The organism is Brevundimonas sp. KH_025 (assembly GCF_057839885.1).
In genome coordinates this window covers 2,550,295-2,605,067 of the sequence record NZ_CM174501.1, presented here as the reverse complement: position 1 = coordinate 2,605,067, position 54,773 = coordinate 2,550,295, and the positions used below count along the sequence as shown (strand labels likewise).

The window sequence follows — 54,773 nt, the reverse complement described above, 5'->3', positions numbered from 1 at the left end:
GGGCCTGCTTGTCTTCCAGCTTGTCGGCGACCTTGCCGGCGCCTTCCTCGACGGCCTGCGCCGCCTTCATGGCGCCGGACTCGACGACTTCGCCCGTCTGGGCGGCGACATCGGCGGCCTTGTCGCCCGCGGCTTCGGCCTGGCTTTCAGCCTTCTTCTGTTCGGCCTGGGTGCAGGCGGCGGCGCCGAGCGCCAGGATCGAAGCGGCGGCGATAGTCAGGATGCGCATGGGATGACCCCGTTCTTCCGTTGAATCTCGGCGGTAAACGCCGTCGGCCGAAGGGGGTTGCGTGGGCGTCCCTAGTCCAGATCGACGGGCAGGGTCTGGCTGGCCAGCAGCCGCTCGGTCGTGGCCCAGTGATCCGGCCCCTGACGCTCGACCCAGGCCTGCACCATGTCGCGGCCCAGGCCGTAGTTGATGACGTAGCTGCGGTAGGTGTCGATGAAGCTCAGCCGTTGCGTCGCCCGGTCGCGCCCCACCAGATTGTACTTCTGCAGTTGATTCAGCGCCGTCTCGCGGTCGATGCGGCCCGCCAGATAGTCGTCGGCGATGGTGTATTCCGCCCGCGACAGCTCGCGTGTCAGGGCCAGCAACCGGGTCTGCGCCTCGGCCGTCGCCGGGTCCAGTCCGGCCATCGGATAGAGGACGCGCTGCTCGAAATCGGTGCGCTCATGGCCGGGGAAGGCCAGGTCGATGCCGTAGTTGGCGCTGCCCTCGGCGATGAAGGACATGGGGCTGAACAGGGGATAGACGCTCATCTCGACCCAGCCCTTCTGTTTGACGAAAGTCTGTTCCAGCAGGGCGTTGTAGACGTGGTGGCCGGGATAGCCCTCGTGGCAGCCCAGGTCGACGGCGCGGTCGATGGAGATGGGCAGGTCGGTGTTCACCTGGATCAGGCTGAAGGCGGCGCCCTTGTACCAGTTGTAGCCGGACCACGGCTTGTTGTTGACGAACTCCAGGGTGAAGGTCTCGCCGGCGGGCAGGGTCATGCGCCGCTCGGTGCGCGCCTTGCACTCGTTGATGGCGGCCCGCATCACCGGCTCCAGCCGGTCCTTGGGAATGACGTAGCGGGCGCGGAACGCCGCGACCCGGTCGGCCAGCGGCCCCTCGCCGGGGATCAGGGCGTCGATGCGCGCCAGCACCGGATCATAGCTCGACAGGGGGCGCAGTTCCGGCCGCACGCCGAACTGGGCCTCGGCCTCGTCGGCGAAGCTCATCTTTTCGCCGCCCAGCATCCGCAGGCGCGCCGAGGCCGCCGAGACATGAGCCGACAGATAGGCGCGGCGCTGGCGGCTTTCCGCGTCCAGGCCGGCGGTCGGCAGGGCGTCCAGCCGCCGCGTCAGGGCGCTCGCGCCCTCGGCCAGCTGGGGCAGGGCGCGCGGGTTCGCCTTGGCCGCCTCGGCCCATTCAGCGGGGCCGTAATAGGCGTCGACATAGCCCGGCTCGCGCTCGCCGATCTCCAGCGTCAGGGCGACATAGTCGCGGGCCACCGCGTCCAGGCTGTCGCTCGCCGGCTTCGGCGTCGCGGCGCAGGCGGTCAGCAGGCTGGCGCCCATCAGGGCGGCGATCGTCGTATGGCGCATGGAAACTCCCTCTCTCCCGCCACGACGCTAGGCGTTTGCGGCCCCCGCGCCAAGTCAGCGCCAAGAAGGCGTCGTCGTCTGGATTTCAGGGATTGAGGCCGCTTGGCCCATGCTGTAAGCACCGCCGTCCGGCCGTCGCGCCGCAGACGCACCCGTAGCTCAGCTGGATAGAGTGCTGCCCTCCGAAGGCAGAGGTCACAGGTTCGAATCCTGTCGGGTGCGCCATCTCCTCGTCATCGTCATTTGACCGAAGCTGCGCCGCGGCCGATGAAAGCCGTGTGAGCGAACCCGTCCTTCCAGTCCGACGCGACCCAAAAGGGCGGCTGCCCGCGCCGCCTCCCGGCATGGGGCGGATCGAGGGCTTTTCTGACATTCGGCTGAGCGTCGAGCAGGCTGAGACCTCGCTGGAGGCGGCGGCGGATCGGCTGTCGCTGCCGCGGTCGGGCTGGTCGTCGCAGCGGTTCGACATGCTGGCCGTTTCCGGCGGCGCGGCGGGCGGCGCCTATGGCGCTGGCGCACTGGTCGGGCTGACCGAGGCGGGGGCGCGGCCCGAGTTCGCCCTGGTCACGGGGGTTAGCACCGGGGCCCTGATCGCGCCCTTCGCCTTTCTGGGTTCGGCCTGGGACGCGCGTCTGGCCGAGGCCTATACCGGGGGTCACGCCGCCGACCTGCTGAGCCTGCGGCGTCTGGCCTCGACCTTCACCGGCGGGCTGTTCCAGGGCGAGGCGCTGGACGCCCTGATCCATCCCTTCGTGGACGAGGCCCTGATCAACGCCGTGGCGGCCGAGCACGCGCGCGGGCGGCGGCTGCTGGTGGCGACGACCGATCTGGACAGCCAGCGCGCCTGCATCTGGGACATGGGGGCCATTGCCTCGCATGGCGGCGACAAGGCGGTGGCCCTGTTCCGCGAGGTTCTGGCCGCCTCGGCCAGCCTGCCGGGCCTGTTCCCGCCTCGGCGTTTCCCCTGCGAAGTCGACGGGGAGAAGTTCGAGGAGATGCACGTGGACGGCGGCGTCGCCGCGCCCCTGTTCCTGATGCCCGAGGGCCTGCTGCGCTGGAACCGGCTGGGGCGGCGGCTGCACCGGGGGCGGGTGCATGTCCTGGTCAATACGGTGCTGGAGCCGGAGCCGCGCACCACGGCGCCCAATGTGGCGTCGATCCTGACCCGCAGCTTCGACGCCATGCTGCGGTTCTCCTATCGCCAGGCCCTGGGGACGGCGACGACCTTCTGCGCGGCTCAAGGCCTGCCGATCAGCGTCGCCTCAATTCCCGACGCGCCGGACCTGGGCGGGATGCTGAGCTTCGACACGGCGACGATGAAGCGGCTGTTCGACACGGCGCGCGAGCGGGCGCGGGACGGCGAGCTGTGGCGCTCCCCTGTGGCCGAACGACAGGGGCTTCAGGGCCTGCTCGACCGGCTGCGGCCCCGAGGATAGGGGGCGGATAGCGGCGCGGTCTTGCCTGACCCGGCGCTCGAGGCGCATGGAAGGGGCCTCCTCCCCAAGACTTCCAAGGCCCCCATCGTGTCCGAGATCGAACAGACCCCCGCCCAGCTTCCCGAAGGCCAGCCGGTCGGCCGCGTCATCGCCATGCCCGCCGACACCAACCCCGAGGGCGACATCTTCGGCGGCTGGCTGCTGGCCCAGATGGACCTGGCCGGCGCCACCCCGGCCTTCGAGCGCGCCAACGGCCGCTGCGCCACCGTGGCCCTGGACGGCATGGTCTTCCACCAGCCGGTCTCGGTCGGCGACGAGGTGTCGATCTACGCCAAGGTCGTTCACACCGGCCGCACCTCGATCCGGGTCCACGTCGAGGCGTGGAAGCGTTCGCGCGGCGAGCCCGAGGCCCAGTCCGTGCGCGTGACCGAGGGCGTCTTCACCTATGTGGCCATCGATTCCGAGCGCAAGCCGCGCGCCCTGCCGCCGGTCTAAGGCCGTTTGAAACCGGTGCGGCGCAAGGCCAAGACCAAGCGCCGCACTCGGTAATTCTTGACGTTCGCCTGCTCGCACCCTACCTGCGGGGCATGGCTATTCGTCGCATCCTGACCATCGATAACGCCGCCGACCTGGCGATCCTCAAGGCCGTCTCCCCGCCCGTGGAGGGCGGCGTGACCGACGATCTGCGCGCCCTCATGGATGACATGCTGGACACGATGTACGATGCGCCGGGCATCGGCCTGGCCGCCGCCCAGATCGGCGAGCTGAAGCGCGTCGTGGTCATGGACCTGGGCGACAAGGTCGTCGAAGGCGCATCGGAAGACCCCGAGGCCGACGAGAGCGAGGACCTTCAGCTGGCGCGCCGCAACCCGCGCTACTTCGTCAATCCTGAGGTCGTCTGGGCCTCGGACGAGATGTTCGCCTACGAAGAGGGCTGCCTGTCGGTGCCGGAATATTTCGACGCCGTCGAACGCCCGGCCCGCGTCCGCGTCCGCTACCTGAACTATACCGGCGAGCAGATCGAGGAAGAGATCGAGGGTCTCTACGCCGTCTGCTTCCAGCACGAACTGGACCACCTGAACGGCGTCCTGTTCATCGACCACCTGTCGCGTCTGCGCCGCGAGCGGGCCGTCGCCAAGGTCAAGAAGAACGCAAGGCTCGCCGCCTGATGGCCCGCAAGACCCAGATCATCGACCCCAACGGCCGTCGTCGCCTGACCCGCAACCAGAAGGTCGGCGTGGCCAGTCTGGCCACCATCGTCGCCGTCGGCGCGCTGGGCGTGGTGGCGGGGCTGCTGCTGGACCGCCTGCTCGATTTCGACGACGCCCTGGATGCGGGCGGCGAGTGGGACGAGGGCGGCGGCGTCTATACGCGCTGGATGTAAGCCGCCCCACGGTCTAAAGGCGTGGCCATGCGCCTAGCCTTCATGGGAACCCCCGACTTCGCCGTGCCGTCGCTGGCCGAGCTGATCGCCTCGGGACACGAGATCGTCGCCGTCTATTCGCAGCCGCCGCGCCCCAGGGGCCGGGGGCAGAAGCTGACGCCGTCGCCGGTTCACGCCTTCGCCGAGGCCATGGGCCTGCCGGTCTTCACGCCCGAGAGCATGAAGGCCCCCGAGGCCATCGACACCTTCAAGAGCCTGGATCTCGACGCCGCCTGCGTCGTCGCCTACGGCCAGATTCTCAAGCTAGAAGTGCTGGAGGCGCCGCGTCTCGGCTGCTTCAACCTGCACGGCTCGCTGCTGCCGCGCTGGCGCGGGGCCGCGCCGATCCAGCGCGCCATCATGGCCGGCGACCGCCAGACGGGCGCCCAGATCATGCGGATGAGCGAAGGCCTGGACGAGGGCGCGATCATCCTGTCCGAGGTCATGGACATCCACCCCGACGACACGGCCGCCAGCCTGACCGAGCGCATGGCGCACCTCGGTGCCGCCCTGTGGCCACGCGCCCTGGCCGCCATCGAACGCGGCGGCTTCACCGAGACCGAACAGGCCGGCGAGCCGACCTACGCCAAAAAGATCACCCCCGCCGAGGCCCGTATCGACTGGACCCGCCCCGCCGCCGAGGTGGACGCCCATATTCGCGGCCTGTCGCCCTTCCCGGGCGCCTGGTTCGAGGTCGAGGCCGATGGTGAGCCGGTGCGCATCAAGGCCCTGATGTCGGCCCTGGCCGAAGGGCAGGGGACGCCCGGTCAGGTTCTGGACGACGCCCTGACGGTGGCCTGCGGAACCGGCGCGGTGCGTCTGAGCCGCGTGCAGCGCCCCGGCAAGGCGGTGCAGTCGGCAGACGAGATGCTGCGCGGTTTCGCGGTCCCTGCCGGGGTGGTGTTGGGCTGATGCCCCGCTACCGCTTCACGGTCGAATACGACGGCTCGGCCTACAACGGCTTTCAGGCCCAGGCCGGTCAGCCGACAGTGCAGGGCGCGATCGAGATAGCTGTGACGGCCTTCAGCGGCCAGACCGTGCGCATCGCCGCCGCCGGCCGCACCGACACCGGGGTCCACGCCACGGGCCAGACCTGCCATGTCGATCTGGACAAGGACTGGCCGGCGCGGACGGTGATGAACGCCCTGAACGCCCATCTGATGCACGAGGCGGTGGCGGTGCTGGACTGCGCGCCGGTCAGCGACGACTGGCACGCCCGGTTCACCGCCAATGGGCGCAAGTATCTGTACCGCATCCTCAACCGGCCCGGCCGCCCGGCGCTGGACCGGGGCCGGGTCTGGCACGTCAAGAAGCCGCTGGACGCCGAGGCCATGCATGCGGCGGCGCAGAGCCTGATCGGGCTGCACGACTTCACCACCTTCCGCGACGCCCAGTGCCAGTCGGCCAGCCCGGTCAAGTCGCTGGACGTGGCCCGCGTCAGCCGCGTGGGCGAAGAGGTGCATCTGGTGTTCGAGGCGCGCAGCTTCCTGCACCGCCAGGTGCGGTCGATGGCAGGCAGTCTGGCGGAGGTCGGCCTGGGCCGCTGGGCCGTGGCCGATCTGGCCGAGGCGCTGGCCGCCAAGGACCGCGCGCGCTGCGGCCCCGTGGCCCCGTCAGACGGGCTTTATCTGACGGGCGTCACCTATGAGGCCGAGGCCTAGCGCCAAGTTCTAGCGCTTGAACAGGCCGCCCAGGGCGTCGCCGATGCCGCCCGGCAGATTGTTCATCAGACCGCCCAGCAGGTCGTCCGCGCCTTCGGCCGAACCGTTCGGCGTCAGACGATCGACGGCTTCCGGCAGCAGGCCCGCCAGGGTCTCGCTGGCCTGCTCCGGCGAAATGCCCAACTTCTTGGCGAAGTCGGCGATCGGGCCCGAACCGAGCACCGAGGCGATCTGTTCGGGCGAAATCCCGGCGTTGCCGCCCTTGCCGATCCATGAGGCCGCCACGTCGCCCAGGCCGTTCTGACCGAATTTCTCGGCCAGGCCGCCGACGCCGCCCTGACCCTTGAGCAGGTCCGACAGGCCGCCCGCGGCGTCGCCGCCGAGGCCGCCCAGCACGTTATCCAGAAGTCCCATGATCGTCCTCCGATTGAAGCCGGCAGTCTGAGGGAACGACGCTACGCTTTTGTGGCGGGATCGCAAACGATCGCAAAACCCGCCGCCGGGCGCGCGGCCCTAGTTGCGGGCCGAGTTGGAGCCGGAGGTCACGGCCTGGCCGGCGGCTTCCAGATCGCGGCCGACGCCGGCGACGGTGTTGCAGGCGGCGGTGGCCAGGGCGGCGGCGATGACGGTGAGGGCGATGAGCTTGCGCATGGGAAATCCCCGAAAAAGTCGATTGAAGGCTTCAACGTGAAGCTTGACCATAAGGTTGCATGGCCAATTCATCCTTCAATCTGCTAACGGCGAAAGCATGACGCAAGCTTCTGGAACCGCCGCCCGCCGTCTGGTCGACACCCTCGTGATGAACGGGATCGACAAGGTCTTCTGTGTGCCTGGCGAGAGCTATCTCGCCGTGCTCGATGCCCTGGCCGACGTGCGCGATCGGATCGAGGTCGTCGTCTGCCGCCATGAGGCGGGCGCCGCCAACATGGCCGAGGCCTATGGCAAGCTGACGGGCAAGCCGGGCGTCTGCATGGTGACGCGCGGACCGGGCGCGACCCACGCCTCGATCGGCGTGCATACGGCGCATCAGGACTCGACGCCGATGATCCTGTTCGTCGGTCAGATCGCCCTGACCGACCGGGGCCGCGGCGCCTTCCAGGAGGTCGACTACCGCGAGGTCTTCGGCGGCCTGGCCAAGTGGGCCACCGAGATCGAAAGCCCCGAGCGCACCGTCGAGATCGTCGAACGCGCCTTCGCCACGGCGTTGCAGGGCCGCATGGGTCCGGTGGTCGTGGCCCTGCCCGAGAACATCCTGCACGACGACGGCGGCCCGGCCCCGGTGCGCCCCGTCGTCGCCGCCAAGGCCGCGCTGGACCCGGCCTTCGTCGAACAGGTGAAGGCGCGTCTGGCCAAGGCCGAACGCCCCATGCTGATTCTCGGCGGTTCGGGCTGGACCGACGCCGCCACCGACGCCATTTCCGCCTGGGCCGAGCGTCTGGGCCTGCCGCTGGCCCTGTCCTTCCGCCGCAAGGACCTGATCCGCAACGATCATCCCGGCTATGCGGGCGATCTTGGCCTCGGTCCGAACCCGAAACTGGTGGCGCGGGTCAAGGAGGCCGACCTGTTGCTGGTGATCGGCGCCCGCATGGGCGAGAACCCGACCCAGGGCTACACCCTGCTGGACCGCGCCAAGACCGCCGAGACCCTGATCCACATTCATCCGGGCGCGGAAGAACTGGGCCGCGTCTGGGCGCCGGCTCTGGCCGCGACGGCTGACAACTCACTGGCGGCGCTGGCCCTGTCGAGCATCGACCCGGGCCGGACCTGGAGCGAGCAGGGGGGCGCCGCCCACGCCGACTTCATCGCCTTCTCCTCGCCCATCGAAGTGAAGAGCGCGGTCAACATGAGCGAGGTCATCGCCCATCTGGCCGAGGTCCTGCCGGAAGACGCCATCCTGACCAATGGCGCGGGCAATTTCGCCGCCTGGCTGCACCGTTTCCACCGCCATCAGGCCCGTTGCACCCAGCTGGCCCCGACCTCGGGCGCCATGGGCTACGGCTATCCGGCGGTGCTGGCGGCCAAGGTGGTCGACCCGGCGCGTGAGGCCGTCTGCATCGCCGGCGACGGCGACTTCATGATGAGCGCCAACGAGATGGCCACCGCCGCCCAGTACGGCCTGGGCGCCATCGTCGTGGTCGTCGACAACGGGACGTTCGGCACCATCCGGATGCACCAGGAGCGGGAATACCCCGCCCGCGTCATCGCCACCGAGCTGAAGAACCCCGATTTCGTGAAGTTCGCCGAGGCCTTCGGCGCCTTCGCCGTGCGTTGTGAGAGGACCGAGGACTTCCCGGCGGCGCTTGCGGCCGCGCGTGAAGCGGCGGCGGGCGGTCGTCCGGCCCTGGTCCATCTGATCACCGAGGCCGAGCAGATCGCGCCGGGCCGGACGATCACGGATTTGCGCGGGGGCTAGGTTTTTGACCCTCTCCCGGCGGGAGAGGGCTTGAGCCTCCGGGAGCGAAGCGGTCGGCAAGGCGAAGGGGTGAGGGGCTGCGGCGTCCGTCGTCGCGCGGCGGCGTGCGCCGACTTCGATCGTGAACCCTCATCCGGCCCTTCGGGCCACCTTCTCCCATCGGGAGAAGGGAAGCGCTCTCACTTGCGCCCGACGCCGCCCCGGGGAACAGTGCCGCCTCGTCGTTCCGAGGGGGTTTCATGCGTCGTTTTCTGATCTCGTCCGCCGCCGTTCTGGCGCTTTGCGCCGCCGCGCCCGTGGCCATGGCCCAGCAGGCCGCCGCGCCCGCGTCGGCGGCCGCTCAGGTCCAGAGCGAGGACGCGCGCCTCAACGCCTTCTTCGACCAGGCCTTCCAGGAGCGCATCGCCCTCAGCCCGCAACAGATGACCTCGCTGGGGCTGAAGATCGACTACGACAAACTGGACGACGTGTCCGACGCTGCCGCCGAGCGCGCCCTGGCGCTGCAAGAGGCGCAACTCGCCCGCATGAAGGCCGAGTTCGATCCGTCGAAGCTCAGCACCCAGAGCCAGCTGTCGTGGCGGCTGTTCGAGTACGGGGTGCAGCAGGCGCGCCTGTCGAACCAGTGGCGCGACTGGGGCTTCCAGTTCGCGGCCAACGGCAACCCGACCACCAGCCTGCCGGTCTTCCTGATCAACAACCATCGCATCGCCAGCGTCTCGGACGCCGAGGCCTATGTCGCGCGTCTGGCCGACGCCGAGCGCCAGATGGGGCAGGTGGCGACGACGCTGAAGGCCCGCGCCGCCGAGGGCGTGGTCTCGCCGCGCTTCGTCTTTGCGCCCTCCATCGAGAACACCCGCAACGTCATCACCGGCGCCCCCTTCGACACCGGCGCCGACAACCCCGTCTGGGCCGACTTCCAGAAGAAGGTCGGGGCGCTGGACGCCGATCAGGCCACGAAGGACCGGCTGCTGGCCTCGGCCCGCGCCGCCCTGACCGGCCCCTACAAGCGCGGCTTCGATACGGTGCTGACGGCCCTGGCCGAGGTCCAGCCGATGGCCGACAGCGACGCGGGCGTCTGGCGGCTGCCGAACGGCGAGGCCTATTACAACGCCCGCCTGCAGCTCTCGACCACGACCGACCTGACCGCCGCCCAGATCCACCAGATCGGTCTGGACGAGGTGGCCCGCATCCAGGCCGAGATGGAGGCCATCAAGACCAAGGTCGGCTTCACCGGCTCGCTGCAGGACTTCTTCGTCTTCCTGAAGACCGACCCGCGCTTCCAGTATCCGAACACGGCGGAGGGCAAGGAGCAGTATCTGACCGACGCCCGCGGCTTCATCGCCCAGGTCATGGCGATCGCGCCGCAGTGGTTCTCCAACCTGCCCAAGGCGGCGCTGGAGGTCCGCGCCGTCGAGCCGTTCCGCGAGGCCACGGCCTCCATCGCCTTCTACAACTCGCCGGCCCCGGACGGTTCGCGGCCGGGCATCTACTACGTCAACCTGTCGGACATGACCCAGGTGCTGAAGCCCCAGATCGAGGGCATCAGCTATCACGAGGGCGCGCCGGGGCATCACTTCCAGATCGCCTACGCCCAGGAGATCGAGGGCCTGCCGCGCTTCCGCCGCTTCGGCGGCTACGGCGCCTACGCCGAGGGCTGGGGCCTCTACGCCGAACAACTGGGCAAGGAGATGGGCTTCTATCAGGACCCCTATTCCGACTTCGGTCGTCTCTCGACCGAGCTGTGGCGCGCGGTGCGTCTGGTGACGGACACGGGCCTGCACGCCAAGCGCTGGTCGCGTGAGGAGGCCATCGCCTATTTCCGCGACAACTCGCTGCTGTCCGAGCGCGACATCGTCAAGGAGGTCGAGCGCTACATCACCAATCCCGGCCAGGCGACCAGCTACAAGATCGGCGAACTGAAGATCGAGGAACTGCGCGCCAAGGCCGAGGCGACGCTGGGCGCTCGTTTCGACATCAAGGACTTCCACGCCGTGGTCCTCGGCTCGGGCTCGGTGCCGCTGGACGTGCTGGCCGATCAGGTCGACGCCTGGATCGCGGCGGGCGGCGGCAAGCCGGCCTAAATCACCCTCAACGTGAGTCCCTCTCCTGATGGGAGAGGGATTGAGCCTCGGAGAGCCGGAGGCGATCCGCCAAGGCGAAAGGGTGAGGGTTGGAGGGCGCCGTCGGCGAAGCCGTCGCGGCGCCGGTTCATTCGCGAAGGCGAGGACACGAGCGATGCGGCTCACGCCGACTGAAAGGACAAGCCCCTCACCCTTTCGCCTGACCAATCGCTTCGCTCTTGGAGGCTCAAGCCCTCTCCCGCCGGGAGAGGGAGCAGGCGTTTGCAGCAGAGAGTCGGATTTTTCCGCCTTTCTGGTGTATGAGCCGCCGCCATGCCCTTTACCGCGACCGTCCTGACCATGTTCCCCGAGGCCTTTCCCGGGCCGCTCGGCGTGTCGCTGATCGGCACCGCCTGGCGCGAGAAGGGGCTGTGGGACTTGCAGACGCTGGACATTCGCGCGTTTTCCGAAGATAAGCGCGGCTTCCTGGACGACACCCCCGCGGGTGGCGGTCCTGGAGCCGTATTGAAAGCGGACGTGGTGGCCCGGGCTCTCGACAGCCTTTCAGGCCCGCCCCGGCCGCTTTTGTACATGAGCGCACGCGGTCGACCCCTGACGCAGGCGCGAGTGAAGGAATGGGCCAAGGCCGACGGAATCGTCGTGCTTTGCGGTCGTTTCGAGGGGGTGGACCAGCGGGTGCTTGACGCACGCGGGTTCGAGGAGATCTCCGTCGGAAACGCGGTCCTCGCCGGTGGCGAGGCGGCGGCCATGGTGGCGATCGAGGCGTGCGTACGACTGGTTCCCGGTGTTCTCGGCGCGGCTGAAAGCCTGTCGTCCGAAAGCTTCGAGGACGGTCTTCTGGAACACCCGCAGTACACGCGACCGCGGACGTTCGAGGGGCACGACATTCCCGAGGTGCTGCTGTCGGGCGATCACAAGAAGATCGCGCAATGGCGAGAAGCACAGCGGGAGGAGACCACGCGGGAACGGCGCCCGGACCTCTGGGCGGCGCATCTTGCAAAGACGACTGCGGAGCCTGGCTCCGCCAAATCAAAGGCAAAGGGCGCAAAAGCCCGAGGAGAATAGAATGAACATCGTCCAGCAGATCGCTGCCGAAGAAAAAGCCCGCCTGCTCGAAGGCAAGACCATCCCTGACTTCCAACCGGGCGACACCCTGCGCGTCCACGTGAAGATCAAGGAAGGCGAGCGCGAACGCATCCAGGCGTTCGAAGGCGTCTGCATCGCCCGCGACAGCGGCGGCATCAACGAGACCTTCACGGTCCGCAAGATTTCCTTCGGTGAAGGCGTGGAGCGTCGCTTCCCGATCCTGTCGCCGAACATCGACTCCATCGAAGTGAAGCGTCGCGGCGTCGTCCGTCGCGCCAAGCTCTACTACCTGCGCGACCGTCGCGGTAAGTCGGCCCGGATCGCCGAGCGCCAGATCGCTCGCCCGGCCAAGGGCGCTGCCGTTCCGGTCACCGGTTCGGCTGACAAGGGCGACGAGGCTTAATCCCAAGCCTCGGCCCTGCGCTGAAATGATCGAGGCCCCGGCGGAAACGCCGGGGTCTTTTTCTTTGTTTTGGGCGCTAACGCGCTCGACGCGGTCGAGCGCTGCTTGAGCGCGGTCATGAGCCTACTGCGGATGCAGCGGATTGTCGGCGTCGCGCTGGCCTTCCAGGCTGCGTCGCAGGGCGTGCATTTCGTCGTGGCCCGTCTTCACGGCGGCGTAGGCGCGACGGATGGTTTCCCGGGTCGTGGCCGACAGGGCCGCGTCGGCCAGGGCGTGATCGAAGCGGGTCTGCAGATGCGCTTCGCCGCCTTCGACGGAGCCGACGACCGCCGCCTCGTCCCGCAACAGGGCGTGTCTGATGTCCATGAAGGCGCGCTGGGCCTTGGCCAGGATGGAGCCTTCGTCCTCGGCTTGACCGCCCAGGCTGCGCACGACCGCCTGCAGGTCGGACGCGACGCGGCGTCGATCTTCGCTGCGGCGCTGGAACAGGGCGCGATAGCGGGCGTCGTCGGTCTCGGCCGCCGCTTCGGCGTAGCCGTCGGCGCTGTCGATGGCGCCCTCGGCCAGACCGTTCAGAACCTTGATGTCATGACTGTTGGGGGAGTTCACCGGACACCTCCGTGGCTGACGTCAGGTGAAACCCGCGCCAGCGGCGAAGGTTGCCCGCTCTAGAGCTTAGTCCGCAGCGACCACAGTTCCGGGAAGCAGCGGCGCTTCAGCGTCTCGACCAGATAGCCGACGCCGTCGGTGCCGCCCGTGCCCTGGCGACGGCCGATGATGCGCTCGACCGTGACCACATGCTTGTGGCGCCAGGTCAGCAGGGCGTCGTCCAGATCGACCAGCTTCTCGGCCAGTTGATAGAGCGGCCACCAGCGCTCGGTGTCGCGGTAGACCTCCAGCCAGGCGGCCTCGACTCCCTCGGAGGGTTCGTAGGTCTGGCTGACGTCGCGGTTCAGCACCTCGGCCGGAACGGGCAGGCCCGCCAGCGACATCTGCCGCAGGGCGTCGTCATAGAGGCTGGGGGCCTCGATGGCCGCCACCAGCGCGGCATGGGCCTCTGGGCGTTCGGCATGGAAGCGCAGGAAGCGCGGGTCCTTGAGGCCCAGCATGGTCTCCAGGCGGCGGAACTGGTCGCTCTGGAAGCCCGAGCTGGCGCCCAGGTCGCCGCGGAATTTCAGGTAGTCGGCGGGGGTCATGGTGGCCAGGATGTCCCAGCTCTGGGTCATCACCGCCTGGATGCGGCTGACGCGGGCCAGGCTCTTGTAGGCCGGGACCAGATCGCCGGCGCGGACCAGGCTTTGCGCCAGCGCCAACTCGTGCAGGATCTGCTTGAGCCACAGTTCCTTGGTCTGATGGATGATGACGAACAGCATCTCGTCATGCTGGTCCGAGCGGGGATGCTGGGCGTTCAGCAGGACGTCGAGCGACAGATAGCCGGCATAGGTGATGCCGGTCGGCTCGTGCTTGGCCGTCTCGATAGCGTGGCCGCGAATGTCGTCAGGTGCTTCGGTCATCCGTCACCTATCGCCGGATCGGGCCCGAAGGGCCAGCCCGGAGGCGACGGAAAATCAGTTGGCGGCGCGGGTTTCGGCGGCGCCGGCGGCCATCTGACGACCGCTGTCGAAGGCGTCGCGCGCGCCTTTGTAGACGAAGCCGTAGGTCGGATAGACGGTGGTGCCCAGGGCGTTGATCGGGTTGTACCAGACCTTGACCCGGCTCCAGTCGCCCGAGGAAGAGACGTCGACGACGGTGACGTTCTCCTCGACCTTGCCGCGGCTGCCGCCCCAGTTGGCGTGGGTCACGCGGATGACGCGGTCGGTCAGGATGTCGGAAACGACGGCGACGTGGCCCTTGTCCATCCGGCCGCTGGGCTGGAAGACCAGCACCGAGCCGGTTTCCGGGGCGCGGCCGGTGCGGAACTTGTCGACCGCCTGACGCCACCAGGTCCAGGCGTCGCCGAAGATGTTGATGCCCGAGAACATGCGGGCGAAGGTCACGCACTGCCAGTAGGGATCATCAGCCTTGGCCGGCGCGGAGCCGATCGCAAGGAGACCCAGGGTCGCCGCAACCGCGGCGGCTGTGAGCCGTTTCATCATCTGGCGTGCTCCCGACTAAAACGCGGACCAAGCCTTAGACGATAGTGTCCGAAGGTTGAAGAACCGTTTCGGACTGTTTCGCGCCGCGACCCACAGGCGAGCGTCGCCGTTCGGCCAGGCCGCGCAGGGCCTTTCGGGCCGGGCGCTCGATCAGGTGATAGGTGACGGCGGCCGCGGCGATCAGGCCCAGAACGACCCCCAGCCACACAAGAATGTGAAGCCGCTTGTCCTCCGCTCCGGTCGCGCGGGCCGCCAGATTGACCGCCAGGATCTGCCACGGGGCGCAGACCATGTAGACGGAATAGCTGATCTCTCCGAGGTAGACGGCGGGCTTGGACGCCAGCCAGCCGGCCCGGCCGTTGGGCAGGGAGGCCAGGGCCAGGATCAGCAGGCCAGCGGCCAGCACGGTGATCGCGTCCCAGGCCAGGACCGAGGCCGAGGCGATCATGACGGCGGCGGCCAGCAGGGCCAGCGGACCCGCGGGTTTCACCGGGGCGCGGCGATAGACCAGGTAGAGGGCGCAGCCATAGGCGAAGCAGGGGACGATGCGCAGCGCGCCCCAGCGGAAGGTGGCCTCGGTCAGGGGGAAGCCCGCCAGACGCTCGAAGGCGGCGTAGAGCCCCATCAGGAAGACCGCCGCGCCCGCCGTCGCGACCCAGGGCCGCTTCCGCAGGGGCCAGGCGGCCAGGGCGAACAGGGGGAAGGCCAGATAGGCGAACCACTCGGCCGAGATCGACCAGGACGGATGGTTCCAGCCGGCCTCGCCCGCAAAGCCCCAGGCGTGCAGCATCAGCAGATGGGCGGGCAGGGTCTTCCAACTGAGGACGCTGCCGTCGATGCTCAGCCCCACGGCCACGGCCGCCAGGCCCAGGGCCATGACGCCCAGCAGGGTGAAGACATGCAGCGGATAGACCCGCGCGATCCGCGCCCACAGGAAGCCGCGATAGGAGAAGCGCTTCTCGGCGAAGGCGTGCAGATAGACGTGGCTGAGGATGAAGCCCGACAGGACGAAGAACAGCTCGACGCCCAGATAGCCCTTGGCCGTCAGGTTGGGGAGGAAGCTGACGTCGAGGTTGGGCCAGAAGGTGTAGAGGGCCACCCACAGGGCCGCCATGAACCGCAGGGCGGTCAGCGGGCGAAGATCGACAGGGGTCTGAACCGGGGTCATGCGGCCACCATGAAACGGCGCCGCTTTGGGAAGCGTTAAGCGGCCTGCCGTCCCAGAAGCAAGACCGGCGCCAGCCCGATCTGCGCTCCTCGGCTATTCGACCCGGCCGGATTCGCCTGCCTTCTCGATGGCCGCGCTGGCGGCGGCGCAGCCGGTCAGGCTTTCGCCGCCGATCTCGACCTTGGCGGTCAGGGGATAGGTGCGGTCGCTCATCCCGTCGGAGCAGTCGGTCGCCGTCAGCGTGACCTCCAGCGGGGTCTTGGCCTCGGTCTGCGTGGTCCAGACCGCCATCGTGCCCAGCAGGGCGGGGCCGGGGTTGGCGGCCTTCTGCTCGGGGCGATCGACGCCGGAATAGGTCAGGCCCGCCGACGTGATCTCGACGGTCCAGAAGGGCTCGGTCCCCAGCACGCGCAGAGGCTGGTCCAGATCGACCCCGGCCAGGGCGCGCGGCTCTGCCGGGCCGGGCTCAGCCTTCTTGGCCGCCGGTTGCGAGCAGGCCGCCAGGACGGCGACGGCCGAAACGGCGAACAGCGGCAGGGCGAAACGCATGGCGGACTCCGTGGAAATCAGTAGTCGAGATCGTTGTTTTCGGTCTCATCCCGGCCGGGGTCCAGCCGGTTGTCGACCCGGTCGTCCCAGCCTTCGCGATCCGAGCGGAAGGCCAGGCTCATCAGCAGCCAGGACAGGCCGATCGTGCCGAGCACGCCCAGCCCCATGGCGATCCATCCGTGGACGGACATCGGTCCGCCGCCGATCAGCCGCCAGTATCCGGCCAGACCGAGCACAGCGGCGGCGGCGATGACGACCGCCAGGCCGAGGGCCAGCAGGAAACGTCCTGTCCGACCTCCGGCCCGGGGCATTTTCATCGCCTCAGATCAGCGCTGGACCCACTGGCCCGCGGCGTTCTTGTACCACTGGCCCGAGCTGATGCGCGGCAAGAGCTGGGTCTCGAACATACGGGCTCCGGCCACTTCGGCCGAGGTGCCGGCGTCGGCGGCGCTGCGGGCGTAGGCCTGGCGGCGACCGGCGTTGGTGGCGCTGACCGCCGCCTGGGTGTCGGGCGCGACCGAGGTGCGGACGCCGAGGAAGCCGTCGGCCTGTTCGCCGACCGAGCCGGCGGCCTTGGCCTGATCAACCAGAGCCTTTTGCGAGGCGGTCTGGGCCACGGCGGCGCCGGCGGCCACGCCCAGGGCGGCGACGGCGGCGACGGCGACGAAGAGCTTGCGATGGTTCATGTTCAGCCCCTTTCTTTCGGTCAGAACAGGTTGGGGTTTTCGCGCAGGAGGTTCTGCAGTTCCTGGTCGAGCTTGATGCGGATGTCGGCGTCCAGCTTGGCGTAGATCTGCAGCGGTTCGCTGAATTTGATGTTCACCGTGGGCGCGCACGCGGCGACGGCGACGGCGACGGCGGCGAGGCCGAGCACGGCGATCTGACGCTTGCTGATCATGGGGCCGATCTCCGAAGGCGGCGGTTGAAGTTGCGGCGATCTAACGCCCCGGTGCGTGAATGGGTTCTGAACAAAGCGGCGCCGTAGCTCAAGGCGTTTTCGTTTCCGGGGGCGCCGTCGGGGCGGCCCCGTTGGCGGACTTGCCCCATTCCAGCAGGTCGGACACGATCTGGTTGGCGTTCCAGGTGGTGTCCAGCGTCAGGTCGATCGGGGTGTCGGACGGCAGGGGCAGCTTCTTCTTGAGGAAGTCGCGGCGGATCACCTCCATCCAGCCCAGGCGCAATTGCTGGCGTTCGGGCGGATCGTGGCGGCCGTGGATGCGGAAGCGGACCCCCAGCCGGCCTTCATCCAGGCTGTTGACCTCGGCGCTCAGGTCGCTGATCGCCAGGTCCTGCATGGCCTGATAGGCTAGGTCCTGCATGGTGTTGGGCGGCAAGGCCTCGCCGTCGGCCGCTCCGCCTCCGGCCGCCAGATCGTCGAACACCTCGGGCTGGATCGACAGGCGGCCGGGGCGCACCGCGTTCAGCACGCCGCCGACGACCCGCCAGCCGACATCGGGGGCGTAGGTGAAGGGCAGGCGGCCCGACACCACGGCGTCCAGCTCGGCCTTCTCCTGAAGATTGGCGCTCTTCATCAGCTCGTTCAGCTGGACCTCCTCGACCACGATCACCCCGCCCCAGGGCTGGTTGGGCGACAGCGGCACGGCGAAGGGCTCGATGCTGATGCGGCCCCCGGCCACGTCCAGCTTGCCGCCCGCCAGATGCAGGGCCTCGGCGTCGAGCATGAATTTCAGGTCGAGGTCGGTCAGCGGCGTGACCGTCTCCAGCCGGTCGACCGTCAGGATTTGATCGGGCGCGGTGATCAGCGGCGTCAGGCTGGTGAACTCGACCCGGCCCTTCAGCCCCTTCACCTTGCCCGCGGGGCTGGTGAAGTCGAGGCCGGGCGTGGTCAGGACGCCGGAGCTGGTCGCGCCGTCCGGGGTCCAGTCGAACCGCCCCTCGAACCCGGCCGAGCCTTCGACCGGCGACTTCAGGTAGTCGGCGGCCAGCGGGCTGAGATCGTCGGGCTGCAGGCCGTGTTCGGTGAAGGTCAGGTTCGGCGCGCTGATGGTCACGCCGCCGGCCGCGGCCCGACCGTCGTGGCGCAGATCGAGGCGGCCGATGGCATGGCTCAGCCGGCTCAGGTCGAACCCGCCGCTCCACACATCATCGGCCAGCCGCGCCTCGCCCGTCGCCGTCAACGGCAGGAAGCGCTGCGGGTCGGTGGTGTCGGCGACCTGGGCCTGGGCGACGGTCGCCGTCATCGACAGGCCGGCGGGCTTGCCGTCCACGACCAGTCGGCCGTGGGCGTCAGAGAAGCGCATGGCCAGGAAGGGGGCCGTCGCGCCGACGTCGGCCAGCGTCCCCTGGGCGCGCCAGCTTCCGTTGGCGATGACGATCAGCGGGGCGTCGGCGGGGCAGAAGCGGCCGGCCACGTCGGTCACGTCGTTCTCGCCCAACTCCAGCCGCTCGACGCTGACGGGGATGCAGTCCTGCGCAATGTAAGTCAGCCGCCCGCCGCTGGAGGCCAGTTCGCCCCGGGTCGACAGGGCGATGCCGCGGCCGGGGCCGAAGTCCAGCGCCGCCTGGCCGTCCAGCGTGGCGCGGAAGCCGCCGCGCGTCAGGCTCCATGAGGGCACGTCGAACCGGGCCTCGGGCAGGCCGCCGCCGCGCTGCGAGGTCAGGCTCAGGGCGCCGCCGCCCGACTGGCCGGATTCGGCGGCGAACAGGGGCGTCCTTGCCGGGGAGAGCGTCAGGACGCCGCCGTTGGCCGGGCGCGCCGTGATCGGGCGGGTCAGGGTCAGCTCGGTTCCTGCATTGCCGGTGGCGAACCGCACGCCTGGCGCGTCGATGGCGAAGGCGCCCAGGGCCCGCTTCAGCTCGGCCAGCTCCGGCAGGTCGTCGGCGGCCGGCGCGCCGAAGCCGGGCCAGGCGGCGCGCGGCGCGGCCAGCGATCCGGTCGCTGTCACCCGCGTCACGCCGTCGCGCACCACGTCCAGCAATAGTCGCCCGCGCGCTTCGTTCAGCGTCAGGTCGCCCGTGACCAGTCGTCCGGCCGTCAGGGCCAGCGGCCCCTGGACCTCGAAAGCGTCGCCGCGCCCGCCCGCCGTCAGGCTCGAAAACGTCAGCGTCGCCCGGGTCAGCCGCGTCCCGCCCGCGACCCCGCTGTCCAGCCGGACGGCGGCCGGCGAGGCCACGCGCCATTCCAGCCCGCGTTCTCCCTTGGCGACGGTGATGTCGGCGCGGTTCAGGGCGAGGTCGGCGCCGCGCGCCTCCAGTCCCTGTCCGGTGAGCCGTTGCGCGCGCACCCGCGTCTGGCCCTTGCCGGCGATGCGGAAGGTCTCGATCCAGCCTTCGGTCAGCCCGTCGAAATCCAGCGCAGCCTCGGCCTTGCGTCCCTCGATCCCGCCCGCCGTCAGAGCGTCGGCGGTCAGGCGAGCGGCGATGACGGCGCGGCCGTCGCCGCGGCGGGTCTTGAGGTCGGGATAGGGCAGGTCGCCGGTCAGGCTCAGCCGGGCGGCCGATCCGCCAGTGTCATTCAGAGCGAAGCTGTCGGCGGCGGCCTCGATCTTCAGCGCCACGCGGTCGCCGGTGGTGGTCAGGTCGATGACGGCGCTCGCGCCGCGCGCTTCCGTATCGCCGCTTTTAAGCGAGGCGGCGGGCAGGCGGGCGCTCAGCCGCATCAGCTTGCTGTCGTCGACGCGGGCGTCGGCCAGGATTTGCAGCGGGCCGTATTCGGTGTCGATGCGGGCGCGGCCGTCCTCGACGATGACCAGGGGGGCGGGCTGGTCGGGGCGCGGCGGCTTGGCCAGGAATTCCTCGACCAGCGGGTCCAGCGAACCGAGCGACAGCTTGCCCTTCTTCCAGCTGGCGCGGGCCAGCGGCCGGACCAGGCGGATGCGGCTGGGGGTCACGCTCAGGCCGGTCTTGGACCAGGGCATGCCCAGGGCGTAGTCGACCTCGACCCGCTCGACCTTGAAGTCGGGGTTGCGCGGATCGCCGATGCTGATCTTGCCGACGAAGCCGTCGATCTCCAGCTGCTCCACCTCGACGTCGGCGTCGATCCCCTTGCGGTCCAGCCAGCCGGTCAGCAGCTCGCGCGCGGCGGCGCGTCGGTTCAGGTAGAGGGCGGCCGCCAGGGCGAGCAGCACCAACAGGCCGATCAGAAGCGTGATCAGCACCGTCCGGGCGACGGAGCGGCGGCGCGGCTGGGGCCTGGGGGCGGGGGTGTCGTCGGTCAAAGGCGCTCGGCGTGGTCGGCGAAAGGGAGGCGGCAACAACGCCACAGAATGGTCCGGGACAACAGTTGTTGCCGCATGAACACTGAGGCGTGTCGCTTCAGTCACTGTTCAGTCAAGCAAGGCCAGAAAAGGGCCGGTCTCCGCTGATGATCCATGAAAAACAGTGGAATACTCAGACTTGGACCGGCCAAGTTAACCAATTGTAACCTTCGCGCTTCCCAAGATGGGACGGGCGGGTTATATCGCTCGCTTCGCGTTTCGGGGGCTCCTGAACGCGATCCATGATTCGAATGGTTGGGCGCCAGTACGGCGTCGTCGATTGCCGGGGACCGATGGCTCAGTTCGATCCGCGCCGCCAGCCCATGCGGCTTGCGCCGCATCTCCTGACGACGGCTGCTGCCGTGGCTATCGCCCTGGTGGCGGGCCAAGCCTATGAACCTGTGCGCGCCGAGGAAGTTCCGGCGCTGACATCGGAACAGATCGCCTATCTCGAGACCCAGGCCTACGCCGCCGCCGGCGCGCCCGCCGGTCTGACGGCCCCCGAGGCCATTCCCGTCCAAATCCGCCGCGGCGAAACCTTCGAGCAGGCCGTGCGCCGCACCGGCGTCGGCGCCGACGAAGCCAGCGCCGTCGCCGCCACCATCGCCAGCGCCTTTGATCTCAAGGATCTGCGCGCCGGTCTGAAATTCGAGACCGCCGTCTCCAAGCCGCGCGGCGGCCGGGGCGACGCCCGCCTGATCGGCCTGACCATGCGCACCGGCCCGGCCAGCCAGCTGACCGTCTCGCGCAGCTTCGACGGCGCCCTTCGCCTGCGCGCCCTCGACGAAAAGGTCACGCACGAAACCGTCGTCGCCAATGACAAGGTCCAGCGTTCGCTGTCGGCCAGCGCCCGCGAACTGGGCGCCACCTCGGCGGTTGTCCGCCGCGCCAGCCAGCTGTTCGCGCACAAGTTCGACATGCAGCGCGACGTGAAGGCCTCGGACGAGTTCACCCTGGTCTTCGATCGTTCTGTGACCGAGGCGGGCCGCACGGTCGAGACCGGCGAGCTGCTCTACGCCGAGCTGAAGGGCCACGCCTTCTATCGCTATCAGCGCCCCGGCGCGAAAACGGCCGAGTATTTCGACGCCACCGGCAAAAACACGCGCACGGCCATGATGCGCACTCCGCTGACCAGCTTCCGTCGTGTCAGCTCCAACTTCGGCGTCCGCACCCACCCCATCTCGGGCTATCGCAAGATGCACCAGGGGATGGATTTCGCCGCCGGGACCGGCACGCCTATCGTGGCCCCGGCCGACGGCGTGGTCGTCGAGGCCCGGCGCTGGGGCGGCTATGGCAACTGGCTGCGCATCCGCCACGCCAACGGCCTGGAAAGCGGCTACGGCCACCTGTCGCGCTACGGCTCGGGCGTTCGCGCCGGTCAGCGCGTGTCTCAGGGGCAGGTCGTGGCCTATGTCGGCTCGACCGGCGCTTCGACCGGCCCGCACCTGCACTATGAAATCTGGCGCAACGGTCAACGGATCAATCCGTCCGGCATCAAGACGCAGGAAGGCACCGTCCTGGCGGGCGCCGACCTGGCCGCCTTCCGCGCCGAGAAGGCCCGCATCGACCGCGTCATCGCCGCCGGCGGCCAGCGCCGCCCGGTGGTGCAGCAGGCCTCCGTCTCGGGGCTGCGCTCCGTCGAGGGCTGACGGTCGGGGCGTCGCGCCCCTTCCTCTAGCCGACCAGAACAGGCGTGCGTCCCTGCTGGGGGCACTGGACGGCGTGCGTCTGCACGTCCGCCTCGCCCAGTTTCAGGCCTAGCAGGTCGAGCAGGGGCTGGACGATCCCGTCCAGCACCGGCCCCAGAGGCGTCAGCAGCGCGCCCAGGGCCTTGATCAGGTCGCCGAGGCCCAGGCCCAGGCCGATCACGTCCACATCCACGTCCAGCCGTTGCAGCAGGCTGACGATCAGGCCGTTGACGAAGCCACGCGAGCGCACCGACTTCACCGTCCGGTTCGAGATGTCGGAGGGGTTGAAGGCGACCTCCTGCCAGTTCAGGTCGGCGATCTCCAGATCGGCGTGGGCCTTGACCGTCACCAGGCCCAGAACTGACGCGACCGTCGCCGGCGACGTGGTCAGCGCCGTCTTGAAGTTCTTCAGCTTGGACTCGTCCACCACGCCGATGCGGGCGCGGGCCACGCCGGGCCGCACCGCCAGGGTCACGCTGGGCGCTGCGCCGCAGGTGATGCGGCTGAGCTTCGCCTCCGAGGCGGCGGCCTCGACCAGGATCGGCAGCTTGACCTGGGCCAGACCCGACAGAGCCTGGGCGGTGGTGGCCTTGAGATAGATCCGCGCCTGGGCGGTGCGGATGATCGGCTCGCCCTTGCCGGTGACGGTCAGCCAGGGCGACTTGTTCGGCCGTTCGCCGATGGCCAGCATGACGTCCAGATCGGCCAGACCGGCGCGCGCGCCGAGATCCAGCGCCACCTGTCGGTCGCCGTTGGCGGTCTCGAGCGTGGCCATGATCAGGTCCAGCGCCGAAACCTCGGCGTTCAGGCCCTCGCGCAGGCCCTGCCTGGCGTCGGCCTCGACCCCGATCAGATCCTTCAGCTTCAGCTTGGCGTCGACGGGGGTGCGGGTCAGCTTGCTCAGAGCGCTTTTGGTGTCAGCGCCGGCGAGGGTCTCCAGCACCTTCAAGGCCCGCCCCGCCGTCACCTCCTGCTGCAGCAGGGCGTCATAATCGCCTGCCGTCAGGCCGATGTCGGTCGCCAGGGCGTCCGAGAACTGCAGCAGATTGACCCGCGCGTCGGCCAGGGCGCGATAGTCCATGACCGTCAGCGAGACATTGCTGCCCAGCAGGCCGGACAGCAGGGCGTTGGCCAGGCCGCCGTCCAGACTGGCCAGGCGCGAGCCGATCGAGAACATGGCGCGCGGCTCGCCGCCCGGTATCGCGGCGGTGGCCGTCTTGCGCACTGTGATGCTGTCGCGTTGCAGGACCCAGCGCCCGAAGAACAGCGGGGCGGGCGCCGTCACATCGACGCGCGCGGCGTTGGGCGTCGCACTGCCGGGGCTGAAGCGGTTTTTGGGGGCGACGCCAGGGTCGGCGACATAGGCGCCCTTGGCCACGTTGACGGCGGCGACGTCGGCCAGATTGGCCAGGGCCGTGGCGCGGGCCGCGCTGTCGGCGTGGGCCAGGTCGCGCGCGGCGGCCATGGCCGCCAGGTCGGCCGTTCCCTGAATTTGTCGGGCCTTCAGGGTGATCGACCCCAGATCGACGGCGAGGGCCGCCAGCACGCACATGACGCCGCCGAAGGCCGCGCTCATGACGGCGACGCCGCCCTTCTCGTTCTTCAGCCAGTCCGGGCGGGTCATGTCAGTACCCGCCCAGGCGCACGACCGCCGTGCGATGGATGATGCGCGGCGGCGCCGGCACGATGGCGGCCAGCGCCATCAAGGGATGGTCGCGCACGTCATAGGCGACCTTGACGCGGATCACGCCCGCCGTGCTTTCGACCTCGACCGAGGCGCGGGCGGCCTGCAGACCCATGTCGCGGACCTGGGCGTTGATGAAGCTGCGGGCCAGGGCTTCTCGTTCGCTCGGGTCCAGTCCGGCGATCGCCGCCCTGGCGCCCTCCGACGCCAGGGACTGGACGGAGTGGGCCATCCAGAACCAGCCGCCGTACACCACCATGCCGAGCATCATCAGGATCAGGATGGGCGCCACCATCGCGAACTCGATGGCGGCGACGCCGCGTCGATCGCGGCCCGGCGTCAGAAGGGAAAAGCGTCGGCTCATGGTCAGGCCTCACCTCTTTCAGGTGACAACCATAAGTTATGCACCGTTAAGCGGTGCTAAACGCCCATGCTTAAAGGCGGACCCACTGGGGCCGCCTTGCGACGCCGATTTCAAGAGAAAGCAAAGTGGCGCACCCGAAGAGATTCGAACTCCTGACCCCCAGATTCGTAGTCTGGTGCTCTATCCAGCTGAGCTACGGGTGCGCACTGCCTTGCGGGCAGGGCGGCTATCTAGCGGGTGGGCCGGGGGCTGGCAAGCGGCTTTTCTGAAAATGCCGATAGAAAATGCGGGCTTGGCCTCGTGGCCCTGTGGCACTAGGCATGAACCTCTCCCCGAACCCCGCAGGAGCCGTCGCGTGCGCGCCTATTCCAACCCCTCGTCGAACCGTCGGCGCAAGATTTCGCTCATTCTGACGGGGGCGGCCGTCGGCGCCTTTATGCTGGCGGGATGCGCCACGGCGCCGGTCGCGGAGGCGACGGCTGTGGAAACGGTCGCGGCGACCGCGCAGGCGCCCGCGCGCGGGCCCTTCGTCTCGGCGGCCAACCCTCTGGCGGTCGAGGCCGGGATGCAGGTGTTGGCGCGCGGCGGGTCGGCGGTGGACGCCGCCGTGGCGGTGCAGGCCGTCCTGGGTCTGGTCGAGCCGCAGTCGTCGGGTCTGGGCGGCGGCGCCTTCATGATGTTCTACGACGCCGAGAGCCAGGCGATCACCGTCTATGACGGGCGCGAGACGGCGCCGGCCTCGGCCACGCCGGAGCTCTTTTATGAGAACGGGCGGCCGCTGCCCTTCGTCGATGCGGTGCTGAGCGGGCGTTCGACCGGAGCGCCGGGCGTCATGCCCATGCTGGCCCTGGCGCAGCAGCAGCACGGGGCGCTGCCCTGGTCCGAGCTGTTCGGCGACGCCGAGACGCTGGCCCAGGACGGCTTCGTCGTCAGCCCGCGTCTGGCGGGGATGATCGCGTCGGACGCGCCCCAGGCCAAGACCCGCTGGGCGACCGAGTATTTCACCAAGCCGGACGGCGCCCGCTACGTCGCGGGCGACGTGCTGAAGAACCCCGCCTATGCCGAGACGGTGCGGACGCTCGCGCGCGAGGGGGCGGCGGGCATCCAGTCGGGACGGCTGGCCGAGGCCATCGCCGCCGCCGTGGCCGAGGGGCCGCGTCCGGGCGGGCTGACCGCCGCCGACATCGCCGCCTATAGGCCCATCGTGCGCGAGGCCGTCTGCGGGCCCTATAAGGTCTATGTCGTCTGCGTGCCGCCGCCGCCGTCCAGCGGGGCGTCGATCCTGCAGCTTCTGGCCATGGGCGAGCGGACGCCCGATCTCGACAAGGGGGCGCAGAGCCCCGAGGCCTGGGCCGCCTTCGCCCAGCTGCAGCGGCTGATGTACGCCGACCGCGATCGCTACTATGGCGATCCGGCTTTCGTCTCGGTGCCGGTCGCCGGCCTGCTGGACCCGGCCTATGTGGCCGAGCGTGCAGCCCTGGCCCCGGCCTTGCGCGGGGCCGCGCCGTTCGGGACGCCGCCCGGCGCGCCGCGGGTCGGAGCCGACGCCACGCGCGAACCGGCGGGCACCTCGCACTTCGTCGTGGTCGACGCCCAGGGCGACGTCGTCAGCATGACCACCACGGTCGAGAGCCTGTTCGGCTCGGGGCGGATGGCGGGCGGCTTCTTCCTCAACAACCAGCTGACCGACTTCTCGCTGGTCCCGACGGCCGCGGACGGCACGCCCGCGGCCAACGCCGTGGCGGCGGGCAAGCGTCCGCGTTCGTCCATGTCGCCGATCATCGTGCTGGATCGCCAAGGGCGTCTGGTCGGGGCCATGGGTTCGCCCGGCGGCTCGTCCATCCTGGCCTACAACGCCAAGGCGCTGATCGGCGCCCTGGGATGGGGGTTGCCGCTGCAGGAGGCCTTCGACCTGCCGAACCTGGTGGCCAAGGGCGGCGGTTTCGGCGCCGACACCGAGGGCTTCCCGGCTGACGTGCGCGCGGGCATGGCGGCGCGCGGCGTCGAACTGCGGCCCAACACGACCGAGACCTCGGGTCTGCACGGCGCCCTGTGGCGCAATGGGCGCTGGGACGGCGGGGCGGATTCTCGTCGCGAGGGCGTGACGCGCGGCCAGTAGGCGTTGATCTATTCGCGAGGCCGGATCGTCAGTTGGAAGGCCACCAGGCCTTCCGACACGTCGGTCTTGATGCCGTTGTAGGCTCGGATGCCGTTGGCCTCGATCTCGCGATAGACGATGCCGAACGAGCTATGGATCGCGCCCCGGCGATAGGCCACGCCGATGGAGGCGTCGCCCAGATAGGTTCCGGCGTCGTGGCTCATGCCCGAGCCGGCGAAGTCGCCGTCGCGGGTGCGGGCGAAGTTGTAGCCGACAGCCCGCTTCGACCCGGCGGCGTAGACATACCAGCGCGGACGTTCGCCAAAGGCTTCGTCGCCGTCGGGCGCCAGACGGTCCAGGCCCTCGCCGATCTTCAGCGTGGCGCCCGCCTCGGCGGTCGTGCCGTCGCTGCCGAAGCCGACCCCGGCGTGGGGCGTCAGCGAGACCTCGAGACCCGAGGCCGTGCGCCCCTGCGCCGCCACCCAGCCGCGCGTATAGGAGACGTCAAAGCTTTCGCCGTCATGGGCGCGGGCGTCCAGCGCGCGCGGCGGCACCGGCGCTCCGTCGGCGCGGCGCGGCGCGCCCCGGGCGACGACGCGCAGCCGGTCGGTGAAGCCGTTGCCGGCGAACCAGGCTTCGCTTTGGGTGATGGTGAAGGCGTCCCGACCGGCGGGCGAGCCCGACACAGCAAGGGGGGCGCCGAAGGGCGTATCCGTGGCGGTAAAGGCGATTTCGTTTTCCAGCCTGGCCGCGGCGTCCTCGAACTGGACGGCGTCGCTGCCTGAGGCGGCGACGGGGGAGGCGGCGATGGGGCCTGCGAACGAGGCGGTCGCCTGGGCGCTCGCCGTCATGGGCAGGCCCACGACGATCAGAACACCCACGAGGCAAGCCTCTGCACGCACCAACGGTCCCTCCCAAAGCCGTTAACAGAAACCACTCTGCACTAACGCGGGGGAACTGCAACGGCCTCTTTCGAGCCACAATCCTGCCTCGACCAAACGAAACCGCCCGGAGGTCGGTTCCTCCGGGCGGCGGGATCAGCAGATTGTGATGCGAGGGACGCCTACTGGCAGGCCAGGCACTCGTCGTAGTCGGTGGGGGCGGCCGAGAAGAGGTCCGGCTGGTTCGGATCGATCTCGGCCTCGGCCTTGTCCTCGGCGCCGGCGAAGGCGGCGCGCTGCACCGATTTCGAGCGCAGATAATAGAGCGACTTCACACCGCGTTCCCAGGCGGACCAGTGCAGCATGTGCAGGTCCCACTTGTTCACGTCGCCGGGGATGAAGAGGTTCAGCGACTGGGCCTGGCAGATTTCCGGCGCGCGGTCGGCCGCCAGTTCGACCACCCAGCGCTGGTCCAGCTCGAAGGCGGTCTTGAAGATGCCCTTCTCGTCGTCCGACAGGGCCTCCAGATGCTGGACCGAGCCTTCGTGTTCGAGGATCGAGCTCCACACGGCCTCGGTGTCGATGCCCTTTTCGCCCAGCAGCTTCTGCAGGTAGGGGTTCTTGACCGCGAACGAGCCCGACAGGGTCTTGTGCGTATAGATGTTGGCCGGGATCGGCTCGATGCCCGCCGAGGTGCCGCCGCAGATGATCGAGATCGAGGCGGTCGGGGCGATGGCCAGCTTGTGCGAGAAGCGTTCCATCACGCCGCGTTCGGCGGCGTCCAGGCAGGCGCCCTTTTCTTCGGCCAGAGCGCGGCTGGCCTTGTCGGCCTCGCGACGCAGGTGCTTGAACAGGCGCATGTTCCACGACTTGGCCATGGCCGATTCAAAGGCCACGCCCTGCCCCTGCAGGAAGGAGTGGAAGCCCATCAGGCCCAGGCCCACCGACCGCTCGCGTTTGGCCGAGTAGACGGCCGCCGCCATGGCGGGCGGCGCGCGGTGGATGAAGTCTTCCAGGACATTGTCCAGGAAGCGCATGATGTCCTCGATGAACTTGGGCTCTTCGCGCCATTCCAGGAAGGTCTCGGCGTTGACCGAGGACAGGCAGCAGACGGCGGTGCGATCCGCGCCCAGGTGGTCCTTGCCGGTGTGCAGCATGATTTCCGCGCACAGGTTCGACTGCTTGACCTTCAGGCCCAGGTCGCGCTGGTGCGGCGCCATCTGGCGGTTTACCGTGTCCGAGAAGATCAGATAGGGCTCGCCCGTCTGCATGCGGATGTCGAGCAGCTTGGTCCACAGCGAGCGGGCGTCGACGGTCTTCATGACCTCGCCGTCCTTCGGCGACTTCAGGTCGAAGGTGGAGCCGGTCTTCACCGCCTCCATGAACTCGTCCGTGATGTTGATGCCGTGGTGCAGGTTCAGGGACTTGCGGTTGAAGTCGCCCGAGGGTTTGCGGATCTCGAGGAACTCCTCGATCTCGGGGTGGTGGATGTCCAGATAGACGGCGGCGGAGCCGCGGCGCAGCGAGCCCTGCGAAATCGCCAGGGTCATGGAGTCCATCACGCGGATGAAGGGGATGATGCCCGAGGTCTGACCGGCGCCCTTGACCTTCTCGCCGATGGAGCGGACGCCGCCCCAATAGGTGCCGATGCCGCCGCCGTTCGAGGCTAGGGCGACGTTTTCGTTCCACACGTTCTGGATGCCGTCGAGGCTGTCGCCGACGGCGTTCAGGAAGCAGCTGATCGGCAGACCGCGGTCGGCGCCGCCGTTCGACAGGACGGGCGTGGCGGGCATGAACCACAGCTTGGACATATAGCCGTAGATGCGCTGGGCGTGGTCGGCGTCGTCGGCATAGGCCGTCGAGACGCGGGCGAACATGTCCTGATAGCTTTCGCCGGGCAGCAGGTAGCGGTCTTCCAGCGTCTTCTTGCCGAAATCGGTCAGCAGGGCGTCGCGCGAACGGTCCAGGGTCAGGCCCGTGACCACCTTCAGCTGGGGCTTGTCGCCGGCCGGAGCCGTAGAAAGCGCCGTGAATTCCGTCGTCTGCAAAGCTTCGCCGCCAGCCATTTTCGTCACTGCCCCGAACAAATCCGTTAGAAGACCCGTGCCGGATTGAAACACTAGATATGGTGTTTCTGTTCCCGTGCTCGGCTAGATGTATGGGCGCATATCGCTAATGGCAGGTAAAGACTTGATCTTGCCCGACCGATGTGGGGTCCACAGATTCACGCCTGGCGCCCTGTGGAAAAGTCGGAAAAGACAACCGTCAAGCCGTCAGGGTTCGAACTTCACAAGCGCGTGATGAGTCGGGCGGGGGAACGCCTCTCCAGCTTGACCGTTAGCGGCTCATGGCTCCGCATCCGACCGCCTTCCTGAGCCGCGCCCTGCGCGTGGCCCGCACCGAAATCGCCGCCGTCGCCGCCCTGCTGGTCGTGGCCCTGGGGACGCTGACCTTCATCGAGGTGGCCGACGACATGCGTGAGGCCGACGGCCAGGCCTTCGACCAGGCGGTGCTGCACGCGGTCCGGCCCCTCGCCGACGATCCGAGCCGACCCTGGGGACCGTGGTGGCTGCATGAGGCGGCGGCCGACATCACCTCGCTGGGCGGAGTCTCGGTCCTGACCTTGTTCGCCCTGATCGCCGTCGGTTTCCTGCTGATTCAGGGCAAGCGGCTCTCGGCCCTGCTGCTGGTCGTCGGCCTGGGCGGCGGGGTGACGCTGAGCGAGAGCCTGAAATCCCTGTTCGAGCGCGAGCGCCCGCCGCTGGAGTTTCAGGCGGTCGAGACGCTGAACGCCAGCTTCCCCTCAGGCCACGCCCTGTTGTCGACGGTCTTCTATCTGACGCTGGGGGTCATGCTGACGCGGGCTTTTCCCAAGAAGCGGCTGAAGGCCTATGTCCTCGGCTGCGCGGTCCTGATCGCCCTGCTGATCGGCCTGACCCGCATCTATCTGGGCGCGCACTGGGCTTCGGACGTCTTCGCCGGATGGAGCATTGGCGCGGCCTGGGCCATGATTCTGTGGCTGATCGCCTATGGGATCGAACGGCGGCAGCGGCTTCACGACGCGCCGCTGCAGGACGCGCCTTCGACCAATGTCTAGCGGTCGGGACGCGCCGGGCGCCGGATAACGGTGCGAACAGAGCCGAACGGCCGTTCGAGGACACGCCATGACCGACTATGCCGCTCAATATGCAGAGCGCCTGATGGCGCCCGCCGCCGCCGCCGCCCTGATCCCGTCGGGGGCCAAGGTGGCCATGGCCCTCGGCGTCGGCCAGCCGCCGGCCCTGCTGAAGGCCCTGGCCGACCGCGCCGAAGCCCATGAGGTCGGGGATGTCGACATCTACTACCTGCTGTCCACCGCCATCGCCGGCGAGACGGTGCTGCGCTTCGACCTGACCGACCGCTTGCGGCCCCACAGCCTGTTCCACGGCGCCATCGAGCGGAAGCTGGAGGCGCGCGGAATCGAAGAAGGGCGGCGCGCCGTCTGGTTCATGCCGACCGGCTTCCAGCAGACACCGCACGTCCTGACGCATGAGATCGGGGTCGACACCCTGCTGGCCACCGTTTCCCCCATGGACGCCGACGGCAACTTCAGCTTTGGCGCCAATACCGACTACGCTCTTGCGGCCTCCAAGACGGCCCGGCGGGTGATCCTGGAGGTCAATCCGCACATGCCGCGCGTCTTCGGCGACTGCACGGTGCATGTGTCAAAGGTCACGGCCCTGGTCGAGCACGCCGCGCCCTTGCTGGAGGCGGGCAAGGCCCCGCAGCAGCCGCAGGATGTGGTGATCGGCGGTCTCATCGCCGGTCTGGTCGAGAACGGCTCGACCCTGCAGATGGGCATCGGCGCCCTGCCGGACGCGGTCTGCGCCGCCCTGCACGACCATGCGGATCTGGGCATCCATACCGAGATGCTGACGCCGGGCCTGGTCGAGCTGATGCGGGCCGGGGTCGTGACCAATGCGAAGAAGACCCTGCATCCGGGCAAGACGGTCTTCACCTTTTCCATGGGCGACCGCTCGACCTATGACTTCCTGAACGAGAACCCGGCGGTCGAGGCCCATCCCGTCGACTATGTGAACGACCCGGCGGTGATCGCGCGCAACGACCGGATGGTGTCGGTCAACGCCACGCTTCAGATCGACCTCTTCGGCGCCTGCTGCTCGGAATATCTGAACGGGCGGCAATATACGGCGGCGGGCGGCCAACTGGACTTCGTGCGCGGCGCCTCGGCGTCAAAGGGCGGCAAGTCGATCATCGCCTGCCACTCGACAGCGGCCAAGGGAACAGTCTCGCGCATCGTCGCCCGGCTGGACGGGCCGGTGACGACGCCGCGCAACGACACGCAGATCGTTGTCACCGAGCACGGCTGGGTCAATCTGCGCGGCCTGACAGCGGACCAGCGCGCCCGCGCCTTGATCGGCCTGGCCGCGCCGCAGTTCCGCGAGGGGCTGGAGGCCGACGCCCGGACCATGGGACTGATCTAGGCTTTCGACCCTCGTTCTAAGCGATTCCGCGCACTCCGGCGGGCAGGTTTTCTTTACGTTTGGGCCGCACCGTCTTTTCGGGGAATGTCGGGGGTTGGTATGGCCGGACGTTGGCGGTTGTTTCGCCATGACGCGGGACGGGAGGCGGGGCCGCCGCCCCTTGCCTATGTCCTGCTGTTCGCCGCCTGCCTGCTGCTTGGTCAGTGGAGCGCCTCGACCTTCCAGGCCATCATCGTCTGGCCCGCCAACGGCGTCATGCTGGCCGCCCTGCTGCAACTGCACCGACGTCAGGCCGTGGCGGTTCTGCTCGCCTGCTTCGTGCTGAACCTGGGCAGCAATGTCCTGCGCGGCGACACCATGCCGATTCTGTTGGTCAACGCCGTGCTGAACATGGGCCAGGTGCTGGTCGCGGCTCTGCTGGCCCGTCGCGTCGGCGGCGCGGCCCTGGATATGCGCCGGCCCCGGCGCCTGATCGCCTTTGGCCTGTTGGCCGTAGCGCCGACGGTGGCGTTCAGCACGACCCTGTCGATCGCAGCGGGCGCATGGCTGCGTGACTATTCACCGATCTACGCCGCCTTCGCCTGGCGGCATATGTTCAGCATGGAACTGCTGGGGTTGCTGATCGTCACCCCGCCCCTGCTGTTGCTGGCGCGCGCCCATCGCTTCCGCGGCGAAGGCGCAGCGCGGCCCCTGGAAACGGCTGGTCTTCTGATGCTGCTGGCCGCAACGACGGCCTGGGTCTTCAGTCGGCCGGAGGCCATGGCCTTTCTGATCCTGCCGCCGCTGCTGCTGGTGGCCTTCCGCCTGTCGCCGCCGTGGACCGCCGCCGCCCTGATCCTGACGACGGCGATCAGCGGAGTGGCGACGCTGACCGGCCACGGCCCGGTGATGCTGACGCCGGTGTCCGACATCCCGGACCTGGCCGGTGTGCCGCTGCGCATGCGGCAGATGGGCGCCTACTACGTCTTCCTGCTGGTCACGGTGATCACCGCCCTGCCTGTCAGCACCTTGATGAGCGAGCGCCGTCAGTTGACCGCGCGCCTGCAGCACCGGACGGCCGTCGCGCTCAAGGCGCGAGCCGAGGCCGAAGCGGCCGACGCGGCCAAGTCGCGGTTCCTCGCCCTGATGAGCCATGAGATGCGCACCCCGCTGAACGGCGTCGTCGGCTATGCCGACCTGCTGTCGCGGCGGGCGGATCTGCCGGGCGAGGTCGCCGCGCAGGTGGAGGCCATCCGCCGCTCGGGCGACGCCATGCTGATGCTGGTCGAAGACGTGCTGGAGTTTTCGCGCGGCGGGGAGGAGGCCGCCGCTGAGGCGCTGAATCTGGTCGAGCTGTTGCAGGAGGCCGCCGCCCCGGCCCTGGCGAACGCCAAGGCCAAGGGCTTGCCGGTGGCTCTGGTCGTCGAACCCGAGGCGCTGGGGAGGTTCGTCGGCGAACGCCGCCGACTGCGTCAGGCCCTGCATCACCTGATCTTCAACGCCGTCAAGTTCACGGATCGGGGCGAGGTGCGGGTGACGGCCGGCTACGACGGCGGCGCGATCGTCATCACCGTGACCGACACGGGCGTCGGCATCGAACCGGCCCTGATGCCTCATCTGTTCGAAGCCTTCGTCCAGGGCGACGATTCCCTGCGACGTCGCCATGTGGGGGCCGGGGTGGGGTTGCCGCTGGTTCAGGCCCAGGCCCAGCGGATGGGCGGGCGGATCGAGGCGCGCAGCGTCGTGGGCGAGGGGGCGACTTTTGTTTTGACCGTGCCCCTGGCCAGGCTCTTGGAGGAGCCGGCCGTTGCGATCGAAGAGACCGATCGGGCCATGCGGGTGCTGATCGTCGACGACCACCCGGTGAACCGCGAGATGATGCGGCTGATGCTGGCCGCCGCCGACTGCGAAACGGTCGAGGCGACCGACGGACTGGAGGCGGTTCAGCGCGCGGGCGAGGAGATGTTCGACCTGATCCTGATGGATGTGCGAATGCCGCATCTGGACGGCCTGGCCGCCACCCGCCAGATCCGCGCCCTGGCCTCGCCCGTGGCGGTCGCGCCGATCCTGGCTGTCACCGCCGACGCCATGCCCGAGGACGCCGACCGTTGCCGCTGCGCCGGCATGGACGGCCATCTGGCCAAGCCGATCACCCACGTCCGTCTCTACGCCGCCATCGACCAAGCGATGCAGGCGGCGGCCGCTCGGACGGCGCGGGCGGCCTAGATCTCGTCGGACCCGAAGGGGAAGCGCTCGACCCAGAAGCTCTGCAGCGCGGGCAGGGCGTCCACTCGGCGCACCACCTCGGCCATGCGCGGCGCCTCGGCGTAGAAGCGCGTCCGGCGCGGCGTCCAGCGGCTGGCGACGGCGACATAGAGGTCGAGCACGCTCAGTTCGTCGCCCAGCAGGAAGCGGCCCGGCGTGACCTGGCTGTCCATGATCCGCCAGCACTCGGCGATGCGCTCTGCGGTGCGGCGCTTCACCTCATCCTGCGCTGCGGGGTCGTCTCCGACCAGCCGCGATGGCACGTCTCGCACCCAGAACATCGAATAGATGGCGGCGGGGATGAAGGTCATCCAGCGCAGGAACTGCGCCCGGCGCGGGTCGTCGAGCCTCGGCCCCAGGCGCGCCTCGGGATAGGTGTCGGCCAGCCAGATCAGGATGGCGGCGCTTTCGGTAATCGTCTCGCCGTCGGGCGTGATCAGGACCGGGATCTGGCGCATGGGGTTGGCGACGGCGACCTTATCGCGCTCGGCCTCGCCCTCCCAGGTCACGGCCTCTACGACGCTATAGTCCAGTCCGATCAGGGTCATGGCCGCCTCGACCGGGACCGATCCCGAGCCAGCGGCGCCGTAAAGCGTGAAACTCATCCCCAGGCTTCTCCCCATCTGATTCGTCTCCGACCACCATATCTAGCGGTCGGATGAAAATATGAACGCAAGATAGGCGTATTCCGACTTGGCGCCGCGCGCGCCGGGACGCATGGTGAAACTCACATCTCCCGGATTCGCTTCAGGTCATTTTGATGAACGCCCACTCCTCGATCATCCGCCCCGGAACGGCCGGACTGCTGACGCCCTCGGCGGCCTACAAGCCCTTCCGCTATCCGTGGGCCTTCGACATGTGGAAGAAGCAGCAGCAGGTCCACTGGATGCCCGAAGAGGTGCCGCTGGGCGAGGACGTCAAGGACTGGGCGGCCAACCTGACCGACAGCGAGCGCAACCTGCTGACGCAGATCTTCCGCTTCTTCACCCAGGCCGACATCGAGGTCCAGGACAACTACATGGAGCGCTACGGCCGGGTGTTCAAACCGACCGAAGTGAAGATGATGCTGGCCTCGTTCGCCAATATGGAGACGATCCATATCGCGGCCTACGCCCTGCTGCTCGAAACCATCGGCATGCCCGAGAGCGAGTTCGGCGCCTTCATGGAATACGAGGCCATGCGCGACAAGCATGACTTCATGGGCCAGTTCGGGGTCGAGACCGACGCCGACATCTGCCGGACCCTGGCCATGTTCGGGGGCTTCTCAGAAGGGCTGCAGCTGTTCGCCAGCTTCGCCATGCTGATGAACTTCCCGCGCCAGTCGAAGATGAAGGGCATGGGCCAGATCGTCAGCTGGTCGGTGCGCGACGAGAGCCTGCACTGCGAAGGCATCATCAAGCTGTACCACGCCTTCAACAAGGAGACGGGCGCCGTCACCAAGGCTGTGGCCGACGACATCGTCGACTGCTGCAAGACGGTGGTCGAGATGGAAGACAAGTTCATCGACCTGGCTTTCGAAATGGGCCCGGTGCACGGCATGACGCCGGACGATATCAAGGCCTACATCCGCTTCATCGCCGACTGGCGCCTGCGTCAGCTGAAGCTGCCCGAGGTTTACGGCGTGACGGAAAACCCGCTGCCCTGGCTGCAGTCGCTGCTCAGCGGCGTGGAGCACGCCAACTTCTTCGAGGCCCGCGCCACCGAATACTCCAAGGCCGCGACGCAAGGGTCGTGGCACGGCGCCGACGGCGTCTGGGACAGCTTCGACGCCATGATGAAGCGCCGCGAGACGACCGAGGACTGATCGCTGCGGTTCATGAGGGGGCGAAAGGGCGTCGCGGCGAAGGCCGGCGGCGCCCTTTTCTTGTCCGGCGCGCTCTAGTTCGGGGCCTGACGCCCGGCGTTGCAGCGGGCGCGGTCGCCGCGTTGGCAGGCCGCGACCGTGGCGCGCCAGTCGGCCATCTGTCGCTCATAGCGCGCCTGGGCTTCGGCGGCGGCGCGCAGGTCGGTTTCATGTTGTTCGCGGGCCGCGCGGGCGTCGGCCTCGGTCCGCTCGATCTCCGCCTGATAGCGGGCTTGCGCCTGGGCGTGGGCGGCGGCGTTGGCGCGGTCCTCGTTCTCGGCCAGGTCGTTCTGGGCGACGATCTCGGCGTTCAGGGCCTGGGTCCGGCGCAGTTCGTCGGGGTCCTGAGCCGAATCCGGGGCGCGGTGGTAACGCTCGCCCTGACGACGCAGCAGGTCGGCTACAGGGTCGCTGGGGGCCGCCTGGGAGGGCTTGGCGGGTGTCGGGGTCTGGGCCAGCGTGGGAGCCGCCAGGAAGGCGCTCAGAGCGGCTGCGAGAAGGGACGCTGCGAGAAGGGCGGCGCGGTGCGGGCGAAGGGCACGGGTCATGGGTCTCTCCTTGCCGAACAGATGAGGCGGGGTCGAAGCTTGGCTTTTCCGACCCTAGAGCGAAACAACGTCCGAACGGGACAAATGGCTGCGGCGGCGCTCAGGCCGGCAGACGCAGTTCAAAGGTCGTGCCCGCCGGCCCGGTGTCCAGCAGGCGCAGTTCGCCGCCGTGGTTGGCGGCCAGCTCGCGCGAGATGGTCAGGCCCAGGCCCGTGCCCTCCGAAGCGCGGCCGCTGACAAAGGGTTCGAACAGCCGCCCGGCCAGGCGTTCGGGAATGCCCGGGCCGTCGTCGGTGATCTGGATGGCGACGACGCCGTCGCGGGCCTCGGCCCAGACGCGGATCTCGCCCTTCTTTTCGCGCGCCGGATCGCTCTCGATGGCCTGACGGGCGTTGCGCATCAGGTTGACCAGGATGCGATGCAGCTGGTCGCTGTCGGCGTTGACGGTGAAGCGGGCCGGCAGGGCGCGGACCAGGCGCACGCCGTCTTGCTCCAGTCCCGCGTCCTCGGCGGCGACGGCGACGGCGCGGGCCAGCAGCATCTTCTGCAACTGGGGCGCGGCCTCTTCGGACTTGCCGTACTCCAGCACGTTGCGGGCCAGGGCGGCGGCGCGGCCCAGGGCGCGCTCCAGCCGGGGCAGGGCCTTGGCCACCAGGGGGTCGGACGAGCTGGACAGACGCTCGGACGCCATCTGGGCCGAGGTCAGCATGTTGCGCAGGTCGTGGTTGATCTTGGCCACCGCCTCGCCCAGGGCCACCAGACGGGCGCGCGAGCGCAGCGACTGGCGCACTTCTTCCTGCATCCGCGCCAGTTCGCGCTCGACCCGGCCGATTTCGTCGTGGCGGTCCGAGGGCGTCTCAGCCGGGCTTTCGGGATTAGCGGCGAAACGCTCGATCGAGCGCGTCACCCGACGCAGGGGCGCCAGGACCAGGAAGGACAGGGAGGCGTAGAGCAGGCCGCCCGCGACCACGGCGATCAGCAGGGACATGGTCAGGCTGTTCAGCAGGAAGGTCTTCAGCTCGACCTTCAGCGGCTGGGCCGGGGCCAGGATCTCGATGAAGTCGCCCGAGCGATAGCGCGGCTCGGCCTGAACCCGGATCGAACGGTCGGGGTGGCCGAACAGGGTCTTCCACGGGTCCAGCAGCCGGGCGCCGATGTTGCGCTGGCGCAGGTCGATCAGATCGGGCGCGCGCGGCAGGTTGGGGGCTTGCAGCAGCAGGCGCCGCACGCCCTGTTCGCCGACCACGACGGACTGGACGCCGCCGATGCTCAGCAGCTGTTCGGCGGTGGAATCCTCGACGGCGGAATAGGGCAGGGCCTCAACCCCGACCGAGGCCAGTTCGGCGCCCTGCAGCCGGTCCATCAGCCACCGCTCCTGGAAGGAGGCGGCGCTGGGCACGATGATTAGGGCGGCGACCGCCAGGGTGAAGGCCACGGTCAGCAGCAGCAGGCGGCTGGACAGGCCGTCGGGGGCGCGGGGCGTCAACCGCTCGCGCCAAACGGCGGGCAGGCGCTTTGGCAGGCGCACGGCCTGCAGACGCGCGATCAGGCCCGTCTGGTCGCGGGGGCGCGTTGGCAGTCGAGTCTCGATCGCGTTCCGTTCCGTCATGCGGCGTCCATGCCGTGCCGAGCCCGCCATTTCTGCACTAATTTGAGCGCCAGGGGCAGCAGCATTGACAGGAAGGCGACGCCGAGCAGCGGCCACATGAACTCGGCGAACAGGCTCTGCAGGTTCGGATCGGGATCATCCACCAGAATGTCGTTCAGCCCCGCGCCGATCCAGCAATAGATGATGTGGGCCGGCAGCAGGCCGATGAAGGTGGCGATCATATAGGGACGCAAGGGCGCGGCCATGACGCCCGCCGCCACATTGATCAGGTGGAAGGGGACCGAGACCACCAGACGCGCCACCAGCACGTACCAGAAGGTGTTTCTGTCCACGCCCTCGCAGACCTTCTTCAGCAGGCCCGTGTTCTGGGCCGCGCGACGACGCAGGGATTCGCCCAGCGCGGTGCGGCCGACATAATAGACGGCCAGGGCGCCCACGGTGGCGGCGAAGGCCGTAGCCACGCCCCCGACCCAGGGGCCGAACAGATAGCCGGCCGTCACGGTGATGAAGACCACGCCCGGCACCACGCTGGCGGTCAGCAGGGCGAAGACCAGCATCAGGGCCAGCAGGGTCAGGATATAGTGCTCGTCCGCCAGGGCCTGAAACGCCGCGCCGTGCTCGCGCAGCGTGTCCAGCGACAGGTAGCGGTTCCACCCCATGCCGAAGATCAGCGCGATCGCCGCCAGCAGGACGGCGAGGGGCAGAAATCGTTTGACCCGGTTCATCCCTGCTCCGTAACCGACGCCGCGCAGCTTCCCTAGAAGTTTCAGGCCCGCTGCGAGGTCCTGGATCGCTTGTCAGCGTTGACTCGTCCGTCGTCGCCGCTTATACGCCCGCCTCCTGCAGCGGATGACTGTTGTCCGTTGTGAAACCCTGTAGCCCTGGAGCCGAACGTGAAGCGGACCTATCAGCCGTCGCGACTCGTGCGCAAGCGCCGTCACGGCTTCCGTTCGCGGATGGCCACCAAGAACGGTCAAAAGATTGTTGCGCGTCGCCGCGCCAAAGGCCGTAAGCGCCTGACGGCCTGACGTCACGCGCCCATTACCCTTCAGGGCGGGCGCATGACCGATCCGATGAAAATCGATCGCCTGACACGGCGGCCCCAGTTTCTGGCGGCCGCCAAAGGCGTTTCTCAGGCCCGCGGCGCCGTGGTGGTCCAGCAACTGGACCGTCAGGACGGACAGACCGCGATCCGCCTGGGATTCACCGCCACCCGCAAGGTCGGCGGGGCCGTGGTCCGCAACCGCTGCAAACGCCGCCTGCGCGAGGCCGCGCGGCTTCTGGCGCCCCTGCACGGACGCCCCGGCTGCGACTATGTGTTCATCGCCCGCATGGGCACGGCGGACCGCGACTGGGACCGCTTGCTTGACGATGTGAAATCGGCCCTTACAAGGCTCGCAACCCCGCGCGCGGCTCCCGATATGGGAGACGAGGCGAAATCGCCCGCCCGCGCCTCTGACGATTCGCGCCCCACCGGCCAGGACCGCTGACCCCGATGCAGAACGAGAATTCGCGCAACACCATCATCTTCTTCGTGTGCGCGGCCCTGATCATGGGCGTGTACTACTTCATGGTGATGCGTCCCCAGGCCGAGATGCGCCGCCAGGCCCAGGCCGCCGCCGCCGAGGAGAAGGCCGCGACGACCGACGCCGGTCTGACGTCGGGGGCGACCGCGCCCGCCGCCTTCGTGACGAACCGCGCCCAGGCCCTGGGCACGGCGGCTCGCGTGTCGATCCAGACGCCCAAGCTGAAGGGCTCGCTGTCGCTGCAGGGCGCGCGTATCGACGATCTCTACCTGACCGACTATCGCGAGACGCTGGACAAGAATTCGCCCCCGGTGGAACTGTTCCGCCCGCAAGGCATGGAGCACGCCTACTTCGCCCAGTTCGGCTGGAGCGGCCCTAACGTCGCCGGCGGCGTTCCCGGTCCGAACACGGTCTGGAGCCTGACCAAGGGCGCGACCCTGACGCCGACCACCCCGGTCGAGCTGACCTGGGACAATGGAAACGGCCTGCGCTTCACCCGCGTCATCGCCATCGACGCCCAATACGTCTTCACCGTCACCGACACCGTCGCCAACCTGAGCGGCCAGCCGATCACCATCGCCCCCTATGGCCGCGTCGAGCGCCAGGGCGTGCCCACGGATCTGGGCAAGCAGATGATCCTGCATGAAGGCGCCATCGGCACCTTCGGCGCGAACGGCAAGTTCACCACGGAACAGGTCAAGTACAAGGACTGGGCCAAGAAACCCCGCATCGAAAACCAGTCGACCGGCGGCTGGCTGGGCATCACCGACAAGTACTGGATGGCCGCCCTCATCCCGGACCAGAAGGAAACGGTCGAGGGCCGCTTCGCCGTCCGCGACGCCGAGGGCCTGAACGTCCACGAAGCCGCCATGCTGGGCGCGACCCGCACCATCCAGCCGGGCCGCCAGATCGAGGAGACCCAGCGTCTGTTCGCCGGCGCCAAGCGCGCCGAGGTGCTGAAGTCCTACGAGCAGTCGCTGGACCTGCCGCGCTTCGTCTACGCCATCGACTGGGGAATGTTCTGGTTCCTGACGCGCCCGATCTTCACCGTGGTGGAGTTCTTCTACGGCGTCCTCGGCAACTTCGGCCTGGCCATCCTGGCCCTGACCGTCGTGGTCAAGCTGATCATGTTCCCGCTGGCCAACAAGTCCTACGAGAGCCTGTCCAAGATGCGGACCCTCCAGCCCAAGATGGAGGAGATCAAAAAGAAATTTAAGGACGACCCGCAGAAGCAGCAGCAGGAGACGATGGCCCTGTATCAGCGGGAGAAGATCAATCCTCTGGCGGGCTGCCTGCCCATCCTGGTGCAGATTCCGGTCTTCTACGCCCTGTACAAGGTGCTGTTCGTCACCATCGAAATGCGCCACGCCCCCTTCTACGGCTGGATCCGCGACCTGTCGGCGCGCGACCCGTCGACGATCTGGAACCTGTTCGGCGCCATTCCGTGGGACCCGGCGACCCTGCCCCTGGCCGGCAGTCTGCTGAACGGCCCGCTGCACCTGGGCGTCCTGCCCATCGTCTATGGTCTGACCATGTGGCTGCAGCAGTCGATGAACCCGCCGGCCCAGGATCCGATGCAGCGTCAGATCTTCGCCTTCCTGCCCTTCATCTTCACCTTCATCATGGCCCCGTTCGCGGCCGGCCTGCTGATCTACTGGGCCTGGAACAACATCCTCTCGATCGCGCAGCAGTATGTCATCATGCACCGCTTCAAAGCCGAGAACCCGATCGACAGCTTCTTCGCCCGTTTCAAGAAAGCCTGACCCCTTGGATCAACCGTCGGCAGAGCCCAAGGTCGGAGAATACTCGGACGCCGAGATCGAGGCCGCGCGCGTGCTGTTCGCGCGCCAGGCCACCTTCGTCCTGGGCTGCGCCAAGATCGAGCAACTGCCGGATCCCGACCTGCCCGAGATCTCGTTCGCGGGCCGGTCGAACGTCGGCAAGTCCAGCCTGATCAACGCCCTGGTCGGGATGCACAAGCTGGCGCGCGCCTCGAACGAGCCGGGCCGCACGCGCGAGGTCAACTTCTTCGACCTGGACGGCCGGATGCGGCTGGTCGACCTGCCTGGCTACGGCTGGGCCAAGGCGTCCAAGACCACGGTGAAGAAGTTCCAGGACCTGGGCCGCGACTATCTGCGCGGCCGGGTGACGCTGAAGCGGGTCTATCTGCTGATCGACGCCCGCCACGGCCTGAAGAAGGTCGACGACGAGGCGCTGGACGCCCTCGACCTGGCCGCCGTCAGCTATCAGATCGTCCTGACCAAGGCCGACAAGCTGAAGAAGGGCGAGGCCGAAAAGGTCCAGGCGGCGACGCTGAAGGCCATCTCCAAACGCCCCGCCGCCTATCCGGCGGTTCTCGTCACCTCGTCCGAAAAGGGCACGGGGATGCCGGAGTTGCGCGCCGAGATCATGCGCACGACGGGCGTGGACATCTGAGAACGATCGCTGGGCCGACTGGTATGGCGCCGCTGACGCGCGGCCCCATATCGGACGGATGATCCCGCTTTCCATTCTCGACCTCGCCCCGGTGCCTGAGGGCTCCGACGTCTCCCAGTCGTTGGCCAACACCCTCGATCTGGCCCGCCACGCCGAACGGCTGGGCTATCGCCGCTTCTGGCTGGCCGAGCACCACAATATGCCGGGCATCGCCAGCGCCGCGACTTCGGTCGTCATCGGCGCGGTGGCGGCGGCGACCCAGACCATTCGCGTCGGCGCCGGCGGCGTCATGCTGCCCAACCACGCCCCCCTGGTCATCGCCGAGCAGTTCGGCACCCTCAATGCTCTTCACCTCGGCCGCATCGACCTGGGCCTGGGCCGGGCGCCCGGTTCGGATCAGGCGACGGCGCGGGCGCTACGCCGCACGCTGCAGGGCGACGTCGACGCCTTCCCTCAGGACGTGATGGAGCTGATGCAGTGGTTCGCCCCTGCGACCCCGGATCAGCGCATCATCGCCAACCCGGGCGAGGGCCAGGACGTGCCGATCTGGATCCTTGGCTCCTCGACCTATGGGGCGCAGCTGGCGGCCCATCTGGGCCTGCCCTACGCCTTCGCCAGCCACTTCGCGCCGGGCGACATGATGCGGGCGCTGGACGTCTATCGCCAGACCTTCCGACCCTCGGCCCATCTGGCTGAGCCCTACGCCATGCTGGGCTACAACGTCTTCGCCGCTGAGACCGACGAGGCGGCGCGCCTGCTGTTCACCTCGGTCCAGCAGGCCTTCGTCAACCTGAGGACGGGCCGTCCGGGCAAGCTGCCGGCGCCGGTCGCGGGCTATTACGAACGTCTGGACGGCGCCGCCCGCGGCATGATCGACGCCGCCCTGGCCTGTTCCGCCGTCGGTTCGCCCGAGACGGTGCGCGCGGCGACAGAGGCCTTTATCGCTCAGACCGGCGCCGACGAACTGATGATCACCAGCCAGATATGGGACCCCGCCGCGCGGGTGCGGTCGATCGAACTGCTGGCGCAGGCGGTCGGTCAGGCCTGAGGCTCAGCCCTCATCGGGCGGAAGGAAGTGCAGGGGCGTCGCCGCCGGTTCGCTGTGCCCGGCGTCCTCGGCCAGGCGCCGCCAGGCCTCGCCCAGGCGAATGGAGTCCGCCAGGTCCTGCGGCGAGATGAGCGAACGCTCGGCCAGGCGGTGGCGCAGGCCCTGACAGGCGGCGAGCAGGGCGGAGGCCTGTCGCACGGCCGGGACGTCCGAGCGCGCGCCCAGGGCTTCATAGGCGGCGTAGCGCCATCGTCCGCCCTCGGGTGCGGTGTCGATCAGGGTCCACTTTTCAGCGGGGGACAGGGCGTCGCCCAGAGGCTCCCAGGCGTCGCTGTCGGCAGGGCGTCGATAGTGGCCCGGACGTTGCGGCAGGCCGTGGCGGCCATAGACCTCGCCCGCCGCCGCTTCGATCGCCCGCAGCAGGGTCAGCAGATCGTCGGTCGAGGCCGCCACCTCGGGGCGCTCGTTCGACCGCTCCCCGAGGGATTCGGCACGGCGGCGTCCGAGGCGACCGAACATGGCCCTAGTCGATGTTCAGAGCGCTCGTGGCCGAGACGTCGTAGATCACGCGGGTGATCGACTGCACGAACTCGAAGAACTTGCGCGCTTCGGCCGAATCCGAGCGCGGCGCATAGACCACGTCGTCGGGCTGAATCATGAAGTTGTTGGCGACGAAGAAGCCCTGACCCTCGGCCAGGTTCACCCGGTAGACCACGGGCACGCCGCGCGGCGTGGCGGCCTGGGGCAGGCCGAGCGCCTGGGCGACTTCGGGGCGTTCGAAGCGGAACACCATGACGGTGCGAGGGTTGGCCGACTGGGTGTCCAGGCCGCGCGTGCGCGCCAGGGCGGCGGTCAGGCTGAGCGGGCCCTGACCCATGTCCTGCTCGCTGACGGCGCCGACCGCGCCGAAGGCGGTGAAGCGACGGGGCTTGTAGGTCAGGTTGATCTGGTCGCCGCGGCGCAGGCGGACGTTCTCGCCGAATTCCGTGGAAACGAGCGTCAGGGGCGCCGAGAAGGTCTCATTGCCGCGGCGGACGTTGACGATCAGGTCCTCGGCCGGACGGGTCGGACCGCCGGCGGCGGCGATGACGTCCAGAATCCGGTCGGTGTTGACCGACAGGGCGGCGCGGCCGGGGCTGCGCACGTCGCCCAGCACAGTGATCGCGTTCGAGGGGTTCTGGGCGATGTAGGCCACGACCTGCGGGTCGCCGACCTTGCCGCGCAGGGCGCGCTTGATGGCGTCGGCGGCTTCGGGACCGGTCAGGCCGTTGACCTGAACCCGGCCGGCGAAAGGCACGTTGACCGCGCCCGAGCGGTCGACCACCAGCGGCGGCAGGGCCTGAGTGCCGGTCTGGATGTCGCGCGACATGTTGCGGGTGCCGAACAGGGCGCCGCTGGGCTCATAGATCGACACGGCCAGGGTGTCGCCGATGCCGAGGACGTCCACGGGCGTGTCGGCGCCGCCGGCGGCCAGACTGCCGCCGAAGCGCGGGGGCACGGCCTTGATGACTTCGCCGACGGTGAAGTCCACATCGACAAGGGCGTAGTTCACGGCCTTGTCGACGTGGGCGGCGTCTCCGACCACGGTGCGGCCCGAGGGGCCGTCGCCGGGCAGGGTCGAGCAGCCGCCGACAAGGGCGAGGGCCATCAGGGGCAGAAGGGATCGCTTCATGGCGGCTCCGGGGATCTGGCGGTTCATCACCGTGATTACTTGGCTTTGCGGCGTCGGGCCAGAGGCATGAGCGTCGAACCTTGACGCCGTCTCATGCCTGGCTGGCGAGAGGGAAGCCGACGCTGCGGTGGAGGCCCAGTCGCGCCTCGACGGTGGCGAAATGTCCGGGCCAGGTCGGCGGCGAGTATGCGGTCACGGCGGGGCGCCGCCGGGTCGCGGACTCCAGGGCCGCCAGCCACCCGAGGCCGTCCAGGGGGTCGATCAGGGTCGCCTGCGGCACCAGTTCACGGTGTGCAGGAATGTCCGAGGCGATCAGCGGCACGCCGAGGGCGCAGGCCTCGACGGCGGGCAGGTCGAAGCCTTCGACGGACGAGGGCGCCAGCACCGCCTGGGCGCCCTGCATCAGGTCGGCCAGGGCCGTGTCGGGCAGGTTCTCGGCCTGATGCACCAGGCCCTGCAGGTTGGGCGAGCGCTGCAGGTGGTCGAGCACCGCCTCATTCTCCCAGCCGTAGCGGCCGATCAGCACCAGGCGAGGGGCCAGGTCGCCCATGCGCTCTTGCAGGCGGCGCCAGATGGTCAGCAGGAAGGCGAGGTTCTTGCGCGCCTCGATGGTGCCGACGTGGACGAAATAGGGCTGTCGCGAGGGGCTGGGCTCGGCCTTGAGGAAGATCGGCTCCAGACCCAGGTGGGCGACGTCGACGGGCGGGGCCGGCAGCCTCTCGCGCGCGGCGAAGGCCAGCAGTTCATGGGCCGTATAGTGGGAGTTGACCACGATCCGCGAGGCGTGGCGCAGGGCCGTGACCACCCGACGGCGGTGTTTGGCGCCGTCGCCGGGGCGGCAGAACTCGGGGTGGGTGATGGGGATCAGGTCGTGCAGCATGACGACGCGATCAATGCCCTGGGCGCCCAGGCCGGCGAGGATGTCCGGCGTGTTCAGACTGGTGTGGCCGACGTTGAAATAGAGGCGGGCGGGCGGCGGGGCGGCGACCCGTTTGGCCCGGAAATACTGTTTCCAGGCGCGCGTCTTCTTGCGCTTGGGATGACCGGGCTCGGGGGCCTGGCTCATGACCGAGGCGGTCGGCTTGTCCGCCTGCAGGGCGGCGAACAGGCGGCGTTCGGCCTCGTTCAATGCGCGGCTGGTCGCCGCGCCGGACCAGCGACGACGCAGTTCGACAATGCAGTCGCGGAACCAGGCGTCGTCGACCATGGCCAGCTGGTCGTGGCGCGAGCGCACCGGCACCATCCGGTAGTCGGGATGATCGACCAGCCATTCGGCATAGGCCAGACAGACGCGATCGACGCCGGTCGGCGCGCTGCGGTCGGTGCGGCTCAGCAGTCGGCTGGCGTCGAAGAGGATGTCCTGGCTCATCAGGAGACGTAGCCGGCCTGCATCAGTTCGGCGACGTGGATGATGGCCACAGGGCGGTGGTCATCGACGACGAACAGGTTGGCGATCTTGTTGGCGCTCAGCAGATCGACCACGTCGCTCATGCGGGCGTCGGGATCCACCGTGATGGGAGAGCGGCTCATGATGTCCTCGGCGCGGATGGCCGAGATATCGCTGGCGAAGGCGCGGCGGATGTCGCCGTCGGTGATCATGCCCGCCAGGGTGCCATCGGAGTGCAGGACCGCAACCGCGCCCTTGCGGCCCGCGCTGATGGCCGAGACCACGGCGCTGAAGCTGGCGTCCATCGGCACGCCGGCCGGCGCAGCGGCGTTGTCGCCCATCCATTCGCGCACGCTTTGCAGACTCATGCCCAGGGCGCCGCCGGGGTGGTGCAAGCCGAAGTCCTCCCGGGTGAAGCCGCGCCGGTCCATCAGCACCATGGCCAGGGCGTCGCCGATGGCCAGGGTCATCAGGGTCGAGGTGGTCGGCGCCAGACCGTTGGGGCAGGCCTCGGCCACCTTGGGCATGGTCAGGCTGACGGCCGAGTGACGGCCCAGGAAGCTGCCGGCGCGCTGGGTGATGCCGATCACCGGAATGTCGTTGCGCTGGCAGAAGAGCAGGGGGTCGCGCAGTTCGCGGCTCTCGCCCGAGTTGGAGATGGCCAGCAGGGTGGTGTCGGGGCGCAGCATGCCCAGGTCGCCGTGGCTCATTTCCGCCGGGTGGACGAAGAAGGAGTTGGTGCCGGTCGAGGCCAGGGTGGCGGCGATCTTGCCGCCGATATGCCCCGACTTGCCCATGCCGGTGACGACCAGATAGCCCGGTCGCGACAGGATGATGTCGCAGGCGCGCGCGATCGAGACGTCGATGGACCGCTCCAGCGCCTCCAGGGCCTCGATGTTCAGCCGCACGACCTCGCGCGCTCGGTTCGTCATCGCGGCGATCTGCTCGGGCGACGAGTGAACGGAATCGGGCATGGTTTGGCTCCTGAACGCCGGACCGCTGCGGCGGTTCTTCGTGGCGCATCCGCGAATTGCCCCATCTGGATTGTTCGCACAATGGCGAGGGTGCGGCGGAAATGTCACCCAGGGGGACAACCTTCCCGGTCCCCGCGCGTTGTCACCAGTCTCGACAACAGCAGAGAAACGAGTCCGGACCTTATGCCGTCTGCATCCGGGGTGATCGCCTCACGCCTGCCCAGGCCGCCCGTCGCGCCTGAAAAGCCCGCCCTGTTTTTGGATCTGGACGGCGTGCTGGCGCCCCTGGCGCCGACGCCGGACGCGGTGGGGCCGGACGCCCGGCGCACCGAGGTGCTGAGGCGGCTGACGGATCGGCTGCAGGGACGGGTCGCCATCGTCAGCGGCCGCACGCTCAGCGAGATCGACCGGATCAGCGACGGGGCGACGCGGGCCGCCTCGGGCGTGCATGGCCTGCAAAGGCGGCGCGGCGACGGCTCTCTGGCCAACCGCATGCCGGATCCCGCCGTGCGGCGTGCGGTGGCCGCCTTCGACGCCTTCGCCGCCGAACGGCCCGGCGTGCTGGTTGAAGACAAGGAGCTGGCGGCGGGCCTGCACTACCGTCAGGCCCCGGGCGTGTCGGCGGAGGCCCTGGCCCTGGCGGCGTCGCTGGCTCAGGAAACCGGCCTGGCCTTGCAGCCGGGCGCCATGGTGCTGGAGCTGAAGACCCCCGGCACGGACAAGGGGGCGGCCCTGACCGCCTTCATGGCCGAGGCGCCGTTCCAGGGCGCGACGCCGATCATGGTCGGCGACGACCTGACCGACGAGCACGGGTTCGAGGCGGCTGAACGGCTGGGCGGTTTCGGCGTCCTGGTCGGGCCTGGGCGCGCGACGGCGGCGCGCTATCGGCTGGACGACGTGGCCGCCGTTCTGGACTGGCTGGACAGGATCGCGGAGGCCCAGGCATGACCCGCCCCAACCTCGATCTCGCCCCCATCGGCAACTGCTCAGTCAGCGCCCTGATCGACCGCGAGGGCCGCTTCGTCTGGGCCTGCGCGCCGCGCATCGACGGCGACCCGGTGTTCTCGGCCCTGATGGACGGGGCCGATCCCGAGCATGGCTTCTGGGCCATTGAACTGGCGGACATGGCGTCGATCGAGCAGGCCTATGTGCGCAACACCGCCGTCCTGCGCACGGTGATGACGGACGAGCGCGGCGCGTCGGTCGAGATCATCGACTTCGCGCCGCGCCATCTGAAACACTCGCGCATCTATCGACCCACCGCCTTCGCACGGGTGGTGCGGCCTCTGTCGGGGGCGCCGCGCATCACGGTGCGGCTGCGGCTCTCGGCCGACTGGGGCGCACGTCGGGCGGAGCAGACGTCGGGGTCCAACCACATCCGCTATCTGTGCACCGACCTGACGCTGCGGCTGACGACCAACTGCCCCGTCACCCATGTGCTGGACGAGCGGACCTTCCGGCTGGAGGGCGAACTGGCCTTCTTCCTCGGCCCGGACGAGGGCTACGACCAGTCGGTCACGGCCGGGGTGTCGGCGGCGCTGGAGCTGACCCTGCTGCATTGGAAGCTGTGGACGCGGACCCTCTATGTGCCGCTGGACTGGCAGGAGGCGGTGATCCGCGCCGCCATCACCCTGAGGCTCTGCGTCTATGAGGAGACCGGCGCCATCGTCGCGGCCATGACGACTTCCGTGCCCGAATTCCCCGAGAGCGGGCGCAACTGGGACTATCGCTACTGCTGGGTGCGCGACGCCTATTACACGGTGCGGGCGCTGAACCGGCTGGGCGCGGTGGACATTCTGGAGAATTATCTCAGCTATCTGCGCAATCTGGTCGACGCCTCGGACGGCGGCCATGTCCAGCCGGTTTACGGCGTCGGGCTGGAGGCCGACATCGGCGAGCGGATCGTCGACAGCGTCGAGGGCTATCGCGGCATGAAGCCGGTGCGCGTCGGCAATCAGGCGCACGAGCATCTGCAACATGACGTCTATGGCCAGATCGTTTTGCCGCTGGTTCAGGCCTTCTTCGACGAGCGGCTGCTGCGGCCCGGCACGGTCGAGGACTTCCACGCCCTGGAAAAGGTCGGCGACCGCGCCTTCTCCATGCACGACCAGACCGACGCCGGCCTGTGGGAGTTCCGCACCATCGCCCGGGTCCACACCTATTCCTCGGTCATGTGCTGGGCCGCTTGCGACCGGCTGGCCAAGGCGGCGCGGCACCTGGGCCTCGAGGAACGGGGCGAGCTGTGGGACGAGCGGGCGCGGCTGATCAGGGCGCGGATCGAGGCGGAGGCCTATCTGCCCGCCGAAGGCCGCTTCGCCGCCAGCTTCGGCGGGACCGAACTGGACGCCTCCCTGCTGCAGATGACCGACCTGGGCTTCCTCGACGCCCGCGATCCGCGTCAGGTCAAGACCTTCGAGGCCGTCGAGCGGGATCTGAAGAAGGGACCCTATCTGTTCCGCTACATCCACCCCGACGACTTCGGCGAGCCGGAGACGGCGTTCAACTTCTGCACCTTCTGGTTCATCGAGGCCCTGCATCTGAATGGGCGAACGGAGGAGGCGCGGGCCATCTTCGACGAAATGCTGAGCCGTCGCACCCATGCCGGGCTGCTCAGCGAGGACATCTCGCTTCAGGATGGGGAGCTGTGGGGCAACTACCCGCAGACCTATTCCCTGGTCGGGATCATCAACTGTGCGGTCCTGCTCAGTCGCTCATGGACCGACGCGCGATGAGCCGGCTGCCATGTCTCGTTTGATCGTCGTTTCGAACCGGGTCTCGGCGCCCAGGGATCCGGCGGCGGGTTCGGCGGGCGGACTGGCCATGGCCCTGTCGGCGGCGCTGCGCCAGTACGACGGCCTGTGGTTCGGCTGGTCCGGCGAAACGGTGGAGCAGTTCACCGGCGAACTGAACATCGAGGATCGGGCGGGCGTCACCGTCGCCACCGTCGATCTGGAGCCGCAGGACGTCGATGAATATTACAACGGCTACGCCAACAAGACCCTGTGGCCCCTGTTCCATCACCGGGTCGATCTGACGGCCTACGAGCGGTCCTACGGCGAGGGCTATGAGCGCACCAACCGCCGCTTCGCCGAGGTGCTGCAGCCGCTGATCCAGCCCGACGACATCATCTGGATCCACGACTACCACATGATCCCCATGGCGCGGGACCTGCGCCGTTTAGGGGTGAAGAACCGGATCGGCTTCTTCCTGCACACGCCCTGGCCGGCGCGACAACTGCTGGTGACGTTGCCGCACCATCGACGGCTGGTGGAGTCGATGTTCTATTTCGATCTGGTCGGCTTCCAGACCCGCGAGTGGCTGGGTCTGTTCGAACGCTATGTCGAGGTCGAGGCGCGGGGGCGGGTGTCGCCCGACCATATGATCGAGGCCTTCGGCCGGCGGGTGCAGGGCGGGGTCTTTCCCATCGGCATCGACGTGGAGGGCTTCCTGGCCGCGCGCGACTCGGTGCTGGGCGGCAAGACCTATGACCGGATGGCGGCCTCGGCGGCCTTCCGGTCGATGATCGTCGGCGTGGATCGGCTGGACTATTCCAAAGGGCTGGAGCAGCGGCTGCTGGGCTTTGAACAGTTCCTCGAAGACAATCCCGCCATGCGCGGCGAGGTCTTCCTGTTGCAGGTGACGCCGATCTCGCGCGACGAGGTGGACGCCTATCAGGACATTCGCGGGCGGCTGGAGGCCCTGGCCGGGCGCATCAACGGCGCCTACGCCGACATGGACTGGCAGCCGATCCGCTATCTGAACCGCACCTTCCGCCGGGATCAGCTGGCGGGCCTCTATCGGGGGGCCAAGGTCGGTCTGGTCACGCCCCTGCGCGACGGCATGAACCTGGTGGCCAAGGAATATGTCGCGGCCCAGAATCCCGAGGACCCCGGCGTGCTGATCCTGTCGCGCTTCGCCGGCGCCGCCGAGCAGATGGGCGAGGCCCTGCTGGTCAACCCCTTCAGCCGCGAGGAGCTGTCGGAAGCGATCAAGAAGGCCCTGACCATGCCGCTGCATGAGCGCATCCGCAAATGGCAGGCGCTGATGCGGGTGGTCCGCGACACCGACGTCGCCATCTGGCGTGACAGCTATGTCGGGGCGCTCAAGAAGGTCGCGATCCGCGCCGACGACGATGGCGTCGCCGGCGCGGTCTGAGGTCGACTTAACTGGCCTGGGCGTACTGCGGCGGCGCGCCGTCCCGGGCGATGGCGCGCGCATGGGCCGGGCGGGCCACCAGCCGTTCGACATAGGCGTCCAGCAGCGGGCTTTCCGGCAGGTGCTCGCGCGCCCAGGCCACGGTGCTGCCGATCAGGACGTCGGCCACGGTGAAGCGGTCGCCCATCAGCCAGGGGCCTTCCCACAGGGCTTCCAGCAGGCGGGTCATGGCGGCGTCGTAGCGGGACCTGGCGTAGGGATCGGCGTCCACCGCGCCGGTGATCTTGTTCCACAGCGACGGCTCCAGTTCGCCCGAGGCCCAAAACATCCAGGTCAGCAGGGCGCCGCGCTCGGGCGCGCCTACAGGAAAGCCCAGGCCGGCCTCCGGGTGCAGTCCGGTCAGGTAGAGGGCGACGGCCGCCGACTCGGTGATCAGGGCCTCGTCGTGCAGCAGGGCCGGGACCTTGCCGTCGGGATGGGGGTTCTTCGGGTCGGCCGCGCCCGCGCCGTCCATGCGGCGGATGTCGCAGTATTCGATGCGGCAAGCGGCCCCCAGTTCCTCGACCAGCCAGACCAGGCGCGAGGAACGGGACCAGGGGGCGTGGAACAGGGTCAGCATCGATAGTCCTCCCAGATATCGGGCCGCGACGGAGCGTCGGCGGCGGTCCGTCTTGACTACTGACGCCCTGCTGCCACCATGCTGTCAGCAGTCGTCGGCGAGGGTCCGGACATGAGACGCGCCGACCGACTGTTCCAGATCATCCAGGTGCTGCGCCGGGCCTCGCGTCCGGTGACGGCGGACGCCATCGCGGCCGAGCTGGAGACCTCCAAACGCACCATCTATCGCGACATCGCCACCCTGATGGGCCAGCGGGTGCCGATCCGCGGCGAGGCGGGGCTGGGCTATGTGCTGGACGGCGGGTTCGACCTGCCGCCGCTGATGCTGACCTCGGACGAGATCGAGGCGGCGGTGCTGGGGGCGCAGTGGGTGGCGGCGCGGGGCGATCCGGCCCTGGCGCGGGCCGCACGCGACCTGATCGCCAAGATCGCTGTCACCGTGCCCGAACGGCTGCGCACGGTGGTGCTGGAGCCGGCGGTGGCCTCGCCGCCGGTCTGGGACCTGAAGGTCGAGACCGTGGACATGGCGCGGGTGCGGGCCTGGATCCACGCCGGGCGCAAGCTGCGGCTGCGCTATGCCGACGAGCAGGGGCGCGAGACGACGCGCGTCATCTGGCCCTGTCTGGTCGGCTATCGCGAGACCACGCGTCTGCTGATGGCCTGGTGCGAGACGCGCGAGGATTTCCGCACCTTCCGCACCGATCGGGTGGTCGACGCGGAGTTTCTGGACGGCCGCTATCCCGGCCGGCCCGCCGTCCTGCGCCAGCGCTGGTTCGCAGCGATGGCGGCGAGGCGGGCCGCCGAGTGCGGGCCTCAGTAGATTTCGAACAGGCCAGCGGCCCCTGCTGAAACCGCATCGCGGTTTCAGCTGCTTTTCGTGATGGGGCGCGGCTGACCGGCCTAGTAGATTTCGAACAAGCCCGCCGCGCCCATGCCCCCGCCGATGCACATGGTGACGACGCCGTACTTGGCCCCGCGTCGCTTGCCCTCGATCAGGACGTGGCCGGTCATCCGCGCACCTGACATGCCGTAGGGGTGGCCGATCGAGACGGCGCCGCCCGAGATGTTCAGCCGGTCGTTGGGGATGCCGAGGGTGTCGCGGCAATAGAGAACTTGGGCGGCGAAGGCCTCGTTCAGTTCCCAGATGCCGATGTCGTCCATAGTCAGGCCGTGGCGTTTCAGCAGTTTCGGCACGGCGAAGACGGGGCCGATGCCCATTTCATCCGGCTCGCAGCCCGCCACGGCCATGCCGCGATAGGCGCCCAGCGGTTGCAGACCGCGCTTCACCGCCTCGCCCGCCTCCATGACGACGCAGGCCGAGGCCCCGTCCGACAGTTGCGAGGCGTTGCCGGCGGTGATGAACTCGCCCTGCTCGATCTCCTCGCCGCCGCCGAAGACGGGCTTCAGCGCCTTGAGTCCTTCCAGCGTGGTCTCGGGGCGGTTGCCCTCGTCCTTGGACAGCGTGATCTCTTTGGACGAGGTCTGGCCGGTGGCCTTGTCCATGACCAGCATGTTGGTGGTCATCGGCACGATCTCGGCGTCGAAGCGACCAGCGGCCTGGGCCTCGGCGGTGCGCTGCTGCGATTGCAGGGCGTATTCGTCCTGGGCGTCGCGGCTGACGCCATAGCGGCGGCTGACGACCTCGGCGGTCTCCAGCATCGACATGTAGATGTGGGGCGACAGCTTCAGCAGCGCCTCGTCCTTCATGCGATACAGATTCATGTGCTGGTTCTGGACCAGGGAGATGCTCTCCAGCCCGCCGCCGACCGCCATCTTCTGGCTGTCGAAGATGACCTGCTTGGCCGCCGTGGCGATGCCCATCAGGCCCGAGGCGCACTGGCGGTCGATGCTCATGCCCGGCACGGAGGCGGGCAGGCCGGCGGCCAGGGCGACCTGACGCGCCACATTGGTCCCGGTCGAGCCCTGCTGCAGGGCGGCGCCCATCACGACGTCCTCGATCTCGGCCGGATCGACGCCTGCGCGCTGGACCGCGTGCTTTACCGCATGGGCGCCGAGCGCCTGCGCCTGGGTGTCGTTGAAGGCCCCGCGATAGGCCCGGCCGATCGGGGTGCGGGCGGTGGAGACGATGACGGCTTCACGCATAGGATCATCCTTGTTTGCGCTATCGCTCGCGACGCGGTCGCTCGCTGCTTGAGCGCGTTTCCTGCCTGGAACAGAGAAGATAGGCGCCTCACGTCACGTCAACGCAAGGCGCCTTCTTTTGCGAAACGCGAGAGGCCTCCTTTGGCCTCAAGTAGCGCGAAGCGCGGTAGGCCCCTTCAAAGAGCCTCAAGTAGCGCGAAGCGCGATCGGCCTCTCAAGACCCATGATGCTTCTGGGCCTTGGTCAGTTCGATCATGCCCTGGGCGGCGCCCATGTCGGGCACGATCTCGTTTGTGCGGTCCGAGATGGCGTCGAAGCGGGCGGCGACCTGTTCGGGGGCGTCGGGGCCGACGGCGAAGTCGCCTTGCGTCAGGGTGACGTAGGCGCGTTCGAACCCGCCGGCGCCGGCGGCCAGGATGGCGCGGGTCGGGGCGTCGCGGCTGACCAGATGCAGCAGGCCCGGCGTCACCAGTTCCGGCCCCAGGGCCTCCAGCGGCAGGGCGGCGCCGAGGTCCTCGGTCATGCGGGTGTGGGCGGTCGGGGCCAGGGCGTTGACGCGGATGTCGTTCTTGGCCCCTTCGATCGCCAGGGTCTGCATCAGGCCGACCAGGGCCATCTTGGCCGCGCCATAGTTGGCCTGGCCGAAGTTGCCGAACAGGCCCGACGACGAAGTGGTCATGACGATGCGGCCGTAGTTCTGGGCGCGCATGATGTCCCACACCGCCTTGGTGCAGTGGACCGCGCCCATCAGGTGGACATCCATGACCAGGCGGAAATCGGCCAGCTCCATCTTGGCGAACGACTTGTCGCGCAGGATGCCGGCGTTGTTCACCAGGATGTCGATCCGGCCCCAGCGCGCCATGACCTCGGCGACCATGGCCTCGACCGCCGCGGCGTCGGTGACGGAGGCCGCATTGGCCATGGCCTCGCCGCCCGCCGCCTCGATTTCGGCGACCACGGCCTCGGCCGCCGTGGCGGAGCCGCCCGAACCGTCGCGGGCGCCGCCCAGGTCGTTGATCACCACCTTGGCGCCCCGCGCCGCCAGGGCCAGGGCGTGTTCGCGGCCCAGACCGCCGCCCGCGCCCGTGACGATCGCCACCTGGCCGTCGAACCTGATCGTCATCATCCGCCTCCGTTTTGTTTCAAAATGGTCCTAGCAGGCCGGAATGAGGGGCAAAACGGACTTTTATGTTGAAACGGCGCCACACCTGCCGCAATCGTCGCGATAAAGGCGGAACCTGAGCCTTCCTGTGCCGTTCGGGCCTCCGAGCGTCACGTGAAAGCGTCGACCTTG

53 protein-coding genes and 2 tRNA genes (1 of these 55 running past the window's edge) are annotated in these 54,773 nt (G+C 68.8%); 26 read left to right on the top strand and 29 right to left on the bottom strand.

The window, feature by feature from the left end:
- Together AC3IS2_RS12945 and AC3IS2_RS12940 are read right to left on the bottom strand one after the other, a co-directional pair.
- Positions 1-229, bottom strand: the 5' portion of a protein-coding gene (locus AC3IS2_RS12945; RefSeq protein ID WP_489198190.1) for a hypothetical protein. Its footprint begins 71 nt before the window's first position; only the first 229 of its 300 coding nucleotides appear in the window; it begins with the start codon at positions 227-229; its stop codon lies beyond the left edge, outside the window.
- A gap of 71 nt (positions 230-300) precedes the next feature.
- Positions 301-1,584 (bottom strand): hypothetical protein, encoded by a 1,284-nt coding sequence (locus AC3IS2_RS12940; RefSeq protein ID WP_489198189.1) that lies wholly within the window; start codon positions 1,582-1,584, stop codon positions 301-303.
- 148 nt (positions 1,585-1,732) lie between these two features.
- On the opposite strand from AC3IS2_RS12940, the gene AC3IS2_RS12935 reads away from it, so the two are divergent.
- The 7 genes from AC3IS2_RS12935 (at position 1,733) to truA (ending at position 6,104) form a co-directional block, all read left to right on the top strand.
- A tRNA-Arg gene (locus tag AC3IS2_RS12935) sits at positions 1,733-1,809 on the top strand.
- Positions 1,810-1,862: 53 nt separating this feature from the next.
- On the top strand, positions 1,863-3,020 hold the full coding sequence (locus AC3IS2_RS12930) for a patatin-like phospholipase family protein (RefSeq protein ID WP_489198187.1): 1,158 nt from the start codon (positions 1,863-1,865) through the stop codon (positions 3,018-3,020).
- 153 nt (positions 3,021-3,173) lie between these two features.
- Positions 3,174-3,515, top strand: a complete 342-nt coding sequence (locus tag AC3IS2_RS12925) for an acyl-CoA thioesterase (RefSeq protein WP_489200153.1) — start codon at positions 3,174-3,176, stop codon at positions 3,513-3,515.
- Positions 3,516-3,607: 92 nt separating this feature from the next.
- Complete coding sequence (locus AC3IS2_RS12920) at positions 3,608-4,189, top strand: peptide deformylase (protein WP_489198186.1); 582 nt, start codon at positions 3,608-3,610, stop codon at positions 4,187-4,189.
- A complete protein-coding gene (locus tag AC3IS2_RS12915) occupies positions 4,189-4,404 on the top strand; it encodes a hypothetical protein (protein WP_489198185.1) in 216 nt (71 codons plus the stop codon). The genes AC3IS2_RS12920 and AC3IS2_RS12915 overlap by 1 nt, the downstream gene beginning before the upstream one ends.
- Positions 4,405-4,431: 27 nt before the next feature.
- Entirely contained in the window at positions 4,432-5,355 is a 924-nt protein-coding gene (fmt, locus tag AC3IS2_RS12910; RefSeq protein WP_489198184.1) for a methionyl-tRNA formyltransferase, read from the top strand.
- Complete coding sequence (gene truA / locus AC3IS2_RS12905) at positions 5,355-6,104, top strand: tRNA pseudouridine(38-40) synthase TruA (protein ID WP_489198183.1); 750 nt, start codon at positions 5,355-5,357, stop codon at positions 6,102-6,104. Before fmt ends, truA begins: the two co-directional genes overlap by 1 nt.
- Before the next feature lie 9 nt (positions 6,105-6,113).
- On the opposite strand, the gene AC3IS2_RS12900 is transcribed toward truA, so the two are convergent.
- Positions 6,114-6,518: a YidB family protein gene (locus tag AC3IS2_RS12900; RefSeq protein ID WP_489198182.1), complete on the bottom strand. Its 405-nt coding sequence runs from the start codon at positions 6,516-6,518 to the stop codon at positions 6,114-6,116.
- A gap of 99 nt (positions 6,519-6,617) precedes the next feature.
- The gene (locus AC3IS2_RS12895; protein ID WP_489198181.1) at positions 6,618-6,755 is read right to left on the bottom strand and encodes an entericidin A/B family lipoprotein; all 138 of its coding nucleotides are present in this window, start codon (positions 6,753-6,755) and stop codon (positions 6,618-6,620) included.
- Between the two features lie 97 nt (positions 6,756-6,852).
- Between AC3IS2_RS12895 and AC3IS2_RS12890 the strand changes: the two genes are divergently transcribed.
- The 4 genes from AC3IS2_RS12890 to rplS all read left to right on the top strand — a co-directional run bounded on the left by AC3IS2_RS12890 (position 6,853) and on the right by rplS (position 12,087).
- Positions 6,853-8,517, top strand: a complete 1,665-nt coding sequence (locus AC3IS2_RS12890) for a thiamine pyrophosphate-binding protein (RefSeq protein WP_489198180.1) — start codon at positions 6,853-6,855, stop codon at positions 8,515-8,517.
- Positions 8,518-8,756: 239 nt separating this feature from the next.
- Positions 8,757-10,598, top strand: coding sequence for a DUF885 domain-containing protein (locus AC3IS2_RS12885; protein ID WP_489198179.1), 1,842 nt, complete (start codon positions 8,757-8,759; stop codon positions 10,596-10,598).
- Between the two features lie 312 nt (positions 10,599-10,910).
- Complete coding sequence (gene trmD / locus AC3IS2_RS12880) at positions 10,911-11,663, top strand: tRNA (guanosine(37)-N1)-methyltransferase TrmD (protein ID WP_489198178.1); 753 nt, start codon at positions 10,911-10,913, stop codon at positions 11,661-11,663.
- Position 11,664: 1 nt separating this feature from the next.
- Positions 11,665-12,087 (top strand): 50S ribosomal protein L19, encoded by a 423-nt coding sequence (gene rplS / locus AC3IS2_RS12875; RefSeq protein ID WP_431564349.1) that lies wholly within the window; start codon positions 11,665-11,667, stop codon positions 12,085-12,087.
- A gap of 123 nt (positions 12,088-12,210) precedes the next feature.
- On the opposite strand, the gene AC3IS2_RS12870 is transcribed toward rplS, so the two are convergent.
- The 9 genes from AC3IS2_RS12870 to AC3IS2_RS12830 all read right to left on the bottom strand — a co-directional run bounded on the left by AC3IS2_RS12870 (position 12,211) and on the right by AC3IS2_RS12830 (position 20,078).
- Positions 12,211-12,696, bottom strand: a complete 486-nt coding sequence (locus AC3IS2_RS12870) for a PA2169 family four-helix-bundle protein (RefSeq protein ID WP_489198177.1) — start codon at positions 12,694-12,696, stop codon at positions 12,211-12,213.
- A gap of 59 nt (positions 12,697-12,755) precedes the next feature.
- Positions 12,756-13,601, bottom strand: coding sequence for a tryptophan 2,3-dioxygenase (locus tag AC3IS2_RS12865; protein WP_489198176.1), 846 nt, complete (start codon positions 13,599-13,601; stop codon positions 12,756-12,758).
- Between the two features lie 54 nt (positions 13,602-13,655).
- Positions 13,656-14,183 carry a CHAP domain-containing protein gene (locus tag AC3IS2_RS12860; protein ID WP_489198175.1) on the bottom strand — a complete coding sequence of 176 codons (528 nt, stop codon included), beginning with the start codon at positions 14,181-14,183 and terminating at the stop codon, positions 13,656-13,658.
- A 34-nt stretch (positions 14,184-14,217) separates the two neighbouring features.
- On the bottom strand, positions 14,218-15,351 hold the full coding sequence (locus tag AC3IS2_RS12855) for an acyltransferase family protein (protein WP_489198174.1): 1,134 nt from the start codon (positions 15,349-15,351) through the stop codon (positions 14,218-14,220).
- Positions 15,352-15,444: 93 nt separating this feature from the next.
- Positions 15,445-15,900, bottom strand: coding sequence for a COG3650 family protein (locus tag AC3IS2_RS12850; RefSeq protein ID WP_489198173.1), 456 nt, complete (start codon positions 15,898-15,900; stop codon positions 15,445-15,447).
- Between the two features lie 17 nt (positions 15,901-15,917).
- Complete coding sequence (locus tag AC3IS2_RS12845; protein ID WP_489198172.1) at positions 15,918-16,211, bottom strand: hypothetical protein; 294 nt, start codon at positions 16,209-16,211, stop codon at positions 15,918-15,920.
- 15 nt (positions 16,212-16,226) lie between these two features.
- Positions 16,227-16,586, bottom strand: a complete 360-nt coding sequence (locus AC3IS2_RS12840; RefSeq protein ID WP_489198171.1) for a YdbL family probable chaperone protein — start codon at positions 16,584-16,586, stop codon at positions 16,227-16,229.
- A 20-nt stretch (positions 16,587-16,606) separates the two neighbouring features.
- Positions 16,607-16,798, bottom strand: a complete 192-nt coding sequence (locus AC3IS2_RS12835) for a YnbE family lipoprotein (RefSeq protein ID WP_489198170.1) — start codon at positions 16,796-16,798, stop codon at positions 16,607-16,609.
- A gap of 88 nt (positions 16,799-16,886) precedes the next feature.
- Positions 16,887-20,078: an intermembrane phospholipid transport protein YdbH family protein gene (locus AC3IS2_RS12830; RefSeq protein ID WP_489198169.1), complete on the bottom strand. Its 3,192-nt coding sequence runs from the start codon at positions 20,076-20,078 to the stop codon at positions 16,887-16,889.
- Between the two features lie 281 nt (positions 20,079-20,359).
- On the opposite strand from AC3IS2_RS12830, the gene AC3IS2_RS12825 reads away from it, so the two are divergent.
- Positions 20,360-21,766 carry a M23 family metallopeptidase gene (locus AC3IS2_RS12825; protein ID WP_489198168.1) on the top strand — a complete coding sequence of 469 codons (1,407 nt, stop codon included), beginning with the start codon at positions 20,360-20,362 and terminating at the stop codon, positions 21,764-21,766.
- 25 nt (positions 21,767-21,791) lie between these two features.
- On the opposite strand, the gene AC3IS2_RS12820 is transcribed toward AC3IS2_RS12825, so the two are convergent.
- The 3 genes from AC3IS2_RS12820 to AC3IS2_RS12810 all read right to left on the bottom strand — a co-directional run bounded on the left by AC3IS2_RS12820 (position 21,792) and on the right by AC3IS2_RS12810 (position 24,056).
- Complete coding sequence (locus AC3IS2_RS12820) at positions 21,792-23,429, bottom strand: TadG family pilus assembly protein (RefSeq protein WP_489198167.1); 1,638 nt, start codon at positions 23,427-23,429, stop codon at positions 21,792-21,794.
- 1 nt (position 23,430) lies between these two features.
- Entirely contained in the window at positions 23,431-23,853 is a 423-nt protein-coding gene (locus AC3IS2_RS12815; RefSeq protein ID WP_489198166.1) for a TadE/TadG family type IV pilus assembly protein, read from the bottom strand.
- Between the two features lie 126 nt (positions 23,854-23,979).
- Positions 23,980-24,056, bottom strand: a tRNA-Arg gene (locus AC3IS2_RS12810).
- A 152-nt stretch (positions 24,057-24,208) separates the two neighbouring features.
- On the opposite strand from AC3IS2_RS12810, the gene AC3IS2_RS12805 reads away from it, so the two are divergent.
- On the top strand, positions 24,209-25,972 hold the full coding sequence (locus AC3IS2_RS12805) for a gamma-glutamyltransferase family protein (protein WP_489198165.1): 1,764 nt from the start codon (positions 24,209-24,211) through the stop codon (positions 25,970-25,972).
- A gap of 8 nt (positions 25,973-25,980) precedes the next feature.
- On the opposite strand, the gene AC3IS2_RS12800 is transcribed toward AC3IS2_RS12805, so the two are convergent.
- Together AC3IS2_RS12800 and AC3IS2_RS12795 are read right to left on the bottom strand one after the other, a co-directional pair.
- Entirely contained in the window at positions 25,981-26,832 is an 852-nt protein-coding gene (locus tag AC3IS2_RS12800; protein ID WP_489198164.1) for a lipid A-modifier LpxR family protein, read from the bottom strand.
- Positions 26,833-27,014: 182 nt separating this feature from the next.
- Complete coding sequence (locus AC3IS2_RS12795; RefSeq protein ID WP_489198163.1) at positions 27,015-28,898, bottom strand: ribonucleoside-diphosphate reductase subunit alpha; 1,884 nt, start codon at positions 28,896-28,898, stop codon at positions 27,015-27,017.
- Between the two features lie 281 nt (positions 28,899-29,179).
- Between AC3IS2_RS12795 and AC3IS2_RS12790 the strand changes: the two genes are divergently transcribed.
- From AC3IS2_RS12790 to AC3IS2_RS12780, 3 genes are all read left to right on the top strand, one after another.
- Positions 29,180-29,929: a phosphatase PAP2 family protein gene (locus AC3IS2_RS12790; RefSeq protein ID WP_489198162.1), complete on the top strand. Its 750-nt coding sequence runs from the start codon at positions 29,180-29,182 to the stop codon at positions 29,927-29,929.
- Positions 29,930-29,996: 67 nt separating this feature from the next.
- Positions 29,997-31,316: an acetyl-CoA hydrolase/transferase family protein gene (locus tag AC3IS2_RS12785; RefSeq protein ID WP_489198161.1), complete on the top strand. Its 1,320-nt coding sequence runs from the start codon at positions 29,997-29,999 to the stop codon at positions 31,314-31,316.
- A 99-nt stretch (positions 31,317-31,415) separates the two neighbouring features.
- The gene (locus tag AC3IS2_RS12780) at positions 31,416-33,521 is read left to right on the top strand and encodes a hybrid sensor histidine kinase/response regulator (protein WP_489198160.1); all 2,106 of its coding nucleotides are present in this window, start codon (positions 31,416-31,418) and stop codon (positions 33,519-33,521) included.
- Here the strand turns inward: AC3IS2_RS12780 and AC3IS2_RS12775 are convergent.
- Complete coding sequence (locus tag AC3IS2_RS12775) at positions 33,518-34,165, bottom strand: glutathione S-transferase family protein (protein WP_489198159.1); 648 nt, start codon at positions 34,163-34,165, stop codon at positions 33,518-33,520. The two genes, AC3IS2_RS12780 and AC3IS2_RS12775, sit on opposite strands and share 4 nt — an antisense overlap.
- Before the next feature lie 155 nt (positions 34,166-34,320).
- Here AC3IS2_RS12775 and AC3IS2_RS12770 point away from each other — a divergent pair, with 155 nt between their 5' ends.
- The gene (locus AC3IS2_RS12770; RefSeq protein WP_489198158.1) at positions 34,321-35,364 is read left to right on the top strand and encodes a ribonucleotide-diphosphate reductase subunit beta; all 1,044 of its coding nucleotides are present in this window, start codon (positions 34,321-34,323) and stop codon (positions 35,362-35,364) included.
- Positions 35,365-35,438: 74 nt separating this feature from the next.
- On the opposite strand, the gene AC3IS2_RS12765 is transcribed toward AC3IS2_RS12770, so the two are convergent.
- The 3 genes from AC3IS2_RS12765 to AC3IS2_RS12755 all read right to left on the bottom strand — a co-directional run bounded on the left by AC3IS2_RS12765 (position 35,439) and on the right by AC3IS2_RS12755 (position 38,285).
- Positions 35,439-35,951, bottom strand: coding sequence for a cell wall hydrolase (locus tag AC3IS2_RS12765; protein WP_489198157.1), 513 nt, complete (start codon positions 35,949-35,951; stop codon positions 35,439-35,441).
- Positions 35,952-36,051: 100 nt separating this feature from the next.
- Entirely contained in the window at positions 36,052-37,560 is a 1,509-nt protein-coding gene (locus AC3IS2_RS12760) for a sensor histidine kinase (RefSeq protein ID WP_489198156.1), read from the bottom strand.
- On the bottom strand, positions 37,557-38,285 hold the full coding sequence (locus AC3IS2_RS12755) for a TVP38/TMEM64 family protein (RefSeq protein ID WP_489198155.1): 729 nt from the start codon (positions 38,283-38,285) through the stop codon (positions 37,557-37,559). The genes AC3IS2_RS12760 and AC3IS2_RS12755 overlap by 4 nt, the downstream gene beginning before the upstream one ends.
- A 168-nt stretch (positions 38,286-38,453) precedes the next feature.
- On the opposite strand from AC3IS2_RS12755, the gene rpmH reads away from it, so the two are divergent.
- From rpmH to AC3IS2_RS12730, 5 genes are read left to right on the top strand one after another with little or no spacing between them, the layout of a single operon-like run.
- Positions 38,454-38,588 carry a 50S ribosomal protein L34 gene (rpmH, locus tag AC3IS2_RS12750; RefSeq protein WP_003164000.1) on the top strand — a complete coding sequence of 45 codons (135 nt, stop codon included), beginning with the start codon at positions 38,454-38,456 and terminating at the stop codon, positions 38,586-38,588.
- 33 nt (positions 38,589-38,621) lie between these two features.
- Positions 38,622-39,050 (top strand): ribonuclease P protein component, encoded by a 429-nt coding sequence (rnpA, locus tag AC3IS2_RS12745; RefSeq protein WP_489198154.1) that lies wholly within the window; start codon positions 38,622-38,624, stop codon positions 39,048-39,050.
- Between the two features lie 5 nt (positions 39,051-39,055).
- The gene (yidC, locus tag AC3IS2_RS12740) at positions 39,056-40,849 is read left to right on the top strand and encodes a membrane protein insertase YidC (protein ID WP_489198153.1); all 1,794 of its coding nucleotides are present in this window, start codon (positions 39,056-39,058) and stop codon (positions 40,847-40,849) included.
- A 4-nt stretch (positions 40,850-40,853) separates the two neighbouring features.
- The gene (gene yihA, locus AC3IS2_RS12735; RefSeq protein ID WP_489198152.1) at positions 40,854-41,522 is read left to right on the top strand and encodes a ribosome biogenesis GTP-binding protein YihA/YsxC; all 669 of its coding nucleotides are present in this window, start codon (positions 40,854-40,856) and stop codon (positions 41,520-41,522) included.
- A 58-nt stretch (positions 41,523-41,580) separates the two neighbouring features.
- Positions 41,581-42,570, top strand: coding sequence for an LLM class flavin-dependent oxidoreductase (locus AC3IS2_RS12730; protein WP_489198151.1), 990 nt, complete (start codon positions 41,581-41,583; stop codon positions 42,568-42,570).
- 3 nt (positions 42,571-42,573) lie between these two features.
- Here the strand turns inward: AC3IS2_RS12730 and AC3IS2_RS12725 are convergent, their stop codons facing one another.
- The 4 genes from AC3IS2_RS12725 to AC3IS2_RS12710 form a co-directional block, all read right to left on the bottom strand.
- Entirely contained in the window at positions 42,574-43,089 is a 516-nt protein-coding gene (locus AC3IS2_RS12725) for a hypothetical protein (RefSeq protein WP_489198150.1), read from the bottom strand.
- A 4-nt stretch (positions 43,090-43,093) separates the two neighbouring features.
- Entirely contained in the window at positions 43,094-44,242 is a 1,149-nt protein-coding gene (locus AC3IS2_RS12720) for a polysaccharide biosynthesis/export family protein (RefSeq protein ID WP_489198149.1), read from the bottom strand.
- Between the two features lie 91 nt (positions 44,243-44,333).
- Complete coding sequence (locus AC3IS2_RS12715; RefSeq protein WP_489198148.1) at positions 44,334-45,611, bottom strand: glycosyltransferase family 4 protein; 1,278 nt, start codon at positions 45,609-45,611, stop codon at positions 44,334-44,336.
- On the bottom strand, positions 45,611-46,603 hold the full coding sequence (locus AC3IS2_RS12710) for a KpsF/GutQ family sugar-phosphate isomerase (RefSeq protein WP_489198147.1): 993 nt from the start codon (positions 46,601-46,603) through the stop codon (positions 45,611-45,613). The genes AC3IS2_RS12715 and AC3IS2_RS12710 overlap by 1 nt, the downstream gene beginning before the upstream one ends.
- Before the next feature lie 183 nt (positions 46,604-46,786).
- On the opposite strand from AC3IS2_RS12710, the gene otsB reads away from it, so the two are divergent.
- From otsB to AC3IS2_RS12695, 3 genes are read left to right on the top strand one after another with little or no spacing between them, the layout of a single operon-like run.
- A complete protein-coding gene (gene otsB, locus AC3IS2_RS12705) occupies positions 46,787-47,551 on the top strand; it encodes a trehalose-phosphatase (RefSeq protein WP_489198146.1) in 765 nt (254 codons plus the stop codon).
- A complete protein-coding gene (locus AC3IS2_RS12700) occupies positions 47,548-49,335 on the top strand; it encodes a glycoside hydrolase family 15 protein (RefSeq protein WP_489198145.1) in 1,788 nt (595 codons plus the stop codon). Before otsB ends, AC3IS2_RS12700 begins: the two co-directional genes overlap by 4 nt.
- Before the next feature lie 10 nt (positions 49,336-49,345).
- The gene (locus AC3IS2_RS12695; protein WP_489198144.1) at positions 49,346-50,758 is read left to right on the top strand and encodes an alpha,alpha-trehalose-phosphate synthase (UDP-forming); all 1,413 of its coding nucleotides are present in this window, start codon (positions 49,346-49,348) and stop codon (positions 50,756-50,758) included.
- Between the two features lie 7 nt (positions 50,759-50,765).
- On the opposite strand, the gene AC3IS2_RS12690 is transcribed toward AC3IS2_RS12695, so the two are convergent.
- Positions 50,766-51,377: a glutathione S-transferase family protein gene (locus AC3IS2_RS12690; RefSeq protein ID WP_489198143.1), complete on the bottom strand. Its 612-nt coding sequence runs from the start codon at positions 51,375-51,377 to the stop codon at positions 50,766-50,768.
- Between the two features lie 111 nt (positions 51,378-51,488).
- Here AC3IS2_RS12690 and AC3IS2_RS12685 point away from each other — a divergent pair, with 111 nt between their 5' ends.
- A complete protein-coding gene (locus AC3IS2_RS12685; protein ID WP_489198142.1) occupies positions 51,489-52,196 on the top strand; it encodes a helix-turn-helix transcriptional regulator in 708 nt (235 codons plus the stop codon).
- Positions 52,197-52,276: 80 nt separating this feature from the next.
- On the opposite strand, the gene AC3IS2_RS12680 is transcribed toward AC3IS2_RS12685, so the two are convergent.
- Positions 52,277-53,479: an acetyl-CoA C-acyltransferase gene (locus AC3IS2_RS12680; protein ID WP_489198141.1), complete on the bottom strand. Its 1,203-nt coding sequence runs from the start codon at positions 53,477-53,479 to the stop codon at positions 52,277-52,279.
- A 214-nt stretch (positions 53,480-53,693) separates the two neighbouring features.
- Complete coding sequence (locus AC3IS2_RS12675) at positions 53,694-54,602, bottom strand: SDR family NAD(P)-dependent oxidoreductase (RefSeq protein WP_489198140.1); 909 nt, start codon at positions 54,600-54,602, stop codon at positions 53,694-53,696.
- Positions 54,603-54,773: the final 171 nt, after the last annotated feature.

What these genes read in the sequence shown, in the direction of transcription:
- AC3IS2_RS12940 (WP_489198189.1), bottom strand. Translation starts at nt 1,584, where the DNA reads ATGCGCCATACGACGATCGCCGCCCTGATGGGCGCCAGCCTGCTGACC.
- AC3IS2_RS12710 (WP_489198147.1), bottom strand. Translation starts at nt 46,603, where the DNA reads ATGCCCGATTCCGTTCACTCGTCGCCCGAGCAGATCGCCGCGATGACG.
- AC3IS2_RS12850 (WP_489198173.1), bottom strand. Translation starts at nt 15,900, where the DNA reads ATGCGTTTCGCCCTGCCGCTGTTCGCCGTTTCGGCCGTCGCCGTCCTG.
- AC3IS2_RS12795 (WP_489198163.1), bottom strand. Translation starts at nt 28,898, where the DNA reads ATGGCTGGCGGCGAAGCTTTGCAGACGACGGAATTCACGGCGCTTTCT.
- AC3IS2_RS12720 (WP_489198149.1), bottom strand. Translation starts at nt 44,242, where the DNA reads ATGAAGCGATCCCTTCTGCCCCTGATGGCCCTCGCCCTTGTCGGCGGC.
- AC3IS2_RS12725 (WP_489198150.1), bottom strand. Translation starts at nt 43,089, where the DNA reads ATGTTCGGTCGCCTCGGACGCCGCCGTGCCGAATCCCTCGGGGAGCGG.
- AC3IS2_RS12785 (WP_489198161.1), top strand. Translation starts at nt 29,997, where the DNA reads ATGACCGACTATGCCGCTCAATATGCAGAGCGCCTGATGGCGCCCGCC.
- AC3IS2_RS12755 (WP_489198155.1), bottom strand. Translation starts at nt 38,285, where the DNA reads ATGAACCGGGTCAAACGATTTCTGCCCCTCGCCGTCCTGCTGGCGGCG.
- AC3IS2_RS12815 (WP_489198166.1), bottom strand. Translation starts at nt 23,853, where the DNA reads ATGAGCCGACGCTTTTCCCTTCTGACGCCGGGCCGCGATCGACGCGGC.
- otsB (WP_489198146.1), top strand. Translation starts at nt 46,787, where the DNA reads ATGCCGTCTGCATCCGGGGTGATCGCCTCACGCCTGCCCAGGCCGCCC.
- AC3IS2_RS12825 (WP_489198168.1), top strand. Translation starts at nt 20,360, where the DNA reads ATGATTCGAATGGTTGGGCGCCAGTACGGCGTCGTCGATTGCCGGGGA.
- AC3IS2_RS12860 (WP_489198175.1), bottom strand. Translation starts at nt 14,183, where the DNA reads ATGATGAAACGGCTCACAGCCGCCGCGGTTGCGGCGACCCTGGGTCTC.
- AC3IS2_RS12835 (WP_489198170.1), bottom strand. Translation starts at nt 16,798, where the DNA reads ATGATCAGCAAGCGTCAGATCGCCGTGCTCGGCCTCGCCGCCGTCGCC.
- AC3IS2_RS12900 (WP_489198182.1), bottom strand. Translation starts at nt 6,518, where the DNA reads ATGGGACTTCTGGATAACGTGCTGGGCGGCCTCGGCGGCGACGCCGCG.
- rplS (WP_431564349.1), top strand. Translation starts at nt 11,665, where the DNA reads ATGAACATCGTCCAGCAGATCGCTGCCGAAGAAAAAGCCCGCCTGCTC.
- AC3IS2_RS12685 (WP_489198142.1), top strand. Translation starts at nt 51,489, where the DNA reads ATGAGACGCGCCGACCGACTGTTCCAGATCATCCAGGTGCTGCGCCGG.
- yidC (WP_489198153.1), top strand. Translation starts at nt 39,056, where the DNA reads ATGCAGAACGAGAATTCGCGCAACACCATCATCTTCTTCGTGTGCGCG.
- AC3IS2_RS12845 (WP_489198172.1), bottom strand. Translation starts at nt 16,211, where the DNA reads ATGCCCCGGGCCGGAGGTCGGACAGGACGTTTCCTGCTGGCCCTCGGC.
- AC3IS2_RS12865 (WP_489198176.1), bottom strand. Translation starts at nt 13,601, where the DNA reads ATGACCGAAGCACCTGACGACATTCGCGGCCACGCTATCGAGACGGCC.
- AC3IS2_RS12915 (WP_489198185.1), top strand. Translation starts at nt 4,189, where the DNA reads ATGGCCCGCAAGACCCAGATCATCGACCCCAACGGCCGTCGTCGCCTG.
- AC3IS2_RS12760 (WP_489198156.1), bottom strand. Translation starts at nt 37,560, where the DNA reads ATGACGGAACGGAACGCGATCGAGACTCGACTGCCAACGCGCCCCCGC.
- AC3IS2_RS12840 (WP_489198171.1), bottom strand. Translation starts at nt 16,586, where the DNA reads ATGAACCATCGCAAGCTCTTCGTCGCCGTCGCCGCCGTCGCCGCCCTG.
- AC3IS2_RS12920 (WP_489198186.1), top strand. Translation starts at nt 3,608, where the DNA reads ATGGCTATTCGTCGCATCCTGACCATCGATAACGCCGCCGACCTGGCG.
- AC3IS2_RS12770 (WP_489198158.1), top strand. Translation starts at nt 34,321, where the DNA reads ATGAACGCCCACTCCTCGATCATCCGCCCCGGAACGGCCGGACTGCTG.
- rnpA (WP_489198154.1), top strand. Translation starts at nt 38,622, where the DNA reads ATGACCGATCCGATGAAAATCGATCGCCTGACACGGCGGCCCCAGTTT.
- AC3IS2_RS12700 (WP_489198145.1), top strand. Translation starts at nt 47,548, where the DNA reads ATGACCCGCCCCAACCTCGATCTCGCCCCCATCGGCAACTGCTCAGTC.
- AC3IS2_RS12680 (WP_489198141.1), bottom strand. Translation starts at nt 53,479, where the DNA reads ATGCGTGAAGCCGTCATCGTCTCCACCGCCCGCACCCCGATCGGCCGG.
- AC3IS2_RS12895 (WP_489198181.1), bottom strand. Translation starts at nt 6,755, where the DNA reads ATGCGCAAGCTCATCGCCCTCACCGTCATCGCCGCCGCCCTGGCCACC.
- AC3IS2_RS12730 (WP_489198151.1), top strand. Translation starts at nt 41,581, where the DNA reads ATGATCCCGCTTTCCATTCTCGACCTCGCCCCGGTGCCTGAGGGCTCC.
- AC3IS2_RS12855 (WP_489198174.1), bottom strand. Translation starts at nt 15,351, where the DNA reads ATGACCCCGGTTCAGACCCCTGTCGATCTTCGCCCGCTGACCGCCCTG.
- AC3IS2_RS12765 (WP_489198157.1), bottom strand. Translation starts at nt 35,951, where the DNA reads ATGACCCGTGCCCTTCGCCCGCACCGCGCCGCCCTTCTCGCAGCGTCC.
- trmD (WP_489198178.1), top strand. Translation starts at nt 10,911, where the DNA reads ATGCCCTTTACCGCGACCGTCCTGACCATGTTCCCCGAGGCCTTTCCC.
- AC3IS2_RS12820 (WP_489198167.1), bottom strand. Translation starts at nt 23,429, where the DNA reads ATGACCCGCCCGGACTGGCTGAAGAACGAGAAGGGCGGCGTCGCCGTC.
- AC3IS2_RS12890 (WP_489198180.1), top strand. Translation starts at nt 6,853, where the DNA reads ATGACGCAAGCTTCTGGAACCGCCGCCCGCCGTCTGGTCGACACCCTC.
- fmt (WP_489198184.1), top strand. Translation starts at nt 4,432, where the DNA reads ATGCGCCTAGCCTTCATGGGAACCCCCGACTTCGCCGTGCCGTCGCTG.
- AC3IS2_RS12715 (WP_489198148.1), bottom strand. Translation starts at nt 45,611, where the DNA reads ATGAGCCAGGACATCCTCTTCGACGCCAGCCGACTGCTGAGCCGCACC.
- AC3IS2_RS12690 (WP_489198143.1), bottom strand. Translation starts at nt 51,377, where the DNA reads ATGCTGACCCTGTTCCACGCCCCCTGGTCCCGTTCCTCGCGCCTGGTC.
- AC3IS2_RS12790 (WP_489198162.1), top strand. Translation starts at nt 29,180, where the DNA reads ATGGCTCCGCATCCGACCGCCTTCCTGAGCCGCGCCCTGCGCGTGGCC.
- truA (WP_489198183.1), top strand. Translation starts at nt 5,355, where the DNA reads ATGCCCCGCTACCGCTTCACGGTCGAATACGACGGCTCGGCCTACAAC.
- AC3IS2_RS12885 (WP_489198179.1), top strand. Translation starts at nt 8,757, where the DNA reads ATGCGTCGTTTTCTGATCTCGTCCGCCGCCGTTCTGGCGCTTTGCGCC.
- AC3IS2_RS12925 (WP_489200153.1), top strand. Translation starts at nt 3,174, where the DNA reads ATGCCCGCCGACACCAACCCCGAGGGCGACATCTTCGGCGGCTGGCTG.
- AC3IS2_RS12775 (WP_489198159.1), bottom strand. Translation starts at nt 34,165, where the DNA reads ATGAGTTTCACGCTTTACGGCGCCGCTGGCTCGGGATCGGTCCCGGTC.
- AC3IS2_RS12780 (WP_489198160.1), top strand. Translation starts at nt 31,416, where the DNA reads ATGGCCGGACGTTGGCGGTTGTTTCGCCATGACGCGGGACGGGAGGCG.
- AC3IS2_RS12695 (WP_489198144.1), top strand. Translation starts at nt 49,346, where the DNA reads ATGTCTCGTTTGATCGTCGTTTCGAACCGGGTCTCGGCGCCCAGGGAT.
- AC3IS2_RS12675 (WP_489198140.1), bottom strand. Translation starts at nt 54,602, where the DNA reads ATGACGATCAGGTTCGACGGCCAGGTGGCGATCGTCACGGGCGCGGGC.